The sequence below is a fragment of the Kocuria sp. ICS0012 genome, assembly GCF_001665945.1.
Taxonomy (GTDB): domain Bacteria; phylum Actinomycetota; class Actinomycetes; order Actinomycetales; family Micrococcaceae; genus Kocuria; species Kocuria marina.
This window is the reverse complement of the sequence record NZ_LZMM01000069.1, coordinates 1-56,309: the sequence shown is the minus strand read 5'-3', so window position 1 is coordinate 56,309 and position 56,309 is coordinate 1. Positions and strand designations below refer to the sequence as shown.

Sequence of the window (56,309 nt, the reverse complement as noted above, 5' to 3'; positions counted from 1 at the left end):
GAGAGAACAAGCATGAACAGCATCTCAACAGGGGCATCGAACCGGCGAGGATTTGACCTCAAAAATTTCGCGGCGAACAACGGTGCTCTCATCGGGTTGATCGTCCTGGCCGTCATCATGGCCATTGCCTCGCCTGCTTTCCTGAGCGGGCAGAACCTCATCAATATCGGTGAACAGGTGGCTACGATTGCCATCCTCGCCTTCGGAATGACCTTTGTCATCGTGGCGGCGGGTATTGACCTCTCCGTGGGATCGGTTGCGGCGCTTTCTGCGATGGCGTCTGCATCGATGGTCGCCAATTGGGGCTTACCGGACATGTTGACGATAGTTCTCGGGTTGGCGGTCGGAGCGGTGACGGGGGCGGTCACCGGTATCGCGGCGGCGTACGGGAAACTCCCCGCTTTCATCGCATCTCTGGCCATGATGTCGGTGGCCCGCGGTCTGACCATGGTGATTTCCGATGGTCGCCCGGTCGAGGCGCCCAGGCAGATGGCCGTACTGGGTGGTGAATTGGGGGGCATTCCCGTGCCAATCGTGGTGTTGATCATCGCGGGTCTGATCGCCACGTTCATCCTGCGCTTCACCGTGGCCGGGGCCTACATGTACGCGGTGGGCGGCAACATTGAAGCTGCTCGGCTGTCGGGAATTCCAGTCAAACGCATTGTCGTATTCGTGTTCGTGCTCTCAGGTGCTTTCGCCGGATTGGCGGGCATGGTCACTGCAGGGCGGCTTGACTCGGTGCAGCCGACCATCGGCACCGGCGCCGAACTTGATGCCATTGCCGCCGTGGTCATCGGTGGGGCATCTCTGTCCGGTGGCGTAGGGCGGATCTCCGGCACCCTCGTGGGTGCCTTGGTTCTGGCCGTGATCCGCAACGGCCTGAACCTCCTCAACGTCTCCCCGTTCTGGCAACAGGTGGTCATCGGTGTAGTGATTGCGATCGCGGTGCTCTTCGATGTGATTCGTCGCAAGAACGCGCGGTTGTGAGGGGGACGGAAAAACCATGAAGCAACCAACACGACGACAGTTGCTCAATCTGGGCCTGGCAGGCATTGCCGGTGCGGCTCTCGCCGGGTGTGCCTCCGGAGGGTCCTTACCGAAGGTCACCCTGACACTGTCCACGCTGTCCAATCCGTTCTTCGCGGACCTCCGGGATGGCGCCGCGGCCACCGCTCGCGAAGTGGGTATAGACCTAGCGGTCGTCAATGCCCAGGACAATGCCGAGAGCCAGTTGGATCAGATGCGGACGGCCGCGGTCAGCGGATCCCGCGCGGTGATCGTCAACCCCGTGGACTCCGACGCCGCCAAACCTGCTGCTACCGCAGTCATGGAGCAGGGCATTCCCCTGATCGCCGTGGATCGGGGCATCACGGACCGAACGCCGGACAGCTTCATCGCATCGGATAATGTGGCCGGTGGACGGCAGGCTGCCACGCTCCTGGCGGGCCTCCTGCATAGCAGAGGCAAGATCGCGGTCTTGGAAGGCCAACCGGGTGCCTCTGCCACGCGAGACCGGGGGGAGGGGTTCCTGAAGGAACTTCGGAAATACCCCGAAATGCAGGTCGTCACCTCTCAGACGGCCAACTTCGATCGGGAGGAGGCCCTGGACGTGATGACCAACATGATGCAGGCGGTCCCGGACATCGATGCCGTGTATGCACACAATGACGAGATGGCACTGGGCGCCGCGGTGGCACTGGGTTCTCGTGCAGGCACGGATGTCAAGATCATCGGATTTGACGGTGGCGGGGATGCACTCGAGGCCGTGAGGGTCGGTACGCTTTCAGGCACCATCGCACAGAGTCCGGCGGAGTTGGGCAGGCAGGCCGTTCTGCAAGCCGTTCGAGTCATCCACGGCGAGCCGCCGCAGGCCAGCGTTCCCGTGCCGGTCACCACGGTGACCAAGGACAATGTGGACGAATTCCAGAACAAGGCCGAGGAGTCCTGATGCCTGTTCCTACGACGGCTTCCCTTTCGTCCGTGCCGCAAGCGACGGGATCCGGTTCCGTCGACGTCACCGTGGTGGGATCGACCAATGCGGATGTCACCGCCACGGTTCCTCGATTACCCGGCAAGGGAGAAACCCTCCTAGGTACCTCGCTGGTGACTTCGCCTGGCGGCAAGGGCGCCAACCAGGCCCTGGCAGCCTCCCGGGCGGGCGCGACCGTTCGCTTCATCGGCGCGGTGGGTGATGACGACGCCGCATCCACAGCACTCTCCTACCTCCGTTCCGACGGAGTGGACCTCTCTGCTGTCCTCACGCGCCAGGAAGTGCCGACCGGCACGGCCCTGATCTGGGTGGAGGATTCCGCGGAGAACTCCATCGTGGTGATCCCCGGGGCAAATGGGAGCCTCACAGCGCAGGACGTCGACCGTGTAGCGGACGATGGCGGTCTGGAGGGTGTTGTGGTGCTGCAGGGGGAAGTCCCGGCGGAGACCGTGGCTCGTGCAGCCCAACGGGCCCCAGGGCGCCTCGTGGTTAACCTCGCCCCCGTGATCGATGTCCCGGTTCACGTTCTCCTCAAAGCCGATCCGCTCATTGTCAACGAGCACGAGGGCGTGGAAGCTCTACGGATCCTGGGCGGGGAACCATCTGGCTCGGGGGAGACCGCGGTGGTGGGCGCACTGTTGGCAGCAGGCGTCCCCAGCGTCGTCATGACGCTCGGTGCCCGGGGGGCGATCGTGGGCGATCCCTCCGGCCTCCGCGCGGTGGCGGCTGCCCATGTGAAAGCCGTGGACACCACGGGTGCAGGTGACGCGTTCGTCGGTGCGGCTGCGGCACGGTTGGCCCACGGTGCCGGCCTGGACGCGGCGGTTTCGTACGCGGCTCGGTTCGCGGCCGGGGCAGTCCTGTCCGCGGGGACCCAGTCGTCCTACCCGCAGCGGGGCGCGAGCCTACCGACGTTGGATGAGGAGGGGGCGACATGCTGAAGGACGGAATCCTGAACGCTGAGCTCAACCATCGCTTGTCGCTCTTGGGGCACACAGACCTGACATTCATCGTGGATGCTGGGATGCCGCTTCCGGTTTCCGCTGCTGTGGTGGACCTCGCCCTCGTCGCCGGGGTCCCGAGTTTTGCGAACGTGTATGCCGCAGTCATGCGCGTCCTGGAGGTCGAATCGGCGGTCATAGCCACAGAAGCGCGCGCCCTAGCGGCTTCTCGGCTGTGGGGGGATCTCAAGTGCCCGATCCGAGACGTTCCCCATGAGGACCTCAAAGCCATGCTGCCGCGGGCCAAGCTGATCATTCGCACAGGTGAGTGCACCCCGTTCGCGAACATCGCCCTGAGCAGCGGAGTGCCATTCTGAGCGTCATCACCGGGGAGCGCGAACCGTGCTACTGATCGGGGCTGATGTCGCGATCGCAACTGGATGTGACGACGCCGCGACGGTCGGGATGATCCCGGCCGTCGCGGCGTCGTTGTACGGGGCAGCGTTCAGCGGCCCGCGGCGTTGTGCTTGTCCAGTGCCACGACCTCGAGAGCCTCCGTGCGGCTGGTGTGCAGGTCGTCGATGTTGCGCAGCGAACGGGACTTGGTCTCCTTGGCCGTGAGTGCGGCGATCACCGAGATCAGACCGGCGGCGCAGACCACGAGTGCCACGTTGAGCCAGGCGTCGCCCTCGGCGCCGGCCACGGCGGTGGCCAGGAAGGGGGTCACGCCGCCGGAGATCGCGAAGCCGATCTGCGTGCCCAGCGCGAGCCCGGACACACGGACCCGGGTGGGGAACATCTCGGCGTAGAAGGACGGCCAGATGCCGTTGGCCATGGAGTAGAACACGCCGGAGAGCACCGCACCCAGGAGGAAGATCAGGACCCAGTTACCGGAGGACACCGCGCCCAGATAGGGGAACATGAGCAGCGAGGAACCGATCACACCCATTACGAAGATGGGCTTGCGGCCCACCCGGTCCGCGAGCAGCGCCCACACGGGGATGGTGAACAGGGCCACGAAGTTGGCGAGCACGGACACCCACAGCATGGTGGAGCGTTCCAGGCCCACGACCGAGGTCGCGAAGGACAGGGACCACACCAGGAACACTACGTTGACGGTGTTGATCAGCGCGGCGGCGGCGATCCGGATCACGGCGGCCTTGTGGTACTTGAGCATCAGGGCCAGCGGGGTCGCGGGCTTCTCGCCGGGGGTCTCGGCCTGGGCGTCCTCGAAGGCGGGCGGCTCCTCCAGGTGACGGCGGATCAGGTAGGCGATCAGGACCACCACGGCGGAGATCCAGAACGGGACGCGCCAGCCCCAGCTGAACAGCTGCTCCTCACTCAGCAACAGAGTGAACGGAATGAACACGGCGGTGGCCAGCAGGGTGCCGAACTGCGTCCCCTGCAGGGTCCACGAGGTGGTGAACGCACGGTGGCGGTCGTGGGCGTGCTCCAGGGACACCGAGATGGCACTGGCCTGCTCACCCGAGGCGGACAGGCCCTGGATCACGCGGCACAGCACGAGCAGGGCGGGTGCCAACAGGCCCACCTGGTCGTAGGTGGGCAGGCACCCGACCAGGAACGTGGCGCCGCCCATCATGAACAGGGTCAGCATCAGGACGAACTTGCGTCCCATCCGGTCACCGAGCGGGCCCATGATGAGCGCCCCCAGCGGCCGCACCACGTAGGCCACGCCCACGGTGCCCATGGCCAACAGGATGGCCACACCCGGGGACGCGTCCTTGGGGAAGAACAAGTGGTTGAGCACGAGCGCCGCCGCGGTGCCGTACACCGCGAAGTCGTAGTACTCGAGCGCGGAGCCGATCCAGCTGGCCAGCGCCGCCTTCTTGGGGGTCTTGACGTTCTCGGGGCGTGCGTCGGTCAGTTGTCCCGCCGACGCCGACGCCGCCGGGGTCGGCGGGTGGATCGGCTGATCCGGTCCTGGGGTCGTGCTCATGAGCGGGTCCTTCCGTGGGGCGTCATCGCGTTGGCAATTGCCAAATAGTGAAAATCACTTCCGAATACTTGAAACCAAGAATGGTGTGGGTCACACTGTTCGTCAAGTGGTCGAGAAGAATGTCCGTCAGCGAATCAGGAGTTGAGCGTGAGCCCCAGCGCATCGCAGCCGCGCGTCGCGGCGTCGGCGGCCCAGGAACCGGAGCAGGAATCCGGCCGGGAACCGGAGCGAGAAGGCGACCGAAAACCGGGTCGGGAGTCCGGGGCGGGCGGGGCCGGTAGCCGGTCCCGGGCCGCTGACCGTTCGGGAACCGTGCGCAAGGGGCTCGCGCTGCTCGAGATGCTGGCCGAGTACCCCCACGGGGCGACCGCCGGGCAACTCGTGGCGGACTCCGGCTACGCGTTCAGCACGTGTTACCGCTTGCTGAGCACCCTCGTGGACGCCGGGTACGCGGAGTACGAGCCCGCGACCAAGCAGTACCGGTTGGGTCTGCTGCTCTTCGCGATGGGACAGAAGGCGGCCACGGCCAGGGGTTACGCCGGCACCGCACTGCCCGTCATGCGGGAGGTCGTGGAGGCGACCGGTGAGAGCTGTCTGCTGGCCGTGCTGGACGGGGACCGTTTCCTCACCGTGCACACCGTGGACGGCCCGCACCACCGCATCACCACGGACCCGGGGGACCGGGGGGAGCTGCACACCTCCGCGCTCGGCCGGGTGCTGCTGGCTTTCACCGCACCGGGCGTCCGCGATGACCTCGTGGCGTCCCTCGACCTCAGCGCGCGCACGGAGCGCTCGCTCACCGACCGCGAGCGCTTGCGCGCGATCCTCACGCAGGTCCGGGAGCAGGGGTGGGCCCTGCAGGACCAGGAGCACGACGACGGTATGGCCGCCCTGGCCGTGCCCGTCATGTCCCCAGGTGCTCCCCTCCAGGCGGCGCTCGCGCTCGCCGCGCCCGTACACCGGTGCGATCCCAGTGAGCTCATCCAGAACGTCCCCCTGTTGCGGGAGGCCGCGGACCGACTCGCGGTGGTGCTTCCGCAGCGCAGCTGATGTTCGGGTCCGGGCTCCCCGGGCCCTGAATTCGCACCTCTTGACCACGGCACACACTCCCCGGAAGGAGTCCCATGTCCACTCGCAACGAGTCCTACCTGGTGGGTTTGATCGGCGACGGCATCACCCAGAGCCTCACCCCGCCCATGCACGAGGCCGAAGCGGACCGGCACGGTTTGCGCTACCTCTACCGCCCCGTGGACCTGGGGGTGATCGGACGCCCCGGCACGAGTGTGGGGGACCTCTTGCGGGCCGGGCGTGATCTGGGGTTCAACGCCTTCAACATCACGCACCCGTGCAAGCAGCTCGTACTCGAGCACCTGGACGAGATCGATCCGCGCGCCGAGGCCATCCAGGCCGTGAACACGGTGCTCATCCGGGAAGGAAAGTTCATCGGGTACAACACGGACTGCTCGGGGTTCACCACCGGATTCGGGCACGGTCTGCCCGGCGTGACCGTGGGGTCCGTGGTGCAGTTCGGTTCCGGCGGGGCGGGGTCCGCGGTGGCCGAGGCCCTGCTGTCCCTGGGTGCGCAGCGGCTGTGTCTCGTGGACGTGGACGTGGCCCGCGCCGCCGAGCGAGCGAACGAACTCGCCGCCCGCTATCCGGACGCGGTGGTGGAAGCCGTCACGGCCGAACAGGCCACGGAGCACATCGCGGCGGCCGACGGCGTGGTCAACGCGACCCCGGTGGGGATGCACCATCACCCCGGGACGCCTTTCGACGTGGGTCTGTTGCGACCGGAGCACTGGGTCGCGGACGTGATCTACCTTCCGCTCGAGACGCCCCTGGTACGGGCGGCGCGGGCTCTCGGGTGCTCGGTGCTGGACGGTGGACACATGGCCGTGGGGCAAGCGGTAGATGCATTTGCATTGATCACGGGGGTCGCCCCGGACAGTGCCCGCATGCGCCGGCACTTCCTGGAGCTCACCGGCCAGGGCGACGACGCCGTTACCGTCCCCGCGTCCGCTGCCGAGGGTGAGCGTAGCCACGAGAAACAGGAGGGTGCCCTGTGAGGACCAGTATCGCCACGGTGTGCCTGTCCGGAACCCTCGAGGAGAAGATGCGGGCGGCGGCCTCCGCCGGGTTCGACGGGATCGAGGTCTTCGAGCCGGACCTGGTGGTCTCGCCGTCGTCGCCCGAACAACTCCGAGAGCTCGCAGCGGAGCTGGGGCTCTCCCTGGACATGTACCAGCCGTTCCGCGACGGCGTGGAGGTGGCCCCGGAGGCGTTCCCGGATTCCCTGCGCCGACTGCGCGCCAAGTGCGAACTCATGAACCGGCTGGGCACCACGGTGCTGCTCGTGTGCTCGAACGTGGCTACCGGTGTTCTGGACGACGACCAGGCGATCGCCGAGCAGCTGCGGGCCGCGGGCGACGTCGCCGACGAATACGGGATCGACCTGGCCTACGAGGCTCTCGCGTGGGGCGCGCACGTCAACGACTGGCGCCACGCACACCGGATCGTGGGACTCGCGGACCACCCCCGGGTCGGGACGTGCCTGGACAGCTTCCACATCTTCTCCCGCGGGGACACCGTGGCCGGGGTGGAAAAGTGCGACCCGGACAAGATCTTCTTCGTGCAGCTCGCGGACGCGCCCCTGCTCCAACAGGACGTGCTCTCGTGGTCGCGCCACCACCGGGTCTTCCCGGGTGAGGGGGACTTCGACCTGGTGGACCTGCTGGGCCGCCTGCACGAGTGCGGGTACGCCGGGCCCGTGTCCCTGGAGATCTTCAACGACTCGTTCCGGCAGGCGGACGTCTACCGCACGGCCGTGGACGGGTTGCGGTCCCTGCGCTGGCTCGAGGACCAGACCGCGGACGCCGTGCGCGACGCCGGCGGGGAACCCGAGCGCGAGCCGCTCGTGCTCACCGATCTGCCCGCTCCGCAGACCCCCGACGACTGGGACTTCGTGGAGCTGCGCACCCGGGAGCTCGGGCGCGTGACCCGGTTGCTACATCAGCTGGGGTTCTCCCTGGCCGGGCACCACCGCTCCAAGGACTCGGTCCAGGCGTGGACGCAGGGGCCGGTGCGGATCGTGGTCTCGGAGGACCCGGGGGCCACCGTGCAGCCCACGCGGCTCGCGGCCCTCGGCTTCCAGGTCGCGGATCCCGACCTCGCCGCGTACCGCGCGGAACGCCTGCTCGCCCGGGCCGTGGATCGCGCCCAGCAGCCGGACGAGACCGTGCTGCACGGCGTGCTCGCGCCGGACGGGACGGAGTTATTCTTCGGCCCGCACGGCAACCATGGGGTGCCCCCGTGGCTCGGGGAGTTCGGCGCGGACCAGGACGACGCGGCGTCGGGCGCCCTGATCACGGGCGTGGACCACGTGAACCTGGCCCAGCCGTGGCAGCACTACGACGAGGCGGTGCTGTTCCTGACGTCCCTGCTGAACCTGCATCCCACGTCCTCGCAAGAGGTCGCGGGGCCGTCCGGACTCGTGCGCTCGCAGGTCATGCGCTCGGAGGGCAACACCGTGCGGATCCCCCTCAATGTGGCGCCCATGGCCGCGGAGCAGGGCGCCTTCACGGGCGCGGCCTACCCGGAGCACGTGGCGCTCGCGTGCTCGGACGTCGTCGCGGTGGCACGCCGGGCACGACGCCGCGGGCTCGCCTTCCTGCCCGTGCCGCGCAACTACTACGAGGACCTCGTGGCCCGCTTCGATCTGGATCCTGAGTTCGTGGCCGAGCTCGAATCCCACGGGCTGCTCTACGACCGGGACGAGCACGGGGAGTTCCTGCACTTCTACACGGCCACGCTGGGCGAGGTGTTCGTGGAGGTCGTGGAACGCCGCGGCGGCTACGTGGGCTTCGGCGCCCCCAATGCTCCCGTCCGGTTGGCCGCGCAGTACCGGGAGTTCGGGGGCTGAGCCCGGTCGGTGGCCTGTGAGAGCATGCCGCGCCATGATGGGGCCATGGATACGCCGGAGATCGAACCCACCACGGAGCCGCCGAGGCAGCACGGGTCAAGGGGTGCGTCGGATCCCGTGCTGTCCCGGCTGGCCCGGGAGGAACCCCTGACATGGTGGAATCCCGCGGTGGACAGCGCCCGGGGGCTGGCGGCTTCCGGGGTGGACCCGGCCTTGGTCGACGACGCCGCGGCGCGCCTCGAGCGGTTCCGGCCCTGGATTGCGGCGACCTTCCCCGAGACCGCGCCCGCGCGGGGGCTCATCGAGTCGCCATTGGACGAGGCCGGCGAGTGGCAGCGCGTGAGCGGTATCCGGACGGGGCGGGTCCTGCTCAAACGTGACGACATCCTCCCCGTGAGCGGTTCCATCAAGGCCCGTGGCGGGGTGCACGAGGTCCTGCAGTACGCCGAGACGCTCGCGGTGCGCCACGGCCTGCTGCCGGAACCACCGCGGCCCGGACCGGACTACACCGTGTTCGGGGCCGAGCCCTTCCGCCGGCTCATGCGGGAGCACCGTGTGGTCGTGGGTTCCACGGGAAACCTGGGGCTGTCCATCGGGATCATCGCCGCGGCGCTCGAGCTGCGGGCCACGGTGCACATGTCCGTACACGCGCAACAGTGGAAGAAGGATCTGCTGCGTTCGCGGGGAGTGGAGGTCGTGGAACACAGCACTGACTACACGGAAGCCGTCGCGGCGGGGCGTGTGGCCGCCGAGGCGGACGAGTCGGTGCACTTCGTGGACGACGAACACTCGCTGAGCCTGTTCGCGGGGTACGCCGTGGCGGGAGCGCGGGTGGCCCGGCAATTACATGACCTGGGTGTCGCTGCGGACGCTGAGCATCCCCTGTACGTGTACCTCCCATGTGGCATCGGGGGAGCCCCGGGCGGCGTGGCGTACGGATTGAAACGGGAATTCGGGGATGCAGTGCACTGTGTGTTCGTGGAACCCACCCGCGCACCCTGCATGCTCCTGGGTGTGTACACGGGTCGTCATGACGGGATCTCTGTGACGGAACTGGGGTTGGACACCCGCACGGTGGCGGACGGGCTCGCGGTGGGGCGGGCCTCGGGATTCGTGGGTCGAGCCGTGGAAGGGTTGCTCGCCGGTTACGTCACGTGCACGGATGACGCGATGTTGTCCCAGGTCAGGAGCCTGCATGGCGCGGAGGGCATGGTGGTGGAGCCCTCGGCCGCCGCGGCCCTGGACGCCCTGCGGCGCGTCGCCCACGAGGGAGCGGGGGAGAACCCGATGAAGATCCCCGACGGGGCCACCCATCTGGCCTGGCTCACCGGTGGTGGCATGCTCCCGGATCACGTGCGGGCGGGATACCTCGCAGGACGCTCCGACAACCGGCGTTCCAGGGACCGACGCCCCCACCATCGATCCCTCGAGGACTGACGTACGCAGACTTGGCGGGGAGGTGATGAGAGCCTCCTCACCAGAAGATGCACACAGTGCAATTACTGCCGTACGATGGATCACGTGTTGACCACGTTGCTGTCCGGATGCGCCGACGACCGTTCGGGTGAGCCCCGATCGGGGGAGCCCAAGGACAAGCGCGAAGCCATTCGGCTGCGCAATCGGCGGGCCATCATCGCGGCCGCGGGTGAACTGGCCACCGAGCTGGGCATCGACCGCGTGACCGTCAACGAGTTGGCCGCGCGGGCGGGGGTCTCCCGCCGGACCATCTTCAACCACTTCCCCTCGGCCCAGGACGCGGTGTTCGAGTACCTCTCGGAACTCGTGGCAGGGCTGATCGACGGGGTGCTGCGGGATCTCCCGGAGCCGACGACGCCGAAGGGTACGACAGCGGCGTCGTCGGACGTTTCCCTGGGGGACGTCTACCGGCAGTTGATCAGATCGCTGCGCACCCACACCCTGATCGAGGAACTCCAACCGGTGTTCTCCGTGGACCTGCAGGACACCCCCGCGGCCTCGCTGTGGGGATTCAGGGTGACCCGCACCGCCGTGGACCGCTTGAACGAGGTGCTGCGCGAACGGCTGCCGCAGCACTCGTCCTTCGAGACGCACTTGGTGGCCACCACGCTCATCAACTCGTTCGCCGAGTGTCTCGACGAATGGGTTGCGCGCACCGGGGGCGAGCTGGACGAGCGGGGTCGCCGGATCTGGGACGAACTGTTGGCCACCGCACTCGGCGTCCTGGGGCGGGGCTTCGATTCCTGATGCCGCGCACCGATCCGAAACCCTGACCAGCACCACCGGCGAGCCCCCGATGCCGGGGCCCGAGACCGCAGACCGGCGCCGCGGCGTCGTCGACAACCGCACAGCACCCATGGACCGATCAGCCGCCGCCCCGCGCGACGCACCCACCAGAGAACTTCCGATTCAGTAGGAGAATCCCGTGGCACGACTTCTGTACAGGCTGGGCAAGAGCGCAGCCTCCCACGCGTGGGCGGTGATCTTGGTATGGCTCGCGGTGCTTGCGTTGGCCGTGGGCGGGGTCGCCATGTCGGGTGTGAACCTGAGCAACGCCATCACGATCCCGGGCACCGAGACCCAGAACCTCGCGGATCGGCTCAAGGACGAACTCCCGGAGGCGAACCAGGGTACCGGGCGCGTCGTGTTCTTCACGGAGGACGGCTCCGAGTTCACGCAGGCTCAGAAGGACGGCATCGCCGAGGCTCTGAAGGCCACCGAGGACGTGGACCAGGTGGCCTCCACGAGCAACCCGTTCCAGACGCAGCAGCAGCTGGACGACGGTCGGCAGCAGTTGCGGGACGGCCGCCAGCAGCTCGAGCAGGGCGAGCAAACACTCGCACAGCTGCGCCAGAACCTGCCGCCGGGCGTGAGCGAACAGCGCATCCTGCAGCAACGCGGGATCGACCCGCAGCAGATCGCCCAGCAGAAGGCCCAGCTCGAAGAGGGTGAACGGGCCATGGAACGCATGGGTGACTACCGCGTGGTCTCCCGGGACGGCAACTCCGCGATCAGCGTGGTGAGCTTCTCGGTGGACCAGACCTCCGTGGAATCGGACACCAAGAGCGCAGTGATGGACGCCATCAAGGACCACCCCGTGGACGGCGTGGACGCCGAGTTCTCCCAGGAGCTCGCGCAGGACATCTCTTCCCTGGTGGGTCCGGCGGAGATCGTGGGCGTGATCATCGCGGCCCTGGTGCTGCTGATCATGTTGCGCGCCGTGGTCCCCGCGGCGCTGCCCGTGCTGACCGCGCTGCTGGGCGTGGCCATCGCCACGAGTGCCACCCTCGCGTTCTCCGGCGTGATCGACATGATGTCCGTGACGCCCATGCTCGGCGTCATGCTGGGCCTGGCCGTGGGCATCGACTACTCCCTGTTCGTGCTCAACCGGCACCGGCAGCAGTTGCGACGAGGTATGCCCGTGCGGGAATCCATCGGGATGGCCGTGGGCACCTCCGGAACCGCCGTGTTCTTCGCGGCGCTGACCGTGATCGTGGCCCTAGTGGCTCTGAACGTCACGGCGATCCCGTTCCTGGGACTCATGGGCACCGTGGCCGGTGTGGCCGTGGCGGTCGCCCTGCTGTTGACCCTCACACTCACCCCTGCTCTGCTCTCCCTCGCCGGGCGGCGTGTGCTGCCCAGGAAGGTGCGGGACGCCGCGCCCCGCGAGGAGAACATCGACGAGCACGACGTCCCCCTGCACCTGCGCCATCCCTGGATCACCACCCTGGCGTGCGCGGCCGTGCTCATCGTGCTCGCGCTGCCGGCCCAGACCATGCGCCTGGGCCTGCCGGACGCGTCCACCGAACCCCAGGACAGCACCCAGTACCAGGCCTACCAGCGCATCGCGGACGACTTCGGTGCGGGTGAGAACGGACCCCTCGCCGTGGTCGTGGACCTCCCCGGGGGTCTCAACGACGCCGAGGCCACCGACAAGATGAACACGGTGGCGGACCGCTTGACGCAGCAGGACGACGTGGCCAACGTGCTCCCCGGTGTGACCACGGACGACAACACCACCGGCGTGATCCAGGTGATCCCCTCCTCGGGACCCGCGGACGCCGCGACCGAGGAACTCGTCAACAACATCCGGGACCTCAACGGCGACCTCCAGGCCAATGAGGACGTCCACGTGGGCGTGGCCGGCACCACCGCGGCGAACATCGACGTCTCCCATTTGCTGGGCGAGAAACTGCCCCTCTACCTGGGCGTCGTGCTGATCATCTCGCTGTTGTTGCTGCTCATGGTCTTCCGCTCCATCCTGGTCCCGGTGATCGCCACGCTGGGCTTCCTGCTCTCCGTGCTCGCGGCCTTCGGTGCCGTGGTGGCCGTGTACCAGTGGGGTTGGGGTGGCGCCGTGTTCGGCGTGCACGATCCCGGGCCCATCCTCAGCTTCCTGCCCACGCTGATGATCGGCATCCTGTTCGGCCTGGCCATGGACTACCAGTTGTTCCTGGTCTCCGGGATGCGCGAGGCCTACGCCCACGGGCACCCCGCGCGCCAGGCCGTGGTCTACGGCTTCAAGGCGGGCCGCTCCGTGGTCACCGCCGCGGCGATCATCATGATCTCCGTGTTCGCGGGCTTCATCTTCGCGGACATGGCCATGATCCGGCCCATCGGCTTCGCACTCGCGATCGGCGTTCTCCTGGACGCGTTCGTGGTGCGCATGCTCCTGATCCCCGCGGTCATGCGTTTGCTGGGCGAGAAGGCCTGGTGGCTCCCGCGCTGGCTGGACAAGATCCTCCCGCACGTGGACGTCGAAGGTGAGTCCCTCGCCGTGCAGGGTGCCGGGCAGTCCGGCACGGTCTCCGAGGGCGACGCCGCCGGGTCCGCCCCCGTCACCGGTCGCCATCGCGCGGTGTCCGGGAAGCGCCGGGGAAAGTCCGGTCACGGGCAGCACGCCGCGACCGCCGCCGTGGCCACCGCGGGTGCGGCCGGTGCGGCCGGTGTTTCCGGTCGGACGACGTCGCACGGTCACCGTGCCGGGGCCGGCGAGCGGACCCACGGTCATGCCGGGAACCACCGCACCGCGGCCGATCACCGTGCCACCTACCACCGGGGATCCGAGCGTCGCTCGGCTGGGCAGCACCATGCCACCGGGGCCCCTCTCGGTGCCGTGGCCGATGACGCCCAGCGCCGCGGTGAGCCCGCGGGCGCTGCCGAGAATGGGGGCTCCCGCGAAGACACCGCAACGCCCGGGACCGCGGGGACCCAGCGGCGTCGCGGTCGGCATGCGGCGGCTTCCACGAGCACGTGCATCGCCGAGGACCGGGCCGCCAAGCCGGCCGCGGACGTGATCGTGCGCGCCGCGGACCCGGTGCTGCGCGCCACGAACCAGGCGTTGCGGGTGCTCCCGGATGTGCTGGATTCCGAGGAGAAGCTGCTCGAGTCCCTGGCCGTGCGCGGCGAGGAAGCGGCACCGCACAAGGCGATGCACAAGCGCGCGAGCTTCGAGAAGGTCATGGTGGCCGGGTACCCGGTCATCGTCGCGCGGCCCAAGGCGGCCATCACCCGGGCGGACGCCCCGGTGGTCGTGCACTGGCACGGCGGCGCGTACGTGAACCCCATGACCACGGTGCACTGGCGCTGGATCGACGCCCTGATGCAGCGCACCGGGGTCACCGTGGTGGTGCCGGGCTACGGGCTCGCCCCCGATCACACGGTGGACGAGGCGCTCGAACTCGCCGACGGCGTGTGGGACCTCGCGCGGTCGTTCGGCCCACGGGTCTTCCTATCGGGTGACTCCGCCGGCGGTGGTCTGGCGCTGGCCCAGGCCATGCGACTGCGGGACGCGGACGATCGCGGCGTGGCGGGTCTGATCCTCATGGCCCCGTGGGTGGACACCACGGTGACGAACCCCCAGATCGAGGCGTACCGGGACGCGGACCACATGCTCGGTACCGACGGCGCTCGGGCCGCCGCTCGGTGGTGGGCCGGCACACGGGACGTCACCGACCCCATGGTGAGCCCCGCGTTCGGCGACGTGCGCGGACTGCCCCGCACATTCGTGCTGCAGGGTGACCGGGACATGCTCTACCCGGACACCATGGAGTTCGTGGCCGAGCTGGTACGAGCAAACGTGGACACCACCGCGGTGGTCTGTGAGGGCGGACCGCACGTGTACGCGCTCATGGTCTGGACGTCGCGCGCGTCCGAGGACCTCGACCACGTGGTGCGGTGGATGAACCGCTGACCCCGTCGTGAACATGAGTGTGCCCCGCAGGGTGACCTGCGGGGCACAGTCATGTCATGGGGCGGTGAGCCCCCGATTGAGCAGGCCTGTTCCGACCGGGTGGATTCGCCGGTCAGTGCCGGTGAAGGGTCGGTCCTGATCGGCCCTGTTCGGTTCTGGTTAGTCCTGCGACCCCTCGGAGTCCGTCTGCACGTTCTGCGAGCGGTCCTCGTCCGAGCCCTTGTCGTGCTCCAGGACCACGTTGTCGTGGTGTTCCTGGCCGGTGGCCACCTGGATCTTGCGCGGCTGGGACTTGGGGGACACGGGGATGGTCACGGTCAGCACGCCGTTGTCGTACGCGGCGGTGATGTTCTCCGTGTCGATGCCCTGGCCCAGGTTGAGCTGGCGGACGAACGAGTGGCTGCGGCGCTCGCGCACGATCCACTTGGTGTCCTTCTCCGCGGAGGGCAGACGACGCTGCGCACGGATGGTCAGCAGCTGACCGTCCACGTCCACGTCCACGCTCGTGGGATCGATGCCCGGCAGGTCCGCGGCAAGGTAATAGTTGGCGCCCTGACGGTAGAGGTCCATGGGCATCTGCTCCAGGCTGTTGCGGCCGGAGAGGACCTGGTTGGCAAAGTTCTGGACCTCGGAGAACGGGTCGAATGTAGCCATGACGATTACTCCTTCACTCTGCGGCACCCACGTGCTGTGCCCCGCGAACCGGTCGATTACCCGCGTGGAGCCATCACGTTTCTTGAGTCTCTGTGACTCAACAACGTCTAATGTAGCAGGCTGTCGGCGGAAGTGCTAGTCATTGACGCACGAAAGCTGAGTGGCACTGACTCAAGCAGCGGGCGGGCCTGTCGCAGCGGCGTCGGCGGCGCGTAGGATCGAGCCACCAGTGACACCCGAACGCTCTGAGGAGGCCCCCGTGCCCAAGGCGAAGAAGAACGGCCACGCGCGTCAGGACGAGATCCCGTCCACGCTGCAACGCTCGGACGAGAAGGCACAGGACACGTTCGCGCAGACCTACGACTCGGCGCAGGAGGAATACCACGACGACGCCCGGGCGGCGCGCACCGCGTGGTCGGCCGTCAAGCACACCCACGAGAAGGTCGGGGACCACTGGGAGCCCAAGGAGCACAACGGGCCCTCGGACGACAGCGCCGAGAAGGGCGGCCTGAACTCGGAGGACACCGCCGGCGGGGTGGACGCTAACGCCAGCAAGGAGCACCTGTACGAACTCGCCCAGGAACTGGACATCACGGGACGCTCGGACATGACCAAGGACGAATTGGTCGAGGCGATCGACAAGGCCAACCGGAAGAAGACGCGCGAGGCCCGCGACTGAGGTTCACCGCTCGGCGGGCTCATACCCTGCGGGTTTATGACTGCTGGCCTGCGATCGGTGGGGCTACAACTGGCGGGCCAGGAAGACCGAGGCCGTGGTGGCGTCGTGGAAGGAATCCACGGGCTCGTAGCCGCGCTTGCGGAACATCGCGATCCCCTCGGTCATCTCCTCGTTGAGGGAGACCACGGCCGTGGTGGCGCCGAAAGCGCGCACCTTGTTCTCGAGTGCCCGCACCAGGGTGCGCGCGTGGCCCTGTCCGCGGTGTTCCGGGGTGACCCAGATCCGGCGCAGTTCCACGCGGTCGTCGTCGAGTTTGCGCACCGCGCCGCACGCGATGACCGAGCCCGTGACCAAATCCGTCATGAGGAAGAAATCCCCGTGCGGCGGAGTGACGTCCTCCGGGCCGGTGACCTCGGTGAGTTCGGGATCGAAACCGCCGTCGATCCGGTTGTTCAACTCGCTGAAGTACGCGCTCAGGGCGCGCAGCGTGTGCTCACTGGCGGCCTGACCTTCCACGATACGAACCGGTGCGGTGACGTTCATCCCACCATGGTGACACCTTGGTGTGCTGTTCACCAGCGCCCGTGTCATGTAGCTTTCGTTCGTGACCGAGACCCGCCCCGGCCCCAAGCCGCGTATCTCCATCCTGGTTCCCACTCCGCTGCTGATCACGGAAATCACGGAACCGGCTGCGCATCGCAACCGCAGTTCCCACGAATCGGACGTGCACATGCACCCCGGCGGGCAGGGGCTGTGGGTGGCCCGGATGGCCGGGTCGCTGGGGGCGGACGTGTCCGTGAGCGGGCCGTTCGGCGGGGAACTGGGCTCGCTGATCCGCACCATGCTGGACGGGTTGGGCATGCAGGTCAATGCTGTGCGCTACGGGTACGGCAACGGCGGATACGTCTACGACCTGCGCGGCGAGGACCGGGAGACCGTGGCCCATATGCCGCCCCCGGAGCTCTCCCGCCATGAACTGGACGATCTCTACGGCACGGCGTTCGTGGACGCGCTCGCCTCGGACGTCCTCACGGTCACCGGGGCCGAACCCGGGGACGTGGTGCCGGCGTCGTTCTTCGGCCGCCTTATCCGGGACACGCGGGATGCCGGGACCACCGTGGTCGCGGACCTCAGCGGCAAGCCCGCACTGGCGGCCGTGGCGGCGAACGTGGACGTGCTCAAGATCAGCCACGAAGAGGTGCTCGATCTCGAGCTCGTCGCGGAGGACACCGCGGAGGCCCTGGTGAGCGCCGGACACATGCTGCTCGAACGCGGTGCGGGCGCCGTGGTGATCTCACGCGCCAAGGACCCCGCGCTGCTCGTGGAGAAGGATTCCGTGCGGGAGGTCTCCGCGCCGTCCATCACACCGCTGGACCACCGAGGGGCGGGGGACTCGATGACCGCGGGGATCTCGGTGGGTCTGGCGCGCGGTTTCGATCTCGTGGAGGCCGTGGCCCTCGGTGCATCAGCGGGAGCGCTGAACGTGGCGCGCCGCGGCCTGGGGACCGGCAACCGCACGACCATCGAGAAGTTCGCCCGCGAGATCACGGTGCGCACGCTGTCCTGACGTTCCGGGTGCTTGACCTGTGGCTCTCCGATTCGGTGCCACGACCCGGCTCCGGCTCGACGCGCCGAGCAGTTCGGTCTGACGCCCAGTGCACCCTGACCGGACGTGGTCGCGGGCAGTTCGGCCCGTGTGAAGCGTGACCGGGTTGGTCCTCCTGGGTGGCCTGGCCCGAATACCGGGCTCTGGTCCGCGTGACGGGCGCGTGTCACCATGGTGCACATGCACATCCTGGTCACCAATGACGACGGCATCTCGTCCCCGGGGCTCGCGGTTCTGGTGCGCGCCGCACTGGATCGAGGGCACACGGTGAAGGTGGCCGCACCCGCCGAGGAGTACTCGGGTGCAAGTTCCTCCCTGTCCGGGGAGGAGATCGACGGCCGGATCGCGCTCGTCGCAGCCGCGCCGCCCGGGATGCCGCGCGACGTGGACTGCGTGGGCGTGAAGGCCGCACCCGCATTGATCGCGTTCCTGGCGTCCTATGGTGCGTTCGGCCAGCGGCCCGATCTCGTGCTCTCGGGGGTCAACCTGGGCGCGAACACGGGCAAGGCCACATTGCATTCCGGCACCGTGGGGGCGGTCCTGACGGCCGCGTCCCACGGGATCCCCGGCATCGCGGTGTCCATCACGTCCGGCGCGCCGCAGCACTGGGACACCGCGCACCTGGTCACCCGGTTCGCGCTCGAGCGATGGGAGACCCGTCCGTTCGACGAGTGGATCCTCAACATCAACGTCCCCGACGTCGCCCCCGAACGCCTCCGGGGACTCAAACCCGCGCGGTTGGCGGGCTTCGGCGCGGTGCAAGCTCAGATCGGCCGCGGGGACGAGAAGCACATCGCCGTCACCTACAGCGCCGAGACCGGCCCGGAGGAACCCGACAGCGACCACTACCTCCTCACCCACGGCTGGGCCACGGCCACCCTGCTGCGCGCCCCGGTGGACGACCCCCACCAGACCCTGCGCACCTTCGCCCCGGACGCTCTGGGCATCACCCCTCGCGATCCCTCCGCCGACGACGCCGCACCCGCCCCCCTCGACGACGTCACCGTGGACGCCGCCACGGTCATGCGCCGCACGTGACCCGGAGCCTCTGCTGTCGTGGCGTGGAACATAGTGAAACGGCGATACCCCAGTGACCCGCCCCGGGAATGCCCGCCCATGTGACCCTCACAAACCTTTGGGCACGCGGAAACCACTATCGAAACGCTGGGCACGCGGAAGCCAGTATTCGGGCGGTTAAGTGGCTTTGGAGTGCCTGAGAATCCGCGGTGGGCCTCTACATGCCTCACAATTTGCCGGTGGCCTCCGCGCGCTTCACGACTCGCAGCCGGAGACACCTGCCCCGCTGGACGCGGCACGCAGCGCCGGGAGAGCGTGCAACCGGGCCAGGGGAGCGAGGTCCGTGACGTCCTCCGCACCCGCGAGGGGCTGCCACCGCAGTTCCACGATCTCCGCTGCAGGCACGGGGGTGTCGGTGAGCGGCACGGTGCTCACGAACACGTGACTGTGCAGCCCGTGACCGGGTTCGTTCGCGGCATCCGAGTGCCATTCCCCCACGGGGCGCAACTGCTCCGGGGTCAGCGAGATCCCCAGTTCCTCCCGGACCTCGCGGATCCCGGTCTCCAGCGGTGTCTCGTCCCCCTCCGGCTTGCCCCCGGGGAACATGAACATCCCGGTCGAACGCTTGCGCACGGTCAGGACCGCCCCGTCCGAGGCGCGCCGCAGCACCACACCGGTCACCTTGATCACGGGACGTGAGGGGGTCCTGTCGGCGCTGGTGAGGGGACTGGCATCATGGGAATCCGGCACGCCCCCACTATAAGGAGCCACGATGACGAACCCTCTGCACGATCTGTCCGTACCCGTGGTGCAGGCGCCCATGGCGGGTGGCCCCTCGAGCTCCGCGCTCGCCGTGGCCGTAGCGGAAGCGGGCGGACTGGGGATGCTGGCCGCGGGTTACAAGTCCGCGAGTGCCATGGCGGAGGAGATCCGTGAGGTCGCCGCACGCACGGACCACTTCGGGGTCAACCTCTTCGTCCCCGAACGGGACCCCTCCGATCCGGAGCAGCTTGAGGCATACGCGCGAGCCCTCGCCCCCGTGGCCGCCGACCTGGACGTCCCTGCCCCGCAGCCGGGCCCGTTCACGGATGACGACTACCCAGCCAAGCTGGATCACCTCGTGGCCAACCCCGTGCCCCTCGTCTCGCTCACGTTCGGACTGCCGGGAGCGGCCGACGTCGCGCGGTTGCGTGAGGCGGGCAGCGTCGTCGTCCTCAATGCCACGGACGCGCGGGAAGTCGAGGCCGCGGTGGAACTCGCACCGGACGCGATCGTGGTGCAGGGACGCGAAGCGGGCGGACACCGGGCCACACACGGCCAGGCCACGACCCCGGAGGACATCAGCACCGCGGAACTGCTCGACCAGGCGCGTGAGTTGAGCGAGATCCCGTTGATCGCCGCGGGCGGGATCGCGAGTCGCGAGGACGCCGCGGGCCTGCTCGGCCGCGGAGCCGTAGCGGTGCAAGTGGGCACCCTGTTCCTCACCGCGCGGGAAGCGGGGACCAAACCCGCCCACCGGGAGGCCCTGCTGAACGGCGGGGGCAGGGACACCGTGGTCACCCGGGCGTTCTCGGGCCGCTGGGCCCGCGCCCTGCGTAATGGGTTCACCGACCGACTCGGATCTGCGCAGGTGAGTGGCTACCCGCAGGTGCATTACATGACGGCGCCGCTGCGGGCCGCGTCCGCGGGCGACGCCGGGGGGCTGAACCTGTGGGCGGGCACCGGTTTCGGCGCGTGCCGGGACACGAGCGCGGCGGAGATCGTGGAACTCTTCCGGGGGTTGTGACCCACTGCCGCGGGGCGGTACCTGAGGGTTAGCGTGGGAAGGACAGCACACCCGCCCACCCCGGATCGACCGTGCTCGGTACGCCCAGGACGCGTGAGCATCCGGGTGGCGCACCGCCCACCCACGGAGAGCCCATGCCCGCTCGGAAGATCGTGGCCGCCCCGGCCAAGTCCGCGATGTTCCTGGTCCTGACCATCGAGGAGGGATCGGAGGCGGAGGTCGCGGACATCCTCACGGGCGTCTCGGACCTCACCAAGGCGGTCTCGTTCCGCGTCCCCACGAGTGACCTGTTGTGCGTGGTCGGTATCGGCTCCGATGCGTGGGACCGGCTCTACGATGCGCCCCGCCCCAAGGACCTGCACCCGTTCCCGGAGATCGTGGGTCCTGTGCACGCGGCCGTGTCCACCCCGGGGGACCTGCTGATCCACTTGCGTGCGGTCTCCCAGGACATGTGCTTCGAGCTGGCCAAGCACCTCATGAAGCGCCTGGGCCCGCACGTGGACGTGGTGGACGAGGTGCAGGGCTTCACGTTCTTCGAGGAACGCGATCTGCCGGGTTTCGTGGACGGCACCGCGAACCCGGAGGACGAGGACGCGTTCACGGTGGGGTCGTGGGCGACCAAGACCCCACCTGCTGTGGCGGCAGCTACGTGCACGTGCAGAAGTACCTCCACGAGGTGGGCGCGTGGGAGGCACTGTCCGTCACGGAGCAGGAGCTGGTGATCGGGCGGACCAAACTGGAGGACATCGAGCTCTCGGACGAGGACTAGCCCGCCAACTCGCATGTGGCCCTCAACGACCTCGACGACGTGGACGGGCGGGCCCGCGAGATCATGCGCGACAACATGCCGTTCGGTCGCGTGGGCACCGAGGAGTTCGGCACGTACTTCATCAGCTACGCCGCGGATCCGGGCGTCACGGAGACCATGCTCGAGAACATGTTCCTGGGCGATCCCCCCGGGCACGTACGACCGCATCCTGGACTTCTCCACCGCGGCCACGGGTCCCTGTTCTTCGCGCCGCCGCGCTCGTTCCTGGAGGACCCGACCACGGTGCCCCCGCGCGACGGCGCCCCGGACGCGGACCCCGCGGGCGCCGAGTTCTCGGCACTGGGAACAGGACACGTGAGCGACCTGGCCGCGGACATCCAGGGCAACGCGCCCGCGAGCGACAACGACCCGGTGACCGCACCGCAGGACGTTCGCGAGTTCCCGGCCGCCGTGGCCCGCGCCAAGACCGAACTGCACCTGGGCCTGGACGCCGCGATCGGCTACTCGTCCCACACCGCGGAGACCGTGGACCTCTACTTCCGGGAGACCCTCACGTTCCGGGTCAACACGTCCGAGGCGAGCGTGGTCATCACTCGCTGAGCCCGGCCCGGACTTCGTCACGGCTCACCGGGAGTGCCCCCCCCCCGGGGCCGGGTCAGTTCCTGCGCAGGAACTTCCCGAAGAACTCGGTGAGTTCGTCGGTCGCGTCGAGCGGCAGGACTGCGGCCACGTAGTGATCCGGGCGGACCACCACGACGGCGCCGTCGCGGCTGATCGTGCGCACGTCGAAGACGTCCTCGCCGGGGATCGCGGCGTAGACGCGCTCCCAGTAGTTCAGCTCGAACGGGCCCACCTGCGGCTTGAACGCGCGCGGCACCTTGGTGATGTCGACGTCCGTGTAGGGCTGCTGGTAGGTGACGTCCACGTCGAAGAGGGTGGCATCGCCGTCGTCATCACGGCGCAGCGCCACGAGCGGGGATGAAGGATCGTTCTGCCACCACTCGGCGAACGCGGTGGTGGGGGAATCCGCCCCGGCCACGGAGCTGTCCGCGAAGACGTGGATGCGCCAGCGCCCGTCCGCGGTGGCCTCGTGACCCTGGTGCACGACCATGGAATCGCACACGCGCTGGACGCGGGCGGACTTGAAGCGCTTACCCACCGGGTAGCCCTCGGCGAAGTCCTGGTGGTCGGTACCCGCCGTGATCAGGGACGGCTGGTACTCGGTCATGAACCCGGCCGGGAACTCCGCGGTCTTCACGTAGAAGTCCTCGAGGTACTTGGGGTCCGGCAACTTGTCCTGCGGGGTGGCCATGAGGGTGGACCACTCACGGTCGAAGTCGATCAGGTTCTTGGCGATCACCTGACGTTCCTCGGAGTAAGTGTCCAGCAGCGACTCGTCCGCGCGCCCGGAGAGCACCGCCCCGAGCTTCCAGCCCAGGTTCCAGCCGTCCTGCATGGACACGTTCATGCCCTGGCCGGCCTTGGCGGAGTGGGTGTGGCATGCATCCCCGGCAATGAACACGCGGGGCACGCGGGTGCCGCGGTCCTCGGTGTCGACGTCGTCGAAGTGGTCCGTGAGGCGGTGGCCCACCTCGTACACGGAGGACCAGGCCACGGACTTCACGTCCACGCTGTAGGGGTTGAGGATCTTGTTCGCGCGGCGGATGATCTCCTCCACCGGGGTCTTGCGGATCTCGTGGTTGTCGTTTTCGGGGACCTCGCCCAGATCCACGTACATGCGGAACAGCAGCCCGCCCTCGCGCGGGATCAGCAGGATGGAGCCGTTCACGGAGTTGATCGCGCACTTGGTGCGGATATCCGGGAAATCGGTGTTGGCGAGCACGTCCATGACGCCCCACGCGTGGTGGGCGCCCTGGCCGCTGAGCGTGCGACCGATCGCCTTGCGCACGCGGGAGGACGCGCCGTCGCATCCGAAGACGTACTTGGCGCGCACCGTGCGCTCCTCGCCCTCGCGCTCACCGGCGGCGTAGCGCACGGTCACGGCCACGGGGTACTCCTGGTCCTGGTCGATCTCCAGGTTCACGAACTCGATGCCGTAGTTGGGCGTGATCCGGGCCGGGCCGCGTTCGGCCGAGCGCAGGAAGTAGTCCAGCACGCGGGCCTGGTTCACGATCAGGTGCGGGAACTCGGACACGCCGTGGGGGTCATCCGCGGGGCGGCCGGTGCGCACGATGTTCTGGGGGTTGGTGGGATCCGGGTTCCAGAAGCACATCTCGCGCAGGTGGTACGCCTCCTGCGTGATCTCCTCCGCGAAACCGAAGGCCTGGAATGTCTCCACGCTGCGGGCCTGAATACCGTCCGCCTGGCCGATCTCCAACCGGTCCGGACGGCGCTCGATCATGCGCGTGTTGACGTCCGGGTACTGGGACAGCTGTGCCGCCGCGATCACACCCGCCGGTCCCGTGCCCACGATCAGCACGTCCATGGTGTCGGTCAGGTCCTCGGGGCGGTCCACGCCGCAGCCGCGGGGCTCCTCGATCCGGGGATCCTCGGAGACGTATCCGTTCTGGTGAAATAACATGCCTTCTCCTGGCTTGTGCGGTGATCTCGCAGGGTGTTCCCGCAGGGTCCGGGGTCCGGGATCCGGGTCCGAGTCGCGGACGTGCCGCGGGGCGGCGTCCGTGCTGTGCGGTTCCACCGGTGAGATCCGTACGGCGGGTGCGGGCCACGCTGCCCGCCCCGGGGTGGTTCGGTGGCGTCGAAAGAGTGTGTCACGGATCATATACGATTTGTGTTCTGGGTAACAATTACAGCCCCATGGTCCTTCCGGGTGCACGGGGATACGGAAACGAGGGGCCGTGCGAGGGGCGCCCCGAGGGGGCGGAAGAGGAAGCTCAGGCCCACTGTGGCGAAGGCCATAAGAGTGGCCGCCTGGGGGTCTATGGGTTCGAAGAATAAGTGGTTGAACACGAGTCCCGCGGCGGAGGCTAAGAGGAAGAAGTCGTACCACTCGATACTGGTACCGATGATGGTTCCGGCCACGACCTTGCGCTGCTCACGACGCCGCGTGGCACTTCTGGCCGTTGTTTCGCGGGCGATGGGATCGCGGGTCGCCATGTGTGACTCCTTCGTCCGGCGAGTCTGGTTCTCTGGGGTGGGTGCGCCGCCCGGGTATCCCAGGGGGAGATGATGTGATCCACGCCACTTGCTCAGAATATATAGATAATATACGATTTCAAATAACATTCTCACGAGGAGGCGGTGGCCGTGATCGAGAACCCCCAGGAGGCTCAGCAGGCTTCATTCGGAGCCCCTGAACAGCCGGTTCCCGTGCATCCGGGAAAGATCATCGCGGTGCACGTGGCCTACGAGTCCCGTGCGGCGCAGCGCGGTCGCAAGCCCGCCGTCCCGTCCTACTTCCTCAAGCCCGCGAGCTCGCTGGGCGGTTCGGGCACCGCGGTGGAACGCCCCGCCGGCACCGAGCTGCTCGCGTTCGAGGGCGAGATCGCCCTGGTGATCGGGACGCCCGCGAAGAACGTCTCCCTCGAGGACGCGTGGTCCCACGTGGCCTCCGTGACCGCCGCCAACGACTGGGGTCTCTACGACCTGCGCGCCGCGGACAAGGGTTCGAACCTGCGCAACAAGGGACGTGACGGCTACACGTCGCTGGGCCCCTCCCTGATCGACGCCCGCGGGATCTCCCCGGAGCAGTTGCGCGTGCGCACGTGGCGCAACGGTGAGCTGGTCCAGGAGGACACCACTGCGGCGGAAAACATGATCTTCCCGCTCGCCCAGTTCGTGGCGGACCTCTCCCAGCACCTGACCCTCGAGGAGGGGGACGTGATCCTCACGGGCACCCCCGCCGGTTCATCGGTCGCGCAGCCCGGGGACGTCGTGGAGATCGAGGTGGACGCGCCGGAGGTGGCGGGAGCGCCGTCGTCGGGCCGCCTGATCAGCCACGTGACCGAGGGTGACGAGAGCTTCGACGAGGGGCTGGGCGCCATGCCCGCCGTGGACAACAAACAGCGCGAGGAGGCGTGGGGTTCCCGCGAGGCCGCGGGTCTGCCGGACTCCGACGCCGCGGCACTGCCCGAGGCGTTGCGCGCCAAGCTCGAGAAAGCGCCCACGGCCGGGCTGTCCGCGGAGCTGCGCAAGCGCGGACTCAACAACGTGGTGATCGAAGGCGTGTACCCGCAGACGCCCGGCACCACGATGGTCGGCACGGCCAGGACCCTGCGCTTCGTGCCCAACCGCGAGGATCTCTTCACGTCCCACGGCGGCGGGTACAACGTGCAGAAGCAGGTCTTCGACGCCGTCGGCCCGGGTGAGGTGATCGTGATCGAGGCCCGCGGGGCGGCAGGTTCCGGCACGCTCGGTGACATCCTCGCGCTGCGCGCCCAGTTCAACGGCGCGGCGGGAGTGGTCAGCGACGGCGGTGTGCGCGACTACGCGGCCGTCGCCGAGATCGGGTTGCCCGTCTTCGCGCAGACCGCGCACCCCGCTGTGCTGGGCCGCCGGCACGTCCCGTGGGACCAGGACGTCGCCGTGGCGTGCGGCAACGCGACCGTGCTGCCCGGTGACGTGATCGTGGGTGACGACGACGGTGTCATCGTGATCCCGCGCGAGCTCGCCGAGGACGTCGTGGACGCCGCCCTGGCCAAGGAGCGCGAGGACACATGGGTGGCCGAGCGCGTCGCCGAGGGCAACCCCGTCAAGGGACTCTTCCCGCCCACGGGGCAGTGGCAGGAAGAATTCCAGCAGTGGTTGGCGGAACACCCCGCCTCCGACGACTGAACGACACCCCTAGCGAAGCGAGGAATCCGTGACCACGACCACCGGGGCCCCCAGCAAGGCCCAGCGTGCCTACGACTGGATCAAGAGCCAGATCATGACCCAGGCGTTCTCGCCCGGCTACCGCCTGGTGCTCGCGAGCATCGCGGAGACCCTGGAGATGTCCGTGGTGCCCGTGCGCGAGGCCATCCGGCGGCTCGAGGCGGAGGGCCTCGTGACCTTCGAGCGCAACGTGGGTGCGCGTGTGTCCATGGTCAACGGTGAGCAGTACCGCTACAGCATGGAGACCCTCGGTCTGTTGGAGGGTGCGGCCACCGCGCTGTCCGCGGAACACATGACCGCGGCGGACCTCGCGCACGCCCGCCAGCTCAACGTCTCCCTGGAGGCGTCCCTGAAGAACTTCGACCCGCAGGCGTTCACCGAGACCAACCACGAGTTCCACCGGGTGCTCGCATGCCGGTGCCCCAACGAACGCCTCAACGACCTCGTGATGGTCGAGTGGGAACGGCTCAACCACCTGCGCACCTCCACGTTCTCGTTCATCCCCGAACGTGCGCGCGCCTCGGTCAACGAGCACTACCACATCCTGCACCTCATCGAGACCCGCGCCCCGGCCGACGCCGTGGAGCGCGCCGTGCGCCAGCACCGTTCCGCGACCCTTCGCAGCTACCTCAGCAGCCGCGCCGACACCCACGAGGAGCCGCAGCGCCGGAGCTCGTGAACCACCGACCCACCCGTACCGATCGGGCCGCCGGCCGGGCGCGCCCGGTCAGGACCGGTCCATCAAGAACACGCAATCAGAAGCAACCCGTCAGAAGTCACCGACTGGAGGAGTCATCCCATGGCAGCTCTGCAGGAGACCACGCCCGAGAACCTTCCCGATTCCATCCGCCACTACATCAACGGCGAATGGGTGGATTCCGTGGACGGGGACACGTTCGAGGTGCTCAACCCCGTGACCAACAAGCCCTATATCAAGGCCGCCTCCGGTAAGAAGGCGGACATCGAGGCCGCCGTGGCCGCAGCTAAGAAGGCGTTCGACGAGGGGCCCTGGCCCAAGATGCTGCCCCGTGAGCGCTCGCGGGTGCTACACAAGATCGCGGACATCGTAGAGTCCCGCGGTGGCCAGCTCGCCGCCATGGAGTCCTACGATTCCGGTCTGCCCATCACCCAGGCCCTGGGTCAGGCGCGCCGCGCCGCGGAGAACTTCCGCTTCTTCGCGGACCTGATCGTCGCCCAGATCGACGACGCCTACAAGGTCCCCGGCCGCCAGGTGAACTACGTCAACCGCAAGCCGATCGGTGTGGCCGGGTTGATCACCCCGTGGAACACCCCGTTCATGCTCGAGTCCTGGAAGCTGGGTCCGGCCCTGGCCACGGGCAACACCGTGGTGCTCAAGCCAGCCGAGTTCACGCCCCTGTCCGCGTCCCTGTGGCCCGGCATCTTCGAGGAGGCCGGTGTCCCGGCCGGTGTGTTCAACCTGGTCAACGGCTTCGGCGAGGAAGGCTACGCCGGCGACTCGCTGGTCAAGCACCCGGACGTCCCGCTGATCTCGTTCACGGGCGAGTCCCGCACCGGGCAGATCATCTTCGGCAACGCCGCGCCCTTCCTCAAGGGTCTGTCCATGGAGCTGGGCGGCAAGTCCCCGGCCGTGGTGTTCGACGACGCCGATCTGGAGGGCGCGATCAACGCCACGATCTTCGGTGTGTTCTCCCTCAACGGCGAACGCTGCACCGCGGGTTCGCGCATCCTGGTCCAGCGCGGGATCTACGACGAGTTCGTGGAACGCTACGCGGCCCAGGCCAAGCGCGTGAAGGTGGGTCTGCCCTCGGACCCGTCCACCGAGGTGGGCGCGCTCGTGCACCCCGAGCACTATGAGAAGGTCATTTCCTACGTGGAGATCGGCAAGCAGGAGGCCCGTCTGGTGGCCGGTGGCGGTCGCCCCGAGGGCTTCGAGACCGGTAACTACGTGGCCCCCACGGTGTTCGTGGACGTCAAGCCGGACGCCCGGATCTTTCAGGAGGAAATCTTCGGCCCGGTCGTGGCGATCACGCCGTTCGACACCGAGGAAGAAGCCCTGGAGCTGGCCAACAACACCAGGTACGGCCTGGCCGCCTACATCTGGACGAGCGATCTCAAGCGTGCCCACAACTTCGCGCAGAACGTGGAGGCGGGCATGGTGTGGCTCAACTCCAACAACGTGCGTGACCTGCGTACCCCGTTCGGCGGCGTGAAGGCGTCCGGGCTTGGCCACGAGGGCGGCTACCGCTCGATCGATTTCTACACGGACCAGCAGGCCGTGCACATCAACCTGGGCGAGGTGCACAACCCCGTGTTCGGCAAGCAGGAAGACGCCGTCGAAAAAATGGACGCCTGAGCGTCCCCCTCCTCTACCACCCGGTGCCACCCACGAGAAGGACACACCATGACGAATCCCGCTGATCGGACAATGACGTCCTCGGGCTTCTACGTTTCGCAGGAAGCTCCGATTACCACCGACAACCCCATCACGACCCCGTCCGTGCCCGCGCCGGACATCCTGCGCTGCGCGTACATGGAACTCGTGGTCACGGACCTCGTGAAGTCTCGCGAGTTCTACGTGGACGTGCTGGGGCTCACGGTCACGGAGGAGGACGAGAACACCATCTACCTGCGTTCGCTCGAGGAGTTCATCCACCACAACCTGGTGCTGCGCCAGGGCCCCGTGGCCGCCGTGGCCGCGTTCTCCTACCGTGTGCACACCCCGAGGACCTGGGCAAGGCCGTGGCCTTCTACGAGGAGCTCGGCTGCCGCGTGGAACGCCGCGCGGAGGGCTTCACCAAGGGCATCGGCGAGTCGGTGCGCGTGGAGGACCCCCTGGGCTTCCCGTACGAGTTCTTCCACGACGTGGAGCACGTGGAGCGCCTGGTCTGGCGCTATGACCTCTACACCCCGGGTGCCCTGGTGCGCCTGGACCACTTCAACCAGGTCACCCCGGACGTCCCCCGCGCTACCAAGTTCATGCAGGACCTGGGCTTCCGCGTGACCGAGGACATCCAGGATGAGCAGGGCACGGTGTACGCCGCGTGGATGCGCCGCAAGCCCACCGTGCACGACACCGCCATGACCGGCGGCGACGGTCCCCGGATGCACCACGTGGCCTTCTCCACCCACGAAAAGCACAACATCCTGGCGATCTGCGACAAGCTCGGTGCGCTGCGCCGCTCGGACATGATCGAGCGCGGCCCTGGCCGCCACGGCGTGTCCAACGCCTTCTACCTGTACTTGCGCGACCCGGACGGTCACCGCGTGGAGATCTACACGCAGGACTACTACACGGGTGACCCGGACAACCCCGTGGTCACGTGGGACGTCCACGACAACCAGCGTCGCGACTGGTGGGGCACCCCCGTGGTCCCGTCCTGGTACACGGACGCCTCCCTCGTGCTGGACCTGGACGGCAACCCGCAGGAGGTCGTGGCCCGCACCGAGGAGTCCGAGCTCGCGGCGACCATCGGCGCGGACGGCTTCTCCTACACCCGCCCCTCCGAGGGCGAGGAGTCCATGCCCGAGTGGAAGCAGGGCGAGTACAAGCTGGGTCACCAGCTCTGACCGTTCGGCTTCCACGACCAACGCGAGGGAGACACCATGCTGGAGAAGGAACGCATCACTAAGATCGCGGACGATCTGGCCGCGGCCGAGCGCGAGCGCACCATGATTCCGCGGCTCACGCAGCAGTACCCGGAGATGACCGTGGAGGACTCCTACGCGGTGCAGAACGAGTGGCGCCGCCGCAGTGAGGCCGCCGGACGTCGGCTGGTGGGGCGCAAGATCGGGCTGACGTCCAAGGTCATGCAGGAGGCCACGGGCATCACCGAACCGGACTACGGGGTGATCTTCGCGGACCAGGTGTACGAGAACGGCTCCGTGATCCGCCATGACCAGTACTCCAACGTGCGCATCGAGGTGGAACTCGCGTTCGTGCTCCGGGACGAGCTGACCGGGCCGAACGTGACCATCTTCGACGTCCTGCGCGCGACCGAGTACGTGGTCCCGGCGCTGGAGATCCTCAGCTCGCGCATCGAGATGGAGGGCCGCACGATCGTGGACACCATCTCGGACAACGCGGCCCTGGGTGGGATGGTCTACGGCGGTAACCCCGTGGCTCCGGACTCCGTGGACCTGCGCTGGGTCTCCGCGCTGCTGTACCGCAACGAGAGCCTCGAGGACACCGGCGTGGCCGCGGCCGTACTCAACCACCCCGCGAACGGTGTGGCGTGGCTGGCCAACAAGCTCGCCGCGCACGACGACACCCTGCCCGCCGGGAGCATCGTGCTGGCCGGTTCCTTCACCAAGCCCATGTGGGTCCACCCCGGGGACACCGTGCACGCCGATTACAGAGATCTGGGGGCCATCACATGTCGGTTCGAGTGAACGATCTGATCCACGCGTTCCGCGCGGAGGACGCTCCCAACCTGCCCGGTGTGCTGCCGAGCCTCAAGGACCTCTTCCCGCTCGCCTCTGACGATCAGCCGGTGATCGGGATGTTCCACTCCTCCGGGGATCCCGCCGCCGCGGAGATCCTGGCCGGGGCCGGTTTCGACTACCTGCTGATCGACGGCGAGCACTCGCCGCTGTCGCTCGAGACCATCCAGTCCGTGCTGCGCGCGATCGCCGCCTACCCCACGCTCGGGGTCGTGCGGGTCCCCGAGAACAGCGAGGTGCTCATCAAGCAGTACCTGGACCTCGGGGCCCAGTCGCTCGTGGTGCCCATGGTCGACTCGGTCGAAGAGGCGCAGGCCGCCGCTCGGGCGGTGGCCTATCCGCCCGGGGGTGTGCGCGGCGTCGGCTCCGCCCTGGCCCGCTCCGGCCGGTGGAACCGGATCCCCGGGTACCTGACCCGGGCACGCGAGACCATCACGCTGATCGTTCAGGCGGAGTCCGCCGCTGCCGTGGAGAACGCCGCCGCGATCGCCGCCGTGGACGGCGTGGACGGTGTGTTCATCGGCCCGTCGGACCTCGCCGCGTCCATGGGGCTGCTGGGTCAGCAGACCCACCCGGACGTCGTGGCCGCCGTGAAGCACGTGATCCCGGAGGTGAAGGCCGCCGGCAAGTTCGTGGGCGTCAACGCGTTCGCCCAGGACCAGGCGCGGGACTACCTCGCTTCGGGCGCGGACTTCGTGAACGTGGGCGCCGACGTCGCTCTGCTCGCCGCCGGCAGCAAGGCCCTGCTGGAGGCGTTCCGGAAGTAGCCGTCGAGGGCCAGCGTCGCGCGGCAGCTCTCGGGCCCGGCAGGCCATCCGCGCACTTCGAGGCACTCCGAAGCCACCGGCGATTTCTGGGGCAGCTAAAGCCGGGCACGATTTCCTAGGCACTCCAAAACCACTCGCTCGCCGAATACTGGCTCCAGGGTGCCCAGAATTTCGATACTGGCTTCCGCATACCCCAGAATGCACGCGGCACTGCCTGGAATCTTGTGGCTCAGTCCGTCGCGTGTCAGTCCATGGAAATGCTGTGCAGCATCGCCTGGATGGCGGGGACGTCCGGGTGAGTGGCGACCGTGGTGTTCAGGATGTCGACCAGTTCCTCATCGGTGACGAACCTCCCGGTCGTGTTGACCGGGCCGGTGGAGAACTCGACCCACAACTCGCGACCCGTCTCGCCTCCCGCCAGGCTCACCAGGCCGGAGGAGTTGACCTGTGAGAGGCCGAAGAGCACGGAGTCCTCGTCCGGACCCTTGGCGCTGCGGAGGTACGCGGAGTACGTGCTCACCTGCGCCCCGATGTCCTCGGACAACTGTGTGGTCTCACCGGGCACCGTGTAGCGGGGGGACGTGAACCAGTCCTCGCGCAGCGGTCGTACGTCCGTGGTGGCGATCCGACCCATCGCCTGACCCGTGGGGCTCGTGAGCTCCAAGTACCCCTGATCCGTCTTCGCGGTCCACGAGGCGGGGTACTTCATGCTGAAGGCCCCGTCCGGCGCGGTGTAGGTCTCGGACAGGGCGATCGTGTCACCTGTCTGGTCGCCCGGTGCGGGCTCGGTCGGTTCAGTGGTGGCGCCGGGCGCCCCGACCGGTTCGGAACTCGCATCCGACGCCGAGGGCGTGGATGGTGCGGTCGTTCCGGAGTCCCCGGGCTGTGTCGCCGACGGCGCGGCGGACGCGGCCGGCGACGTCGCCGTCCCGCCCGATTGCGGCGGTGCGGTGCTGTGCGTGGTGGTGTCGGAGCTCGTGGGGGTGGCCGCGCCGTTCGACGCGGTGCACCCCGTCAGAGCGAGGGCGGACGTGATACCGAGGGTGACGGCCCAGCTGCGGGCTGTGTTGTGTGTCATGGCACCAGCGTGGATCCGAGCCATGTTGTTTGCAATAGTGAACAACAGAGTGTGATGCACCTGTGATGTAGGACACCTAAGTGTTTGCCCATGTCGCAGGGGTGTTCTCGAGTGATCGGGTCGGCGCGCCCACTCAGATCACCCGCCGAAAAACACCAGTGCGGTCATCCCGGCAACCCACCGGAATGACCGCACCGGCCACTCTCCCCGCGCTCTTTGCCCCGCCCCGACGAACGGCCGGCGGGTCGTCTCTAGTCGACGGCCCGGATGGACTTGAGGATCGCGTCCACCGTGCCGGCCTCGTCCGTCTCGTTGATCTGATTGACCAGCTTGACCCCTTGGCTCTGGGACAGCGGTCGGTTCCCCTTGTTCACGGGGGCGTAGTAGAACTCCGCCCACAGTTCGTCCCGCTTGTCCCCGCCCGGGAGGGACACGATGCCCTGGCTGTCGGACTCCGTGAGCCCCCACAGGACCGAATCGCTGCGCTCGCTGTGCGGCGGGGCCGGGACGTAGGTGGAGTACGTGAACACCTGGGTGCCCACCTGCTTGCTCAACCCGGTTTCCTCCCCGATCAGGGGGTGGGTGGGGCGGGTGAACCAATCGCCCTTGGGGGGTCGGACCTTGGTGGATGCCACCTTGCCCTGGACCTTCCCGTCCGGGCTGGTCAACTTCAGGTACCCGTTGTCCTTCTGGACCTTCCAGGACTTGGGGTACTTCACCGTGAACAGTTTCGCCGGATCCGTGTAGGTCTCCGTGAGCTCGTAGACGTCCGCGCTGTGGTCGGCATCCGGAGTGGCACTCGTCCCGAACTGCGCCTCACCGGACGGCGAGTCACCGGTCTGGGGCTGTGTGCCGCTCGCGTCGGTGCTCGTCTGCTCCCCACCCTGCGGCGTGCTCCCCTGGGTGGCCCCGGCGGCGTCGTTGCCCGGGCCGGAATCGTTGCTGGACCCGCATCCGGTCACTGCGAACGCCCCGACCAGGGCAAGGGTGGTCATCCATGTTCGAGGTGATGTCGTCTTCGCCATAGCAAACAGGCTGACAACTTGTTCGGGTCGCTGCAATGCCACATCCGCGTTGTAATCAACCCGTGATTTTTCATTTTCATAGAACGCAGTTCCGTCCCCGCGTAATCCCACGATGACCTGGGAGAACGCGGTTCACGGCGATGTCGAACTCTTAAGGGGACAACACTGTCCCTTTTGGGGGACAACGAGCGAAGTGTCCGTGAACATTGCGGCGTCAGCGTGTGGGGGAGCCGGGTCCGAGCGGGATGCCCAGGCCCCACCAGGCCAGGAAGAACAGGAACCACACCACGATCATGGCCAGGGATAGGGGTAGCACCATGGACATGAGAGTGCCGATCCCGGCCTTGGGGTACCAGCGCTGGATGAAGCCCAGGGTCATGGCGAAGAACGGGTTCAGCGGCGAGAGCACGTTGGACGGGGAATCCCCGATGCGGAACAGCATCTGCGTGGTCTCCGGGGGAATGGACAAGTACATGAACATGGGCACCAGCACGGGCGCGGTGAGGGTCCACTGCGCGGAGCCGGACGTGATGAACAGGTTGATCACGGAGATCAGCACCACCATGCCCGCGAAGAGCACCACGGGCGGGACCCCGGCGGAGCCGAGCACCCCGGCGGTCTTGATGGCCAGTACGGTGCCCATGTTGGACCAGTCGAACCACGCGATGAACTGGGCGGCCGCGAAGAACAGCACGATTAGGGGTGCCACCTGGGTGATCGCGGAGGCCATCATGGGCGGCACGTCCGAGGCCTTGTCGATGGTCCCGGCCACGATCCCGTAAGCGATACCGCACACAAAGAACAGCAGCCCGATGGGCACCGCGACACTGCTGATCAGCACCGAGGTCAGGGGGGTGCCGTCCTCCCCGGGGAACGGTGTGCCGGGGATGAACAACAGGGTGAAGTAGATGCCCAGGCCCGCGACGAGCGTTCCCACGGCGGCCCACAGGGCGGTGGTCTCCCGCCGGGACGTGACCGTCAGGGTCTGGGCCGTGAAGGTCTCGGCGTGCTCGCCGTCGCCGGCCTCGGCCGCCCGTGCGGCCTCCGCCTCGGAGCGTTCCGCCGCGTGGTACTTCTTGGTCATCCGGGTCAGGACGGTCTCCGAGACCAGGGTGATCACGAGCGCCAGCACCACGGCGGAGGCCGCGGAGAAGAAGTAGTTGGCGATGGGGGAGACCGTGTACTCGGGATCCACGAGCTGCGCCGCGGACTGGGTGATCCCGCCCACCAGCGGATCGGTCAGGTTGACCACCAGCGAGGCGTTGAAGCCGGCCGAGGACGAGACGAACGCGATCACCGCGCCCAGCACGGCGGAGCGGCCGGCCGCCTTGAACGCCGCCGCGCCCAGGGGGATCAGCACCACCACGATCGCGTCCGAGGCCACGGAACCGGTGACACCCGTGAGCGCGAGCACGAACGTGAGCCATCCCGCCGAGACGCGGGAGACCACGAGTTTCACCGCGGTGTTGATGAGCCCGCTGCGTTCGGCGACGGCCACGCCCAGCAAAACCGTGATCACCACGCCCAGGGGCGGGAAGGAGGCGAAGTTCTCCACGGCGTCGCCCACCATGGCCTGCAGCCCCTCGGACGTCAGCAGGTTGTGAACGGTCTCCACGTCCCCGGTCGCGGGGTTCTGCGCGGTGACACCGGCCGTCGCGAGTACGGCGGACAGCACCGCCACGAGACCGGCGAGAATCACGAAGAGCCAGAACGGGTGCGGCAACTTGTTGCCCACCCACTCGACGCCGTTCAGGAACCGCAGCAGTGCGCCGTCGCGCCCGGACGTTCCCGAGGGCGGTCGGCCGCCGGGCGCGGGGTCCCGCCCCGGGCCGAGGGCGGGCGAGCTGCCGGCCGCGGCATGCACGGTGAACGAAGGGTCGGTCATGGCCCGGTTCTTTCGTGGTCGGGGACGCGGCACCTGCGGTGCCCGGAAAGCCCGAGACTATCAAGGCCACGCAAACACGAGCGCCCGGTCGAACGGGTGTCCGACCGGGCGCGCTTGGGGGACCGCCGTCAGTTGTTCGGCAGGTCCTTGGGTGTGAGGTAGCGCTCGCCGTCCTCGGTGGTCTCAAGGTCGTAGTCGCGTTCCTGCTCCTGGACACGGTCCTCGACCATGTGCGAGTGCCGCACGGGTTCGATGTCCGGCATCTCCTCGGAGCGCTGGTACTGGGCGTTGCCCTCGTCGTCGACCTCGCCGTCCACGTCCGGGCGGTCGGCGGGGTTCGCGGAGATGTTCGGGTTGGGATCCCCGGGCCTGGGCTGGAACTTCCGCGTTCCGGCCAGCGCCTCCGAATCGACATCGCGGGCGCTCTGCTCGTCCACGGTGCCCTCGCCCACGTTGGGGAAGCCGGTCTCCTTCAACGCCTTGGGCGGCTTGCCGTGGTCCGCGGCGTGGTCATCACGCACGACGTCGCGGTCGTCACGGACGGTGCGCTCCTCGACGACGCCGCGATCGGTCGCGTTCGCCGCGCCGTCGACGGTGCCCGGATCGGTGGCGCCCGCCGGGACGACGGTGGTGCGACGGGCCGCGCCGGGTTGGTCGGGGTCCCCTTCCGCGGAGCTCTCATCCGGTTGGGTGTCGCGGCCGGCGCGGGAGTCGTCGTGGCCCTGCACGGTGGTGGGCTGGTCGGGATCGTCGATCTGACCGGCGGACGCGATGGGATCCGGGTTCTCGGGTTGCTGAGTCATGACGTGCCTCCTGTACTGTCCGTGGCGCTAACCACTGTGGTGCTTCCCATCTTGGCACCGAGGTGGGGAAACCGTAAGTACCGTGATGGATGGTTCAGCCCTGAGGGGACGTCTCCACGGGGCGGTCCGTGTGGGAGTACTGGGACCAGCTCCCGGGGAACAGCCGTCCCGTGCCGAGTCCCGCGTGCTCGGCCACGAGGAGGTTGTGGCACGCCGTCACACCGGAGCCGCAATAGGAGATCATGTGGTGCGCGTCCGTGACCCCCGCGCGCTCGAATCGCTCCCGCAACTGCTCCACCGGTTGCAGGGTCTGTCGCTCGGTCAGGTGCTCACGGCACGGGACGTTCACGGCGCCCGGGATGTGGCCGGAGCGCGGATCCACGGGATCGGGGGTGTTCCCCGCGAACCGTGTGCGGTCGCGCGCGTCCACGACCAGCGGGCCGTGGACCGCCTCGTCGATGCTCGCGAGCGCGTCGGGCGGCCACGGCACCGGGGTGAAACGTGCCTCGGGGAGGACCGTGCGGCGTCGTTCCAGCTCGCCGGAGCCTGCGGCAGACAGGCCGCCGTCGAGCAGCGCGGCGCGGTGGCCCGTGGTGCGCAGCATCCAGATGAGGCGCGCGGCCATGACGTTGCCGACGTCGTCGTACGCGACCACCGTAGTGTCGTCGCCGATACCCGCCCGGGACATCGCCGCGGCGAAATCCTCGGGGGTGGGCAGCGGGTGCCGACCCCTCTCCGGGGAGGCCGGGGCCGCGAGCGCGGTGGCCACGTCCACGAATACCGCGCCGGGCAGGTGTCCCTGCAGGTAGGCGGCCCCCGCGCTGCGTCCGTCCAGGTACATGCGGGCGTCCGCGAGCACCACGTCCTCGCGGTGCTCGGCGAGCCAATCGGGTGATACGAACGGGTCCATGACCGTCTCCCCCACTTCCTGCGACGACGTCCTCCGACGACGACGCCGCGTGCTGTCTCCCAGCCTAGGCCCGGTACGTGCGTCCCTTCACGAGGAACGCGGGATGACCGATAAGCGCCGGTTATGGCAGGAGGTGGTCACCAGCTCTGTTCCTGCTCGAGCGCGGGATCCGGACCCACGGCGTCCCCGGGTCGCGCCCACGTGGCGGGGTCCAACAGGACGTCCTTGACGCGCAGGGCGGCGGGGGACAGCGGTTGCTGCGTGCGCCAGCCGACGACGGCGGTTTGTTGCGCCACGCTCTCCCGCACCTTCCGGATCACGCATTTGGCGCCCATGATCTCCCGCACCTGCTCGGGCACGAGCGCCACCCCGCGCCCGGCCGCCACGAGCGGGACACATGTTTGCAGCGTGGACACCTCCGTGACGGCCGCCGGGCGGGTCGTGGGGCGTTCGCGCCACACGTTGGCCAGTAACTCCGGCAGCCCGGACAGTCCCGGGTAGCGGGCGGGCACGAGCCACGTCTCGGACGCCAGGTCCGCCAAGGAGACATAAGGCGGCAGGGTGTCCATGCTGCGCGGCAACAGCACCACGAGCGGCATGGTCAGCAGGGGTTCCAGGGAGAGGTCCGCGCCGTGGATCCGCCGCAGGGCGGAGACGTCCGAGGTCAGGACGACCCCCAGATCGATCACGCCCTCGTGCAACGTGCGCAGTGTGATGTCCGGGGAGGGGTCCCGCAGGTCGATGTCGATGTCCGGGGCCGCGCTCTCCAGGATGTTCAGCGCGTGCGGCAGGTGCCACCACTCGAACGCGGGTGCCACGGACAGCGTGACCTGACCCCGCCGACCCTGGGCGATCGACCGCATGCGCGCTGTGGTGGACGCGAGGTCGTGCAGGATGCGCCGGGCGTCCGTGGCGAGTTGTTTGCCGGCCTCGGTGGGCCGGGTGCCGCGTGCGCCGCGGTGCAGCAGCGGCACGCCGCATTCCTTCTCGAGTTGCTTCACGGTGTTGCTCAGAGCCGGTTGCGTGATCCGCAGGGCCGCGGACGCGGCAGTGAAGCCCTGGTGATCCACGACCGCGAGGAAGTACGTGAGCTGGCGCGTATCCATAATGTGTCCTTATGTCTGCCTAGAAAAAATTGTATTGGATCTATGGATATGGCGTGCACCACACTGCAAGGACATCAGGATCGTCCAGTCAAGGCAGGTTTCCCATGTCCATCCAGCGTTCCGACTCAGCGCCCCGGCCGATGGTCTTCGAGCACACGACCCTGGGACAACGTGTCCTGTTCGGCGCGGGCAAGGCCGCCGAACACCTCGTGACCGAACTCGACCGCCTCGGCGCCACGCGCCCCATGATCATCGCGGGGGAGCACGAAGCCGAGCTGGTCCGGCAGGTCGCCGAGCGTGCGCAGCCCGCCCTGACGTGGAACGACGTCGTCCAGCACGTCCCCGTGGAACTTGCCGAGCGCGCGCGGGACGCCGCACGCGAGGCGGACGTGGACGCGCTCGTCACCGTGGGCGGCGGCTCCACCACGGGGCTGGGCAAGGCCATCGCACTGACCTCCGGGCTGCCCCTCCTGGCCGTGCCCACGACCTACGCGGGCTCCGAGGCCACGAGCATGTGGGGTATGACGGAGGACCGCACCAAGTCCACCGGCCTGGACCCCAAGGTGCTGCCCGAGGCTGTGATCTACGACGCCGAACTCTCGCGTTCCCTGCCCGTGGGCCTGTCGGTCGCGTCCGGGCTCAACGGACTCGCGCACTGCGTGGACTCGCTGTGGGCGCCCAAGGCCGATCCCATCAACCAAGCGCATGTGCTCGAGGGTGCGCGGGCACTCGCGATCGCCCTGCGGGGGATCGTCAAGGACCCCGAGGACATGCACGCCCGTGAGCAGGCGCTCTACGGCTGCTACCTCTCCGCGCTGTCGTTCGCGTCCGCGGGCTCGGGGATCCACCACAAGATCGCGCACGTGCTCGGGGGGACGTTCAACCTGCCCCACGCCGAGACCCACGCGACCGTGCTGCCGTACGTCCTGGCGTTCAACGCCCCGGCCGTCCCGGAACTCGCCGGCCGCCTCGCCGCCGCGCTCGGGTACGAGGGCACCGTGGCCGGTGGGGAGGCCCGGGCCGCCAACGACGCACTGGCCGCACTGCGGAAGGACCTGGACGCACCCCGGGCGCTGTCCGACGTCGGCTTCACCGAGGAGGACGTTACCGAGGCCGTGGAGCGCTCGCTCCAGGCCATCCCGGAGTCCAACCCGGTCACGCCCACGACCGAGAACCTCACCGTGCTGTTGCGCGCGGCCCTGCAGGGGGAGGACCCCTCGGTGGTCACGGCCGCGACCGGTGACGCGTCCGACAGCACCGAGAGTGAGGAGCAGTGCCAGCGCGAAGCGCAACTCACCGAACAGGTCCTGGCGTCTTTCGACGAGTCCCCCGACCCGCGCCTCGCGGAGGTGCTGCGCAGCGTCGTGACCCACGCCCACGCCGTCGTGCGCGAGACCCGGCTGACCGAGGACGAGTGGAACGCCGCGATCAAGTTCCTCACGGACGCGGGGAACATCACCACGGACATCCGTCAGGAATTCGTGCTGCTCTCGGACGTGCTGGGCATCTCCATGCAGACCATCGCCGTGAACAACCAGGCCTACGAGGATGCCACGGAAGCCACCGTGTTCGGCCCGTTCTTCGCCCAGGACGCCCCGCGTATCGACCAGGGCGAAGACATCGCCGGGGGTGCCCCGGGCCAGCCGTGCTGGGTCGAGGGAACCGTCAAGGACACGGACGGCAACCCCGTGGCGGGTGCGCGCATCGAGGTGTGGGAGGCGGACGACGAGGGTCTATACGACGTCCAGCACACCGACGGCCGGGTCTACGGCCGCGCATGGCTCGAATCCGACAACGATGGGACGTTCCGCTTCTGGGGCCTCACACCCACCCCGTACCCCATCCCGCACGACGGGCCCGTGGGCAAGATGCTGCAGAGCACCGGGCGCTCGCCGTACCGCGCCGCGCACCTGCACTTCATGGTCTCGGCCCCGGGGCGGCGCACGCTCGTGACCCACATCTTCGTGGAGGGGGATCCGCAACTCGAGGCCGGCGACTCGGTGTTCGGCGTCAAGGACTCCCTGATCAAGACGTTCGAGACCCATGACGCGAACGAGCCCACCCCGGACGGTCGCCGCCTGGACGAGAGCTGGGCCAGCACCCGCTTCGACGTGGTGCTCGCCCCCGAGGACGTCTGAGCCCACCCCTTTCCCCTCCACCGCGAGCGCCGTGCCGTCACGGCGCCGCCGGATCGTCCTCCGCCGTGGTCGCGGACGGCACCGAGCTGCCCGTGGACGAGCGGGACGCCGAGCTGTACTACCGTCCGACGACGCGCCCCGGCTCGCGGCTGCCCCACGCGTGGCTCGGGCTCGCCGGCCCGCGGGAACCCACCGTGTCCACGCACGACATCTGCGGGCACGGCCGGTTCACGGTGCTCACCGGGATCAACGGCGCCAAGTGGGCGGACGCCGCCAAACGGGTGGCCGAGGAGCTCGGCATCCCGCTCACGGCCCACGTGATCGGGCCGGAGCAGGAGTACGAGGACCTTTACGGTGACTGGGCCGGACTGCGCGAGGTCGCGGACGACGGCATGGTGCTCGTGCGCCCCCACAACCACGTGGCCTACCGTTCGCACGGGATGGCCGAGGATCCCGCGGCCACGCTGACCGAGACGCTGCGCGCGGTGTTGGGCAGCGGGGAGGGTGCGCTTCAGGGCGGCCGGAGCTCCGTGAGTGCTCGCGACGCTTCCGAGCAGGACTCCAGGGGCGCTTCCGAGCAGGGAACGCGGGACGCTTCTCAGCAGGGGGCCCGGGCATGAACGTCGCACCGCGGCCACTGAGTCGGGAGGACGCCTCCCGTTACGCCACGCGCGTGACCCTGCTGGGGACCTCCGGTGGGCCGCCGTGGTGGGACGGCTCCGACCGGGTGGGCATCTCCACGCTGCTCACCGTGAACGGTTCGCAGTACCTCATCGACTGCGGTGAGGAGTGGGGCCCGTCCTACCGCCGCTGCGGGGAGTCCACTCCCGGGTACCGTGGAGCATGACCAAAAAACTGATGACCGCCCGCCGCAGGGCCCACCGCGCCGCGCTGTTCACCGGATTGGCACTCACGGGGATGGGGGCCCTGCACCTCGTGAAACCGGAACCGTTCGACCACCTGATCCCCGAACAGCTGCCCGGCACCGCCCGGCAGTGGTCCATCGGCTCAGGATTCGCGGAACTCGGGACCGCCGCGCTGCTGCTCATCCCCGCCACACGCAAGGCCGGCGGGGTGGCCGCGGCCGCCCTGTTCGTGGGCGTGTGGCCCGGCAACTTCAAGATGGCGTGGGACTGGCGCCACGCGTCCGCCGCGAAGCAGGCGATCTCCCTCGGCCGCCTCCCGCTGCAGATCCCCATGATCATGAGCGCGGTCAAGATCGCCAAGAACGCATAGCTCCCGGGGCCGCCCCGCACCCGCGGGTGGCCGGGTGGTTCCGCGTGAGACGCGCCGTCGACATCCGCGCGGAGACGGCCCCTGCGCCCCGGCAGCGCTTCCGGACCCCTGCGCCGCCCGGCTACCGTGACTGATATGCGTATCGCACTCGGCCAGTTGCTTAGCACCCACGACTCGCAACACAACCTCGAGCGCGTCCGCGAGCTCGCGCGCCGCGCGGGGGAGGACCGCGCGGATCTCCTCGTGCTGCCCGAGGCCACGATGTTTGCGTTCGGTCGCAGCCTCAGGGACGTGGCCGAACCTCTCGATGGCCCATGGGCCACGGCGGTCTCCGAGCTCGCGCGTGAGCACTCGGTCGCGATCGTCGCCGGCATGTTCACCCCCGGCGACGGTGATCGCGTGCGCAACACCGCGGTGATCGCCCTCCCGGACGGCACCGTGCGCGGCTACGCCAAGATCCACTTGTACGACGCCTTCGGCTTCCTGGAGTCGGACACCGTGGACCCCGGCGACGAACCGGTCACCTTCTCCGCGGGCGGCCTCACGGTGGGGGTCGCCACGTGCTACGACATCCGCTTCCCGCGTCTGTTCACGCGTTTGGCGCACGACGGCGCCGTGGTCACCGTTCTCGGCGCGTCCTGGGGGGACGGGCCGGGCAAGGTCGCGCAGTGGGAACTGCTGGCACGCGCGCGAGCCCTGGACACGACGTCGTACGTGGTGGCCGTGGGACAGGCGAACCCCGAGTCGGTGGGGGAGGAGAACCCGGACAAGGCGCCGCGCGGTGTGGGGCACAGCCTGGTGGCCGCGCCGGACGGTTCCGTGGTGGCGCGGCTGGGAGACGCCCCGGACTACACGGTCGTGGACCTGGACCCGGAGCTCGTGGAGCGGACGCGCAAGGCCATCCCGGTGCTGCGCAACGCGCGCGAACTCTGAGACCCGGGAAGCTGTGCGCGGTGGGTGAACGAGCGCTGACAAGGCTCGCGGTCCGTGCCTACAGTGAGCAGTAGCACGTCATAAGCCCCTGCCTTGTGGGCGTGGACCGTCATACTCGAGCAGTCCGGAGGTCAGAATCATGGCTGATGCCACTCAGAACAACCACCCCGTCCGCTTCGCCGTGGTGGGCGTGGGACAGATCTCCCAGCAGGCGTTCATCCCCGGGCTCTCCCGGATCGAGGACGCGGAGCTCGCGGCACTGGTGACCTCGAGCCCGGAGAAGGCGGAGGTGCTGGGTCAGGAATTCGGTGTGGCCACCTACTCCTACGAGGAGTACCCGGCGCTGCTGGAGTCCGGTGACATCGACGCCGTGTACGTGGCCACTCCCGTCTTCCGCCACCGCGAGTTCGCGGAACCCGCGCTGAAGGCCGGGATCCACACCCTGCTCGAGAAGCCCATGGCCACCTCCGTGGAGGACTGCCAGGCCATCACCGATGCCGCGAAGCAGAGCGGGGCCACCCTCATGGTCGCCTACCGCCTGCACCAGGAACCCGCGACCGTGGAGATGATCGAGAAGGTCCGTGACCAGCAGGTCATCGGTGACCCGCGGTTCTTCACCGCGACCTTCTCCCAGGACATCACGGAGGAGAACCACCGCGGTCACTCGGGCTTCTGGGGTGGGCCCATCCCCGACATGGGCACCTACCCGCAGAACATGGTCCGCAACCTCTTCCACGACGAACCCGTGGAGGTCTACGCCAAGGGAGTCCGCACCTCGGGCCGCGAGTTCAACTTCGACGACACCGTGGCCGTGACCCTCACCTTCCCGGGTGAACGGGTGGCGCAGTTCACCATCAGCTACGCCTCCGAGTCCGCCGAGCAGTTCACCGTGGCCGGGACCAAGGGCGAGATCAGCGCGCAGCCGTGCTTCGGTTTCGGTCCGGGCGTGGGCATCGAATACACGCTCACCCAGGAGGGCTCCTCCGAGAGCTTCGCCCACGACCCCGTGGAACAGTTCGGTGGCCAGACCCAGTACTTCGTGGACTGCCTGCGCCGGGGCGAGGCCCCGGAACCGGACGGCGAGGAGGGCATGCTGGACGTGCGCGTGAACGAGGCCGTCCTCAAATCGCTCGAGACCGGCGGCCCCGTCACGCTCGAGCCCTATCAGCGGGAACGGACGGTGACCTCCGGGCAGGTCCGTCGCGTCACCCCCGCGGACGAACCGGAGGACGACGAGCTCGTGGACCAGGTTCCCCAGAACGGCTGATCTCCCGCATCCCGGGCCCCTCGACGAACGGACAGCGCTGCCATGACACACCAGTACATCCATGAGACACGGTTGTCCCAACCCCGGGAGCGGGTCTTCGCGTGGCACGAGCGCCCCGGCGCCCTGCCCCGCCTGACCCCGCCGTTCGGTGGGGGCCCCGACCAGGTGCGCCAAGCACCGTCGGACGGGATCGAACCGGGCTCGGAAGCCAAGCTGGGGATCTCCGTGCCCGGGACGTTCGGCATGGTGCACCTGCCCTGGACAGCCGAACACGGTGAGTGGGATCCGCCGCGGTACTTCACGGATCGCATGGTCAGCGGGCCGTTGGGGGAGTGGGAGCACCGGCACGTCTTCGAGGAGACGGAGAACGGCGGGACCCTGGTCCGGGACCAGGTCACGGTGCGCCCACTGCCGGAGTGGGCGGGCAAGCTCAACGACCTGGGTGAGCGCGTGATGACGCCGCAGCTCGAGCGGATCTTCGCCTACCGGGAACGCCAACTGCGTGCCGACCTGGACTTCCACGACCAGCACGACGGGCCCCGGCTCACCATCGCGGTGGCCGGTTCCTCCGGGCTCGTGGGCACCCAGGTGTGCGCGCTACTCGAAACGGGCGGGCACACGGTGCTCCGCCTCAAGCGCGGCGGCGCCACCGGTGAGGGTGTCATCGGCTGGGACCCGGACGAAGGGGTGCTGAACCCGCACGATCTGGAGGGGGTCGACGTCGTCGTTCACCTGGGCGGCGAAAGTATCGCGACGCGTTTCACGCCCGCGAAGAAGCACGAGATCATGCGCTCGCGCGTGGACAGCACCAACCTGCTCGTGCGCGCGCTGGGCCAGGTGTCGGCCGAGAAGCGCCCGCGCGCGCTGGTGGTCGCCTCCGCGATCGGTTACTACGGCACCGGGCGGGGGGACGAGATCCTCACGGAGGACTCCGCGTCCGGGGACGGTTTCCTCGCGGAGGTGTGCCGGGAGTGGGAACGTGCCGCGCACGGGGCCGCCGTGTACGGCATGCGCGTGGTCAACGTCCGCACCGGTCTGGTGCTCTCACCCACGGGTGGCCTGCTGAAACCGCAACTGCCCCTCATGGAGGCCGGTCTGTCCGGGCCCATGGGCGGCGGGAAGCAGTGGCAGAGCTGGATCGGCCTGGACGACATGGCCGGCGCCGTGGCCCACCTTGCGCTGAGCGACGACGCCGAGGGCCCGTTCAACGTGGCCGCCCCCGAACCCGTGCGGCAGAAAGAGTTCGCCAAGACCGTGGCCGGTGTGTTGCACCGCCCCGCGGTGGTCCCCACACCCCTGGCCGGTCCCAAGGCCGTTCTGGGGGCGCAGGCCACCGAGGAACTCGTGGCGGCGAGCCACCGGGTGGACGTCGGCAAGCTCCTGGCCAGCGGGTACCGGTTCCGCAACGAGGACCTGCGCAGCTGCGCCGAGCACATCCTGGGGCGCACCCGCTGAGGCTGAGCCCGCCGCTCAGGTGTGAACGCGGAACACCGCGGGGGCAGAGCTCCACCGGTCGGGCGGTGTCCCTCTCCTCCCCGGGAGCGGATTCGGTATCCTTTTCCCGTGACATCTCAACACAACCGGCCCGCAGCGTACTTCGGTGCGCTCCCCTCGGCCGATGACAAGGAGTCGGACAGTCCCGGGCAGCGCCGCTGCTCCCCTGACATCCGCTCGTTCGGTTCCCCGTTCCCTTCCCGCGCCGATGCGGTGTGCATTGAGGTGAGCTGGTGCTGACTGCCTGGCTGCTCCTCCTCGTCTTTCTCCTGCTGGTCCTCGCCAACGCCCTGTTCGTGGCGGTCGAGTTCTCGTTCCTCACCGTGGACCGCCAAGCGGTCCAGCGCGCGGACGCCGAAGGCGACAAGCGCGCCAAGACCATCGAGCAGAGCCTCAAGAAGACCTCCACCAACCTTTCCGGTGCCCAATTGGGCATCACCGTCACGAGCCTCCTGGCGGGCTTCCTCACCGGTCCCAGTCTGGGCACCCTGTTCACCGAGGGCCTCGGGTGGACCGGCGTGCCCGACGCCGCTGCGGTGGGTATCGCGACCACCGCCGCGTTCATCGTCGCGACCTTCACGCAGATGGTGTTCGGTGAACTCGTCCCCAAGAACTGGGCCATCGCGGACCCCCTGCGGGTCACCCACGTGGTTGTGCTGCCGCAGAAGATCTTCATGGTGGTCTTCGGCTGGCTCGTGACCATGCTCAACAGCTCCGCGAACGCGGTGCTGCGCATGCTCGGTTTCACGCCCACGGAGGAAGTGGCCAACGCGCGCACCGCGGAGGAACTCGCGTCCGTGGTGAGCCGCTCCGGGCGTGAGGGCACGTTGGATGCGGGCACCGCGGAACTCGTGGCCCGGTCCATCGAGTTCGGTGACCGCACGGCCGCGGACGTGATGCGTCCCCGCCCCCGGGTCACCTTCCTGGACGCGGACGACACCGTGGAGCACATGCTGCTCACCGCGTCCGAGTCCGGTCACTCCCGGTTCCCCGTCACAGGGGAATCGGTGGACGACATCGTGGGCGTGGTGCACTACACCCACGCGCTCGCGGTTCCGTTCGAGGAACGCGCGGTGGTGCGCGTCGCGGACGTGTGCGTCCCCGCGGACGTGGTCTCCGAATCCATGACCCTGGACCCGCTCATGCGTCAACTGCGCAACAAGGGTCTGCAACTGGCCGTGGTCGTGGACGAGTACGGCGGCACCGCGGGCATCGTGACCCTGGAGGATCTCATCGAGGAGATCGTGGGGGAGATCGACGACGAGCAGGACACCCGGGTGCAGCGCTTCCGCCGCACCCGCGACGGTGGCCTGGTGGTCTCCGGACTGCTGCGCCCGGACGAACTGGGCGACGTGCTGCGCGTGGACATGCCCGAGGGCGAGGAGTCCGACACCCTGGGCGGTCTCATCGCCGAGGAACTGGACCGGCTGCCCAGCGTGGGCGACAAGCTCACCCTGGAAGCGATCGACCACATCCACCGCGACGACGACGACCTGCCCACCAAAGCGCAGATCCACCTGGCCGTGGTGCGCATGGACCAGCACCGCGTGGACCGCATCATGGTGCACCGCGAAGGCGGCAATCCGGACGAACGGGGCGGTTCGACGTCGTCCACGTCCTGGCGCCCACCCGGGCGACCGGACCCGCTGGGCGGTGAGAACCGCGACCCCGAGACCGCGGAGGAATTCCGGGTCTCGCACGGCGACCGTGTGGGCGCCGCCGGTTTCCACCGGGACGAGGACGTGTCCGTGGAGGACCCGCGTGAGGAGCAGCAGCGATGACCACGAGTACCGCCATCATCGTCCTGGTCCTGCTTCTGGCGGGCAACGCCTTCTTCGTGGCCAGCGAGTTCGCGATGGTATCGGCCCGCCGCGACCAGCTCGAACCCCGCGCCTCGGACGGATCCAAGTCCGCGAAGTACGCCCTCAAGGGCATTGAGAACGTGTCCGTGTCCCTGGCCGCCACCCAGCTGGGGATCACCGCGTGCTCCCTGCTGATCGGTGCCGTGGGCGAACCCGCGATCGCACACCTTATTGAGGTGCCCCTCGAGGCCGCGGGCGTGCCGTCCGCTCTGCTGCACCCGATCGCCCTGGCGATCGCGCTGCTGATCGTGACCTTCCTGCACATGGTCCTGGGCGAGATGGTGCCCAAGAACATCGCCATCGCGATCCCCAGCCGCGTGGCCCAGGTGCTCGGCCCCGTGCTGCACGGCTTCGTGGTGGTCTTCCGCCCCACCATCTGGGTCATGAACGAGACGGCCAACCACCTGGTGCGCTGGCTGTTCAAGGTGGAGCCCAAGGACGAGGTCGCCTCGGCCTTTACGTCCGATGACGTCCGCGGTTTCGTGGCCGAGTCCGGCCGTGAGGGCCTGCTCGACACCGACGAGATCCGATTGCTCACGGGCGCGCTGAACTTCGAGAACAAGACGGCCGGCGACGTCGCCCTGCCCCTCGCGGGCATGCGCACCGTCCCGTCCGACATCACCGTGGCCGGGGTCGAGCAGTTGTGTGCGGAGACGGGCTTCTCGCGCTTCCCCGTGCGGGACGTGAACGAGCGGCTCATGGGCTACGTCCACACGAAGGACGTGCTGGGGTTGCCGGAGACCGCTCGGGAGCAACCGATCCCCGCGGCCATCATCCGCCGCTTCGCGCGCGTGGCCCCGGAGGACAAGCTGCGCAAGGTCACCCGCACCATGCAGGCCAACGGCGCGCACTTCGCGCTGCTGGGCCAGGTGGCCCGGGACTCGCGCACCACGGACGAGTCCGTGTACATCGTGGCGCTCGAGGACGTGCTGGAGGAGCTTGTGGGCGAGGTCCGCGACGCCACCTCCAAAGCCGATCAGGACCCCGCCGCATGAGCCCGCGGAAGCTGTACCGGATCGCCGCGACCGCCGAGGCCGTCACGTGGGCGCTGCTGATCCTGGGCATGATCGCCAAGTACGGATTTGGTGCCGGTGACCTCCCCGTGCGCCTGGCCGGGGGGATCCACGGGTTCGTGTTCCTGAGCTACTGCGTCTCCACCGTGGTGGTCTGGACGGACCGGCGCTGGCCGGCCGCCACGGGCGTGCTGGGCCTCGTGCTCTCCGTGGTCCCGTTCGCCACGGTGCCGTTCGAGCGGCACGTGGAGCGCAAGGGCCTGCTCGCGGACGAGTGGCGCGTGGCCCCCGCGGGTCACGCGCGCACCGGGGCCGGCACCACGTCGGACGGACGGGTTGCGGGGGACGACGACGCCCGCGCCACCTCCGCCACCCCTGGCGGGGTCCCGAGCGGGCTGCGTGAGCCCGCCCGCACTCCCGCGGAGCGGCTGCTCGCGGTCATCCTGCGGTGGCCCGTGCTCTCCGCCCTGGCCCTGCTGGTGTTCGTGGTGGCGCTGTTCTCGGTGCTGCTCACCGCGGGCCCGCCCACCGAGTGGTTCTCCTGAGGGGAGCCCCACGGTGGCCCGCTCATCCCCTCGCATGATGCACACCGCAGGTCCTGTGGGACGTGATCGCGGGACTGGTCACCGGCGTGCTCCTGACCCTCGTGGCCTCCCTGGGCCCGGCGCGGCGGCACTCGACGGTCTGCGCGGCTCCCGCTCCGCCGACGGCATTCCGACGCCGCGCAGCGCCTCGACGTGCAGGAAGCCACCAAGCTGGAGGAGTCCGTCGCGAAGATCCTGCACGTGGGCACGGATGAGCTGGGTGGAGCCTTACTCGAGAAGGCCGGCTACGTGAACCTCCTGGACATCCTGCTCGCGGTCGTGCTGGCACTGCTCGCGGTGACCGCGGTGGGCCTGGTGGTGGGCTAGCTCTTCGGGATGCTGGGGGTGATGTCCCTGGTCGTGAAGGGGATGACCGTCCGGCCCGTGGTGCCGTGGGGTGGTTTTCTGCTCATCCTGGCCGGTGCGGTGGTGGTGGCGGTCATCGCCTCCGCGCTGCCGGTGCGACGGGCCACGAAGCTCAACCCGGTGGAGGGGCTGGCGCGGGTCGACTGACCCGATCGGTCCGGCACGGCGGCGCCCTGAACGGCCCCGCCACAAAGCCCCGGCTGAGTACCGCGAGGTGCTCGGCCGGGGCTTCGTCACGAGTCCCGCGCCAACCGATCCGCGGTGTCCAGCAGGCGCTGCAGGATCTGCTGCTTCTCCTCCGGGTCCTCCGGCAGCAGACCCATGGACGCCCGTTGGTAGAGCCCGTCCCCCATGCACTGCACGGCTGTGGCGATCATCGGGTCCCCCACGTCCTCGAGGACCACGCGGTACCACTCCCGGGTCACGCGCTCGCAGGTCTCTCGGGCGCCGGGCTCGCCGGACTGCACCATGCGGAAGGCCACCATGAGGCTGCGGTCCAGGGGGCTGTCCTCGTAGAGGGACGTGGCCAGGAACTCCCGTGCGGCACCCCGGGGGGATTGCGTGAGGCGGGTCAGGTCCTCGCGGGCCATCTCCTCGCACCGGGCCAGGGCGGCGTCCACGAGCGCTTGCCGGTGGGGGAAGTGGTAGAGCAACCCGCCCTTGGACACCCCCGCCCGGGCGGCGACGGCGTCCAGGGTCGCGGCACGTTCGCCCTCCGACAGCACGAGGTGTTCGAACGCGGTGAGTAGTTTCTCGCGGGCCACGGGTTTGCGGGGCATGGGTGTAGTGAACCTCACGGGGTGGGAATCATTGCCAGCCTAACCATGTTAACTGTACCGTCTAGACGGTAAAGACTTGGCGAGAGGCTCCTGTGAAGGAGCTCGGTACAACCGTGTACGGCTCGCACACCCGAATCCGCAGCTCTTCTCCCAGGAGGTTCCACGTGTCCGTGATGGTCGATCAACACCGCAAGGCCGATGCCCGTGGCTGGGCCGCCCTGGGCGCCCTCATGTTCCCGGTGCTCCTGGTCTCCGTGAACAACACCGCCCTGAGCTTCGCCCTGCCCGCGATCTCCGCGGGGCTGCGTCCCACCGCAGCGCAGCTGCTGTGGATCGTGGACATCTACCCCCTGGTCCTGGCCGCCCTGCTGATCCCCATGGGGAGCCTGGGGGACCGGATCGGGCGGCGGAAGATGCTCATCATCGGTTCCTCGGGCTTCGGCCTGGTCTCCTTGGGCGCGGCCTTCGCCCCGAGCGCCGAATGGCTGTTGGCCGCCCGCGTGGGGATCGCCGTGTTCGGTTCCATGCTCTTGCCCACCACGCTGTCCCTGTTGCGCACCGTGTTCCAGGACGATCGCCAGCGCAGCCTTGCCATCGCGATCTGGACGGCCGGGTTCAGCGCCGGCGCCGCCCTGGGTCCCATCGCCGGGGGCTTCCTGCTCAACCACTTCTGGTGGGGCTCGGTATTCTTGCTGGCTGTCCCGGTGCTGATCGCGTTCCTGATCGCGGCCCCGTTGCTGCTGCCCGAGTCCCGTAACCCCCACCCGGGACCGGTGGACCCCGCGTCCATCGTGCTCGCGATCCTGACCATGGCCCCGATCGTGTACGGCATCAAGACGATGGCCACGGGTGGCTCCGCTCTGCACGGTGTGCTGTTCATCGCCGTGGGTGCGCTGTCCGGGTTGTTGTTCGCGCGCCGCCAGGTGGTTAAGGACTACCCCATGCTGGACCTGCGCTTCTTCCGCAGCCCCCGGTTCTCGGGCGGGTTGTCCGTGAACGTGGTGTCCAACGTGGCGATGTTCGGGTTCCTGTTCTTCCTCACCCAGCACCTGCAGCTGGTCAGTGGCATGGACCCCATGACCTCCGGTCTGTTCATGGTCCCCGGGCTGCTGCTGGCGATCGTCGCCGGGCTCACCGCCGCGAAGCTGGCCTACACGATCGGATTGCGCAACGCCGTGGTGCTGGGTCTGTTGCTCGTTGCCCTGGGCTTCCTCCTGGTGTTCTTCACCGATCAACAGGCCTCGGCGCTGCCGGTCCTGGGTGGGTTCACCGTGATGAGCGCGGGTGTGGGTATCGCAACCACACTGTCCACCGACCTCGTGGTCTCGTCCGTGCCGGAACGCAAGGCCGGAGCGGCGTCGGCCGTGTCCGAAACCGGGTACGAGGTGGGCGCCGTGCTCGGCACCGCCGTGCTGGGTGGTGTGACCACCGCGTTCTACCAGGCCCACTTGGACCTGCCCGCGGCCCTGGATCCCGCGAGCGCGCAGGCCGCGCACGAGACGCTGGGTGGCGCCCTGGACGTGGCTGCTCAGTCGCCGTTGCAGGCTTCGATCGTCGACGCCGCCACGGCCGCCTTCTCCTCCGGCATGCAGTGGAGCTCGCTCGTGGGCGGTTTCATGGTGCTGGTCGTAGCCATGGTCCTGGTGCGCGTGCTCCGCGCGGACCGTCGCATGCCCCGCACCCACTGACCGGACCGCGGTGCTGTAGCGGTCCTCCTCGCACGAGTCCTTCGAGTCGATGGATGCCCGTGACCAGGTCCGCTGTCGTGGGCGCTGCTGCGTAGCTGAGGCGAACGCGCGGGACGTCGGGCTGGTCGGCGTGGAAGTAGGTGCCGGGGGCCAGCGCGGTGCCGCGCGCGAGGGCTGCCGAGAGGAACTCGCCCTCGTCGGTGCCCCGGGGAAGGCGCAGCCACAGGTGATAACCCCCGCGGGGGTGATCGGGGAGGACGTCTGCCCCTAGGGTCTCGACGACCGTGCGGACCGCCAGCCGCCTGCGCTGCGTGAGCGCCGTCTGCAACCGGGCCACGGACCGGATGTGGATCACCGTGCCGTCCGTCTCGAGTAGGACCAAGGGCTTCACGGGCGGGATGCCGTCGTCGAGGTAGTCCGGGCGCATCCCGTGCGCGTCCACGGGGAGCGACACCGTGCGCAACCCGCGGCGCGAGCAGCGGCGAGGGTCCCCGGATGCGTGGGCGCTTCCAGGGGCACGGGGTCACCCGGTGGGGCCACCGCCCGCATCGCGGTGGACAGGGCGGCCTGTCCGCCGATCCCGACCAACACGTCCTCGCGTCCCCGCCCCGCCCCGGGTCGGGACACCACCAGGCCACGCTGGGCGAGTAGCGCGCGTGCCCGGGACACGGGGGAGGCGCTCGCGCCGAAGCGGGTCACGAGAGCCCGGTGGGACGGTAGCCGCGTTCCCGTGGCACGTGATGTGATGTCCCGCGTCAGTTCCCGGGCGATGTCCTCGGAACTGCTACTTCGATCATGAAAGCTTGTCATAGCGCTACTGTTCCCACCGCAGTATCGGTTCGGGGCCCGGGACGGGCCGACGGCGTATGGGGCAATGGCCCCCTCCTCGCGTCCCTGGGTGTCGTCGCCTTCTCCCTGAGCTTCCCGGGCACGGTCTTCGCCCTGGGCGGGTTCGGACCCTGGACGGCCACCAGACTACGAGGCGCCATCGCAGCGGCACTGGCCGGGACCGCCCTCCTGCGGGCCCGCCCGCCCGTGCCCGCCCGTCACGAATGGGTGGGGATCACCGTGGTGGCACTCGGCTGCGCCCTGCGCTTCCCCTTGCTGACCACTCTGGCGCTGCAGACCACGTCCGCTTCGCACTCCGCGGTGGTCATCGGTGCCCTACCCATGGCTACCGCCGTCATCTCCACGCTGCGCACCGGGAACCGGCCCTCGTGGGCGCTCTGGTGTGTGGCCGCCACGTGAGGGGCGGGGGTCGTGGGATTCGCCCTGTTGCAGAGCAATGGGGCACCCGGCATCGGGGATCTCTATCTCGTGGCCGCCCTCGTGGTGTGCGCCGCGGGCTACGCGGAGGGCGGGAGATTGTCCTCCCGCATCCCCGGCTGGCACCTGATCGCATGGGGTGTGCTTCTGGCCGCTCCCGCGAACCTGGTCGTGACGATCGTTGCTGTGCCCATGGAACCCGTCCACCTCTCCGCGCGCGGTGTCGCGGGGCTGCTGTACATCGCGGCGGCCTCCCAGTTCCTGGGATTCGTGGTCTGGTATCGCGGCATGGCGCTGATGGGCATCGCCAGGGCGAGTCAACTGCAGCTGATGCAACCGCTTCTGACCCTTGTCTGGACCGTCCTGTTGCTCGGCGAACCCCTCCCGGATCCGACGGGGCACCCGTAGAGTGACAGGGAGCGGCGTCGTCGGATCGGAAGTCACCGGACCGGGCGGGCGACGTGGATCGTCGGCACGAGGAAGTGAGGCGCGGGCATGAGCGCACTGGAACTGATCACGGACGCCGCGCAGCGGCCCCTGGAGGCGGCGCGGGCCGCCGTGGAGGGGGCCTCCGCGGACATCCTCAACGAGATGCCGCGCGGTGAACTGAACTCCATGTCCTGGCTCGTGTGGCATGCGGCGCGGCAGCAGGACGCCCAGGTCGCGGAGCTGCGCGGAGCGGAGCAGGTGTGGCGTTCCGGCGGGTGGTGCGAGAGGTTCGGGCTGGACCGCCCATGTGAGGACTTCGGCTTCGGGGACGATCCGCAGGCCGTGGCGAGCGTGCGCGTGGACGACCCCGAGTTGCTGCTGGGCTACCTCGAAGCCGTCACGGACACCACGGCCGAGTACGTCCGTTCACTCTCGGAGGCCGAGTTGGACGAGGTCATCGACGATTCTTGGGATCCGCCCGTCACACGGGGTGTGCGGATCGTGTCCGCGATCGACGACGCCGCCCAGCACGTGGGGCAGGCCGCCTACGTCCGCGGGCTGGTCGAGCACGGCTGGTCCGGGAAGTACTGAACACGCGGGGATCTTAGTCTTCATGCAACTACATGGACACCACCGGTTCACCTACACTGGCTGTACTGACTATCGGGCCGCGGGCTAACGGTGCCGAAGTCCATCCCGGGAGACACGATCGCCTCATGACTCGTTCACGCTCACGCGCCGCGGCGGCCAGGAAGCCGTCCATGGCGCTGACCGCCTTCACGTCCTTCTCCATGCTCGTGGCCGTGAGCGTCGCGCTCAGCAACGGCACAGAAACCGCCCCTTGGCAGCCCGCCATGGCCCACGACGCGCAAGGCCCCCAGCGCCCGGGCGTTCCCGCTCCCGCCGATGACGCCGCGCAGCCGGCTCAGGCGTCCCTGTTCGCCGTGGTGCCGGACCAGGCGGCGATCGCCGCGTCCCACGACGTTCCGGTGACCGCCCCGGGCACGTTCGTCCGCAATGCGGTGGAGATCGCTCCCGGGGGTTCCGGTCCCCGAGCCTCCGGAGCCGGAGGCGCGGGCGCTGCCGGATCCGGAAGCGGTTCAGGCTCGAGCGGCTCCGGGAGCGGCGCGGGGGACACGTCCCCCGTGGCACCGAGCACGCGCGCTCCGGCGACCTTCGAGGGTGAGCTGCCCGTCAACACCATCATCGCCCCGGCCCAGCCGGTGGTCGTGCTGGACGGTGGCCGCTTCGGATGGCGGATCGCCCCGGACACCAAGCAGAAGGACTTCCACAACGGCACGGACATCTCCGTGCCGGAGGGCACACCCGTGGTAGCCGCCCTGGACGGCACCGTCACAGCGGTCTTCTGGGACGTGTGGGGTGGCAACCGGGTGGAGGTCACGCACACGGACGGCATCAAGACCACGTACAACCACCTCAAGGACGTCATGGTGCGCGTGGGGGACACCCTACGCGCCTCCGAACAACTGGGCACCGTGGGGCAGACGGGTCTGCGTGTCACCGGCCCCCACCTGCACTTCGAGATCTGGGTTCACGGCAAGGTCGCGGATCCGGAGTCCTTCGACTGGGAGACCGGCAAGGGTGTCATCCCCGCGTCGCGCGCGCCGTATTCCGCGGAGGACCAGGCCGCGATGCAGCCTCCCGTGGATCCGCACGCGGAACCCGGTACCGATTCCGGTCCCGCACCGGCCGACGTTCCCGACGCAGATCACGAACGCGTGATGGCACTCGGCCGGAAGACCCCGCAGCCGGCAGCGGCGTCGTCGAACTCCGGAAAACCGGCCGCCGCGAAGCAGACGTCCGGCGAGAAGGCCGGGAACGACGCCAAGAAGTCCGCGCCTCAGGCTGCGCCGGCCACGAAGGCACCTGCCAAGAAGGGGCCCGCTCACGAGTCAGGGTCGACGACGACGCCGCGCCCGAACACGACCCCGTCCGGAGCATCCACGCCAGGCAGGTCCGAGCAGACCCCGGGAAGACACGACTCCGGCGCCGAGAAGCCGGGGGACAAGACTTCCACGCCGACCCCGTCGCAGTCCGGTGGTTCCACGGGTGAGCCGAGCGATCCGGGCAAGCAGAAGCTCGACCCGAGCGGCTCCCCGACTCGGAGTGCTACGCCGACCCCGTCGAAGTCCGGTGGTTCCGCGGGTAAGCCGAGCGATCCGGGCCAGCAGAAGCTCGACCCGAGCGGCTCCCCGACTCCGAGTCCTACGCCGACCCCGTCGAAGTCCGGTGGCCCCACGGGCACCCCGAGTGATCCGGGGAATACCCTGCCCACCCCGAATCCGTCGACGTCCGGGCGCCCCAAGTCACCGGGGCACACCGAGCCGGGCAGGGATCCCAACCCTCAGCCGAACGTGCCCGGTGTGGATCCCTACACCGCGCGCGTGGATCAGCTGACCACGCTGGAGCAGGTGCAGCAGCGCACGCAGCACCTGCTGGCCACGCAGTTGGTGCTGACCCCGGCTCAGCAGTTCGGACCCGCCACGCAACTGAACACCCAGTTGACCTTGCTGTCCCAGCGGCTCACGGGTTCCAAGCTGGCCGCCGCGGATCCGTCGTTCGCCGCGCAGCTGAACAAGACCCAGCACGCGGTGGCGGCGGCCTCGGCGAAACCGGCGGACAAGAAACTCACCGCGGCGGCCACAGCCGAGCTGGCCACGCTGCAGAAGCTGGTGGCCGATGCCCCGCCGTATCAGCCCCCGGCTCCCTCTGCCAAGGACGGGTGAGGATCGGGGTTCCACCTCCCGCCCGTAACGGCGGTGGGTACCCGTGGACCGGCGATCCCGCCCACAGCGGCGGGTGACACCCCGGTGTTCCGGACATAGAGGTGCTTACCCGAAGGGGCCCCCCCCCCGCCCCCGGGGGGGGCCGGGGGGGGGGGGGGGGGGGGGGGTGGGGGGGGCCCCCCCCCCCGCCCCGAGGGGGGGGGGGGGGCAAGGGGGGGGCCCCGCGCCGG

Annotated in this window: 54 protein-coding genes and 2 pseudogenes (1 of these 56 running past the window's edge); 41 read left to right on the top strand and 15 right to left on the bottom strand. The window is 68.9% G+C overall.

The features are described from left to right. The 5 genes in view from A5728_RS11155 to rbsD are tightly spaced (at most 16 nt apart) and all read left to right on the top strand, a layout consistent with a single transcriptional unit that may run on beyond the window. Nucleotides 1-16 carry the 3' portion of a sugar ABC transporter ATP-binding protein gene (locus A5728_RS11155; RefSeq protein ID WP_064847139.1) on the top strand. Its footprint begins 1,538 nt before the window's first position, so the window shows 16 of its 1,554 coding nt (coding positions 1,539-1,554); its start codon lies beyond the left edge, outside the window; its stop codon occupies nucleotides 14-16. Continuing rightward, complete coding sequence (locus tag A5728_RS11150; protein WP_064847138.1) at nucleotides 13-987, top strand: ABC transporter permease; 975 nt, start codon at nucleotides 13-15, stop codon at nucleotides 985-987. Before A5728_RS11155 ends, A5728_RS11150 begins: the two co-directional genes overlap by 4 nt. Nucleotides 988-1,003: 16 nt before the next feature. Continuing rightward, nucleotides 1,004-1,948, top strand: a complete 945-nt coding sequence (locus A5728_RS11145) for a substrate-binding domain-containing protein (protein ID WP_064847137.1) — start codon at nucleotides 1,004-1,006, stop codon at nucleotides 1,946-1,948. Further along, nucleotides 1,948-2,931, top strand: coding sequence for a ribokinase (locus A5728_RS11140; protein WP_082943429.1), 984 nt, complete (start codon nucleotides 1,948-1,950; stop codon nucleotides 2,929-2,931). Before A5728_RS11145 ends, A5728_RS11140 begins: the two co-directional genes overlap by 1 nt. Next, nucleotides 2,925-3,308: a D-ribose pyranase gene (gene rbsD / locus A5728_RS11135; protein ID WP_064847135.1), complete on the top strand. Its 384-nt coding sequence runs from the start codon at nucleotides 2,925-2,927 to the stop codon at nucleotides 3,306-3,308. The genes A5728_RS11140 and rbsD overlap by 7 nt, the downstream gene beginning before the upstream one ends. Nucleotides 3,309-3,436: 128 nt before the next feature. Here the strand turns inward: rbsD and A5728_RS11130 are convergent, their stop codons facing one another. Further along, nucleotides 3,437-4,888: an MFS transporter gene (locus A5728_RS11130; protein ID WP_082943428.1), complete on the bottom strand. Its 1,452-nt coding sequence runs from the start codon at nucleotides 4,886-4,888 to the stop codon at nucleotides 3,437-3,439. Between the two features lie 147 nt (nucleotides 4,889-5,035). Here A5728_RS11130 and A5728_RS11125 point away from each other — a divergent pair, with 147 nt between their 5' ends. The 6 genes from A5728_RS11125 to A5728_RS11100 all read left to right on the top strand — a co-directional run bounded on the left by A5728_RS11125 (nucleotide 5,036) and on the right by A5728_RS11100 (nucleotide 14,976). Then, entirely contained in the window at nucleotides 5,036-5,938 is a 903-nt protein-coding gene (locus tag A5728_RS11125; RefSeq protein WP_231885627.1) for an IclR family transcriptional regulator, read from the top strand. Between the two features lie 74 nt (nucleotides 5,939-6,012). Continuing rightward, nucleotides 6,013-6,954: a shikimate dehydrogenase gene (locus A5728_RS11120; protein WP_082943427.1), complete on the top strand. Its 942-nt coding sequence runs from the start codon at nucleotides 6,013-6,015 to the stop codon at nucleotides 6,952-6,954. Next, nucleotides 6,951-8,807 carry a bifunctional sugar phosphate isomerase/epimerase/4-hydroxyphenylpyruvate dioxygenase family protein gene (locus A5728_RS11115; protein WP_064847134.1) on the top strand — a complete coding sequence of 619 codons (1,857 nt, stop codon included), beginning with the start codon at nucleotides 6,951-6,953 and terminating at the stop codon, nucleotides 8,805-8,807. The genes A5728_RS11120 and A5728_RS11115 overlap by 4 nt, the downstream gene beginning before the upstream one ends. 45 nt (nucleotides 8,808-8,852) lie before the next feature. Next, nucleotides 8,853-10,244 carry a D-serine ammonia-lyase gene (locus A5728_RS11110; RefSeq protein ID WP_082943426.1) on the top strand — a complete coding sequence of 464 codons (1,392 nt, stop codon included), beginning with the start codon at nucleotides 8,853-8,855 and terminating at the stop codon, nucleotides 10,242-10,244. A gap of 84 nt (nucleotides 10,245-10,328) precedes the next feature. Beyond that, nucleotides 10,329-11,030 carry a TetR/AcrR family transcriptional regulator gene (locus tag A5728_RS11105; protein ID WP_231885626.1) on the top strand — a complete coding sequence of 234 codons (702 nt, stop codon included), beginning with the start codon at nucleotides 10,329-10,331 and terminating at the stop codon, nucleotides 11,028-11,030. A gap of 178 nt (nucleotides 11,031-11,208) precedes the next feature. Beyond that, the gene (locus tag A5728_RS11100; protein ID WP_064847133.1) at nucleotides 11,209-14,976 is read left to right on the top strand and encodes an MMPL family transporter; all 3,768 of its coding nucleotides are present in this window, start codon (nucleotides 11,209-11,211) and stop codon (nucleotides 14,974-14,976) included. 159 nt (nucleotides 14,977-15,135) lie between these two features. Here A5728_RS11100 and A5728_RS11095 read toward each other — a convergent pair whose 3' ends face one another. Next, the gene (locus A5728_RS11095) at nucleotides 15,136-15,630 is read right to left on the bottom strand and encodes an Hsp20/alpha crystallin family protein (protein ID WP_064847132.1); all 495 of its coding nucleotides are present in this window, start codon (nucleotides 15,628-15,630) and stop codon (nucleotides 15,136-15,138) included. Between the two features lie 259 nt (nucleotides 15,631-15,889). Between A5728_RS11095 and A5728_RS11090 the strand changes: the two genes are divergently transcribed. After that, on the top strand, nucleotides 15,890-16,309 hold the full coding sequence (locus A5728_RS11090) for a ChaB family protein (protein ID WP_064847131.1): 420 nt from the start codon (nucleotides 15,890-15,892) through the stop codon (nucleotides 16,307-16,309). 63 nt (nucleotides 16,310-16,372) lie between these two features. Here A5728_RS11090 and A5728_RS11085 read toward each other — a convergent pair whose 3' ends face one another. Then, nucleotides 16,373-16,852 (bottom strand): GNAT family N-acetyltransferase, encoded by a 480-nt coding sequence (locus A5728_RS11085; RefSeq protein WP_064847130.1) that lies wholly within the window; start codon nucleotides 16,850-16,852, stop codon nucleotides 16,373-16,375. Between the two features lie 61 nt (nucleotides 16,853-16,913). Between A5728_RS11085 and A5728_RS11080 the strand changes: the two genes are divergently transcribed. Both A5728_RS11080 and surE read left to right on the top strand, forming a co-directional pair. Next, nucleotides 16,914-17,876, top strand: coding sequence for a 1-phosphofructokinase family hexose kinase (locus tag A5728_RS11080; protein ID WP_064847129.1), 963 nt, complete (start codon nucleotides 16,914-16,916; stop codon nucleotides 17,874-17,876). Between the two features lie 219 nt (nucleotides 17,877-18,095). Further along, nucleotides 18,096-18,953 carry a 5'/3'-nucleotidase SurE gene (gene surE / locus A5728_RS11075; RefSeq protein ID WP_064847149.1) on the top strand — a complete coding sequence of 286 codons (858 nt, stop codon included), beginning with the start codon at nucleotides 18,096-18,098 and terminating at the stop codon, nucleotides 18,951-18,953. A gap of 234 nt (nucleotides 18,954-19,187) precedes the next feature. Here the strand turns inward: surE and A5728_RS11070 are convergent, their stop codons facing one another. Then, complete coding sequence (locus tag A5728_RS11070; RefSeq protein WP_231885625.1) at nucleotides 19,188-19,622, bottom strand: NUDIX domain-containing protein; 435 nt, start codon at nucleotides 19,620-19,622, stop codon at nucleotides 19,188-19,190. An 82-nt stretch (nucleotides 19,623-19,704) separates the two neighbouring features. On the opposite strand from A5728_RS11070, the gene A5728_RS11065 reads away from it, so the two are divergent. The 3 genes and pseudogenes from A5728_RS11065 to A5728_RS14870 all read left to right on the top strand — a co-directional run bounded on the left by A5728_RS11065 (nucleotide 19,705) and on the right by A5728_RS14870 (nucleotide 22,087). Next, nucleotides 19,705-20,718, top strand: a complete 1,014-nt coding sequence (locus A5728_RS11065; RefSeq protein ID WP_064847127.1) for a nitronate monooxygenase family protein — start codon at nucleotides 19,705-19,707, stop codon at nucleotides 20,716-20,718. Between the two features lie 134 nt (nucleotides 20,719-20,852). Then, complete coding sequence (locus A5728_RS14880; protein WP_367403049.1) at nucleotides 20,853-21,440, top strand: Dyp-type peroxidase; 588 nt, start codon at nucleotides 20,853-20,855, stop codon at nucleotides 21,438-21,440. After that, nucleotides 21,329-22,087: pseudogene (locus A5728_RS14870) on the top strand (Dyp-type peroxidase). The gene A5728_RS14880 and the pseudogene A5728_RS14870 overlap by 112 nt, the downstream one beginning before the upstream one ends. A gap of 55 nt (nucleotides 22,088-22,142) precedes the next feature. On the opposite strand, the gene A5728_RS11055 reads toward A5728_RS14870, so the two are convergent. Then, the gene (locus A5728_RS11055) at nucleotides 22,143-24,029 is read right to left on the bottom strand and encodes an FAD-binding monooxygenase (RefSeq protein WP_064847126.1); all 1,887 of its coding nucleotides are present in this window, start codon (nucleotides 24,027-24,029) and stop codon (nucleotides 22,143-22,145) included. Nucleotides 24,030-24,226: 197 nt separating this feature from the next. Then, a complete protein-coding gene (locus A5728_RS11050) occupies nucleotides 24,227-24,565 on the bottom strand; it encodes a hypothetical protein (RefSeq protein ID WP_064847125.1) in 339 nt (112 codons plus the stop codon). A 150-nt stretch (nucleotides 24,566-24,715) separates the two neighbouring features. On the opposite strand from A5728_RS11050, the gene A5728_RS11045 reads away from it, so the two are divergent. The 6 genes and pseudogenes from A5728_RS11045 (at nucleotide 24,716) to A5728_RS11020 (ending at nucleotide 31,470) form a co-directional block, all read left to right on the top strand. Then, on the top strand, nucleotides 24,716-26,242 hold the full coding sequence (locus A5728_RS11045; protein WP_064847148.1) for a fumarylacetoacetate hydrolase family protein: 1,527 nt from the start codon (nucleotides 24,716-24,718) through the stop codon (nucleotides 26,240-26,242). 28 nt (nucleotides 26,243-26,270) lie between these two features. Continuing rightward, nucleotides 26,271-26,960, top strand: coding sequence for a GntR family transcriptional regulator (locus tag A5728_RS11040; protein ID WP_064847124.1), 690 nt, complete (start codon nucleotides 26,271-26,273; stop codon nucleotides 26,958-26,960). Between the two features lie 120 nt (nucleotides 26,961-27,080). Beyond that, nucleotides 27,081-28,616: a 5-carboxymethyl-2-hydroxymuconate semialdehyde dehydrogenase gene (hpaE, locus tag A5728_RS11035; RefSeq protein ID WP_064847123.1), complete on the top strand. Its 1,536-nt coding sequence runs from the start codon at nucleotides 27,081-27,083 to the stop codon at nucleotides 28,614-28,616. Nucleotides 28,617-28,664: 48 nt separating this feature from the next. Next, nucleotides 28,665-29,830 (top strand): annotated as a pseudogene (hpaD, locus tag A5728_RS11030) (3,4-dihydroxyphenylacetate 2,3-dioxygenase). Between the two features lie 36 nt (nucleotides 29,831-29,866). After that, nucleotides 29,867-30,652, top strand: coding sequence for a 2-oxo-hept-4-ene-1,7-dioate hydratase (gene hpaH, locus A5728_RS11025; RefSeq protein ID WP_064847122.1), 786 nt, complete (start codon nucleotides 29,867-29,869; stop codon nucleotides 30,650-30,652). A 110-nt stretch (nucleotides 30,653-30,762) separates the two neighbouring features. Further along, a complete protein-coding gene (locus tag A5728_RS11020; RefSeq protein ID WP_231885629.1) occupies nucleotides 30,763-31,470 on the top strand; it encodes an aldolase/citrate lyase family protein in 708 nt (235 codons plus the stop codon). Between the two features lie 244 nt (nucleotides 31,471-31,714). Here the strand turns inward: A5728_RS11020 and A5728_RS11015 are convergent, their stop codons facing one another. The 6 genes from A5728_RS11015 to A5728_RS10990 all read right to left on the bottom strand — a co-directional run bounded on the left by A5728_RS11015 (nucleotide 31,715) and on the right by A5728_RS10990 (nucleotide 38,277). Then, nucleotides 31,715-32,548: a hypothetical protein gene (locus A5728_RS11015; protein WP_064847121.1), complete on the bottom strand. Its 834-nt coding sequence runs from the start codon at nucleotides 32,546-32,548 to the stop codon at nucleotides 31,715-31,717. A gap of 251 nt (nucleotides 32,549-32,799) precedes the next feature. Then, entirely contained in the window at nucleotides 32,800-33,573 is a 774-nt protein-coding gene (locus A5728_RS11010) for a hypothetical protein (RefSeq protein ID WP_193519264.1), read from the bottom strand. 214 nt (nucleotides 33,574-33,787) lie between these two features. Next, nucleotides 33,788-35,458 (bottom strand): AbgT family transporter, encoded by a 1,671-nt coding sequence (locus tag A5728_RS11005; RefSeq protein WP_082943423.1) that lies wholly within the window; start codon nucleotides 35,456-35,458, stop codon nucleotides 33,788-33,790. A 128-nt stretch (nucleotides 35,459-35,586) separates the two neighbouring features. Beyond that, nucleotides 35,587-36,261, bottom strand: a complete 675-nt coding sequence (locus tag A5728_RS11000; RefSeq protein ID WP_064847120.1) for a hypothetical protein — start codon at nucleotides 36,259-36,261, stop codon at nucleotides 35,587-35,589. A 94-nt stretch (nucleotides 36,262-36,355) separates the two neighbouring features. Beyond that, entirely contained in the window at nucleotides 36,356-37,171 is an 816-nt protein-coding gene (locus A5728_RS10995) for a sulfurtransferase (protein ID WP_082943422.1), read from the bottom strand. Between the two features lie 137 nt (nucleotides 37,172-37,308). Then, nucleotides 37,309-38,277, bottom strand: coding sequence for a LysR family transcriptional regulator (locus A5728_RS10990; protein WP_064847118.1), 969 nt, complete (start codon nucleotides 38,275-38,277; stop codon nucleotides 37,309-37,311). Nucleotides 38,278-38,381: 104 nt separating this feature from the next. On the opposite strand from A5728_RS10990, the gene A5728_RS15140 reads away from it, so the two are divergent. The 13 genes from A5728_RS15140 (at nucleotide 38,382) to A5728_RS14560 (ending at nucleotide 49,317) form a co-directional block, all read left to right on the top strand. Further along, a complete protein-coding gene (locus tag A5728_RS15140) occupies nucleotides 38,382-40,415 on the top strand; it encodes a maleylacetate reductase and hydroxyquinol 1,2-dioxygenase domain-containing protein (RefSeq protein ID WP_369795635.1) in 2,034 nt (677 codons plus the stop codon). 65 nt (nucleotides 40,416-40,480) lie between these two features. Beyond that, nucleotides 40,481-41,035, top strand: coding sequence for a hypothetical protein (locus A5728_RS10980; RefSeq protein ID WP_064847117.1), 555 nt, complete (start codon nucleotides 40,481-40,483; stop codon nucleotides 41,033-41,035). Next, complete coding sequence (locus A5728_RS10975) at nucleotides 41,032-41,262, top strand: hypothetical protein (RefSeq protein WP_035965611.1); 231 nt, start codon at nucleotides 41,032-41,034, stop codon at nucleotides 41,260-41,262. The genes A5728_RS10980 and A5728_RS10975 overlap by 4 nt, the downstream gene beginning before the upstream one ends. Beyond that, nucleotides 41,259-41,651 carry a hypothetical protein gene (locus tag A5728_RS10970; protein WP_082943421.1) on the top strand — a complete coding sequence of 131 codons (393 nt, stop codon included), beginning with the start codon at nucleotides 41,259-41,261 and terminating at the stop codon, nucleotides 41,649-41,651. The genes A5728_RS10975 and A5728_RS10970 overlap by 4 nt, the downstream gene beginning before the upstream one ends. Before the next feature lie 135 nt (nucleotides 41,652-41,786). After that, nucleotides 41,787-42,584: a carbon-nitrogen hydrolase family protein gene (locus tag A5728_RS10965; RefSeq protein WP_064847116.1), complete on the top strand. Its 798-nt coding sequence runs from the start codon at nucleotides 41,787-41,789 to the stop codon at nucleotides 42,582-42,584. Nucleotides 42,585-42,723: 139 nt separating this feature from the next. Next, complete coding sequence (locus A5728_RS10960; RefSeq protein ID WP_064847115.1) at nucleotides 42,724-43,851, top strand: Gfo/Idh/MocA family protein; 1,128 nt, start codon at nucleotides 42,724-42,726, stop codon at nucleotides 43,849-43,851. 42 nt (nucleotides 43,852-43,893) lie between these two features. Next, nucleotides 43,894-45,306, top strand: coding sequence for a TIGR01777 family oxidoreductase (locus A5728_RS10955; protein ID WP_064847114.1), 1,413 nt, complete (start codon nucleotides 43,894-43,896; stop codon nucleotides 45,304-45,306). Between the two features lie 108 nt (nucleotides 45,307-45,414). After that, entirely contained in the window at nucleotides 45,415-45,585 is a 171-nt protein-coding gene (locus tag A5728_RS14270) for a hypothetical protein (protein WP_156523453.1), read from the top strand. After that, nucleotides 45,579-47,126 carry a hemolysin family protein gene (locus tag A5728_RS10950; protein WP_064847113.1) on the top strand — a complete coding sequence of 516 codons (1,548 nt, stop codon included), beginning with the start codon at nucleotides 45,579-45,581 and terminating at the stop codon, nucleotides 47,124-47,126. Before A5728_RS14270 ends, A5728_RS10950 begins: the two co-directional genes overlap by 7 nt. Further along, a complete protein-coding gene (locus A5728_RS10945) occupies nucleotides 47,123-48,202 on the top strand; it encodes a hemolysin family protein (RefSeq protein WP_064847111.1) in 1,080 nt (359 codons plus the stop codon). The genes A5728_RS10950 and A5728_RS10945 overlap by 4 nt, the downstream gene beginning before the upstream one ends. After that, nucleotides 48,199-48,765, top strand: coding sequence for a DUF3817 domain-containing protein (locus tag A5728_RS10940; protein ID WP_064847109.1), 567 nt, complete (start codon nucleotides 48,199-48,201; stop codon nucleotides 48,763-48,765). The genes A5728_RS10945 and A5728_RS10940 overlap by 4 nt, the downstream gene beginning before the upstream one ends. Nucleotides 48,766-48,957: 192 nt before the next feature. Then, complete coding sequence (locus tag A5728_RS14565) at nucleotides 48,958-49,131, top strand: hypothetical protein (RefSeq protein ID WP_197493185.1); 174 nt, start codon at nucleotides 48,958-48,960, stop codon at nucleotides 49,129-49,131. Nucleotides 49,132-49,152: 21 nt separating this feature from the next. Beyond that, entirely contained in the window at nucleotides 49,153-49,317 is a 165-nt protein-coding gene (locus A5728_RS14560) for a hypothetical protein (protein ID WP_197493184.1), read from the top strand. Nucleotides 49,318-49,403: 86 nt separating this feature from the next. On the opposite strand, the gene A5728_RS10935 is transcribed toward A5728_RS14560, so the two are convergent. Beyond that, the gene (locus A5728_RS10935) at nucleotides 49,404-49,949 is read right to left on the bottom strand and encodes a TetR/AcrR family transcriptional regulator (RefSeq protein WP_064847107.1); all 546 of its coding nucleotides are present in this window, start codon (nucleotides 49,947-49,949) and stop codon (nucleotides 49,404-49,406) included. Nucleotides 49,950-50,122: 173 nt separating this feature from the next. On the opposite strand from A5728_RS10935, the gene A5728_RS10930 reads away from it, so the two are divergent. Then, nucleotides 50,123-51,637: an MFS transporter gene (locus A5728_RS10930; RefSeq protein WP_064847143.1), complete on the top strand. Its 1,515-nt coding sequence runs from the start codon at nucleotides 50,123-50,125 to the stop codon at nucleotides 51,635-51,637. Here the strand turns inward: A5728_RS10930 and A5728_RS14555 are convergent. Continuing rightward, nucleotides 51,564-52,079 (bottom strand): hypothetical protein, encoded by a 516-nt coding sequence (locus A5728_RS14555; RefSeq protein WP_197493183.1) that lies wholly within the window; start codon nucleotides 52,077-52,079, stop codon nucleotides 51,564-51,566. The genes A5728_RS10930 and A5728_RS14555 overlap by 74 nt on opposite strands. Continuing rightward, entirely contained in the window at nucleotides 52,025-52,447 is a 423-nt protein-coding gene (locus tag A5728_RS15135; RefSeq protein ID WP_197493181.1) for an aminotransferase class I/II-fold pyridoxal phosphate-dependent enzyme, read from the bottom strand. Before A5728_RS15135 ends, A5728_RS14555 begins: the two co-directional genes overlap by 55 nt. Here A5728_RS15135 and A5728_RS14545 point away from each other — a divergent pair. From A5728_RS14545 to A5728_RS10905, 4 genes are all read left to right on the top strand, one after another. Next, nucleotides 52,433-52,885 (top strand): EamA family transporter, encoded by a 453-nt coding sequence (locus A5728_RS14545; RefSeq protein WP_197493179.1) that lies wholly within the window; start codon nucleotides 52,433-52,435, stop codon nucleotides 52,883-52,885. The genes A5728_RS15135 and A5728_RS14545 overlap by 15 nt on opposite strands. Nucleotides 52,886-52,897: 12 nt before the next feature. Further along, the gene (locus A5728_RS14540; protein WP_064847103.1) at nucleotides 52,898-53,311 is read left to right on the top strand and encodes an EamA family transporter; all 414 of its coding nucleotides are present in this window, start codon (nucleotides 52,898-52,900) and stop codon (nucleotides 53,309-53,311) included. An 87-nt stretch (nucleotides 53,312-53,398) separates the two neighbouring features. Next, nucleotides 53,399-53,923 carry a DinB family protein gene (locus A5728_RS10910; RefSeq protein WP_064847102.1) on the top strand — a complete coding sequence of 175 codons (525 nt, stop codon included), beginning with the start codon at nucleotides 53,399-53,401 and terminating at the stop codon, nucleotides 53,921-53,923. A 125-nt stretch (nucleotides 53,924-54,048) separates the two neighbouring features. Continuing rightward, entirely contained in the window at nucleotides 54,049-56,079 is a 2,031-nt protein-coding gene (locus A5728_RS10905; RefSeq protein ID WP_231885622.1) for a M23 family metallopeptidase, read from the top strand. The last annotated feature ends 230 nt before the right edge of the window (nucleotides 56,080-56,309 follow it).

What these genes read in the sequence shown, in the direction of transcription:
- A5728_RS11150 (WP_064847138.1), top strand. Translation starts at nt 13, where the DNA reads ATGAACAGCATCTCAACAGGGGCATCGAACCGGCGAGGATTTGACCTC.
- A5728_RS11145 (WP_064847137.1), top strand. Translation starts at nt 1,004, where the DNA reads ATGAAGCAACCAACACGACGACAGTTGCTCAATCTGGGCCTGGCAGGC.
- A5728_RS11140 (WP_082943429.1), top strand. Translation starts at nt 1,948, where the DNA reads ATGCCTGTTCCTACGACGGCTTCCCTTTCGTCCGTGCCGCAAGCGACG.
- rbsD (WP_064847135.1), top strand. Translation starts at nt 2,925, where the DNA reads ATGCTGAAGGACGGAATCCTGAACGCTGAGCTCAACCATCGCTTGTCG.
- A5728_RS11130 (WP_082943428.1), bottom strand. Translation starts at nt 4,888, where the DNA reads ATGAGCACGACCCCAGGACCGGATCAGCCGATCCACCCGCCGACCCCG.
- A5728_RS11120 (WP_082943427.1), top strand. Translation starts at nt 6,013, where the DNA reads ATGTCCACTCGCAACGAGTCCTACCTGGTGGGTTTGATCGGCGACGGC.
- A5728_RS11110 (WP_082943426.1), top strand. Translation starts at nt 8,853, where the DNA reads ATGGATACGCCGGAGATCGAACCCACCACGGAGCCGCCGAGGCAGCAC.
- A5728_RS11095 (WP_064847132.1), bottom strand. Translation starts at nt 15,630, where the DNA reads ATGGCTACATTCGACCCGTTCTCCGAGGTCCAGAACTTTGCCAACCAG.
- A5728_RS11085 (WP_064847130.1), bottom strand. Translation starts at nt 16,852, where the DNA reads ATGAACGTCACCGCACCGGTTCGTATCGTGGAAGGTCAGGCCGCCAGT.
- surE (WP_064847149.1), top strand. Translation starts at nt 18,096, where the DNA reads ATGCACATCCTGGTCACCAATGACGACGGCATCTCGTCCCCGGGGCTC.
- A5728_RS11065 (WP_064847127.1), top strand. Translation starts at nt 19,705, where the DNA reads ATGACGAACCCTCTGCACGATCTGTCCGTACCCGTGGTGCAGGCGCCC.
- A5728_RS14880 (WP_367403049.1), top strand. Translation starts at nt 20,853, where the DNA reads ATGCCCGCTCGGAAGATCGTGGCCGCCCCGGCCAAGTCCGCGATGTTC.
- A5728_RS11055 (WP_064847126.1), bottom strand. Translation starts at nt 24,029, where the DNA reads ATGTTATTTCACCAGAACGGATACGTCTCCGAGGATCCCCGGATCGAG.
- A5728_RS11050 (WP_064847125.1), bottom strand. Translation starts at nt 24,565, where the DNA reads ATGGCGACCCGCGATCCCATCGCCCGCGAAACAACGGCCAGAAGTGCC.
- hpaE (WP_064847123.1), top strand. Translation starts at nt 27,081, where the DNA reads ATGGCAGCTCTGCAGGAGACCACGCCCGAGAACCTTCCCGATTCCATC.
- hpaH (WP_064847122.1), top strand. Translation starts at nt 29,867, where the DNA reads ATGCTGGAGAAGGAACGCATCACTAAGATCGCGGACGATCTGGCCGCG.
- A5728_RS11020 (WP_231885629.1), top strand. Translation starts at nt 30,763, where the DNA reads ATGTTCCACTCCTCCGGGGATCCCGCCGCCGCGGAGATCCTGGCCGGG.
- A5728_RS11015 (WP_064847121.1), bottom strand. Translation starts at nt 32,548, where the DNA reads ATGACACACAACACAGCCCGCAGCTGGGCCGTCACCCTCGGTATCACG.
- A5728_RS11010 (WP_193519264.1), bottom strand. Translation starts at nt 33,573, where the DNA reads ATGGCGAAGACGACATCACCTCGAACATGGATGACCACCCTTGCCCTG.
- A5728_RS11005 (WP_082943423.1), bottom strand. Translation starts at nt 35,458, where the DNA reads ATGACCGACCCTTCGTTCACCGTGCATGCCGCGGCCGGCAGCTCGCCC.
- A5728_RS11000 (WP_064847120.1), bottom strand. Translation starts at nt 36,261, where the DNA reads ATGACTCAGCAACCCGAGAACCCGGATCCCATCGCGTCCGCCGGTCAG.
- A5728_RS10995 (WP_082943422.1), bottom strand. Translation starts at nt 37,171, where the DNA reads ATGGACCCGTTCGTATCACCCGATTGGCTCGCCGAGCACCGCGAGGAC.
- A5728_RS10990 (WP_064847118.1), bottom strand. Translation starts at nt 38,277, where the DNA reads ATGGATACGCGCCAGCTCACGTACTTCCTCGCGGTCGTGGATCACCAG.
- A5728_RS15140 (WP_369795635.1), top strand. Translation starts at nt 38,382, where the DNA reads ATGTCCATCCAGCGTTCCGACTCAGCGCCCCGGCCGATGGTCTTCGAG.
- A5728_RS10975 (WP_035965611.1), top strand. Translation starts at nt 41,032, where the DNA reads ATGAACGTCGCACCGCGGCCACTGAGTCGGGAGGACGCCTCCCGTTAC.
- A5728_RS10970 (WP_082943421.1), top strand. Translation starts at nt 41,259, where the DNA reads ATGACCAAAAAACTGATGACCGCCCGCCGCAGGGCCCACCGCGCCGCG.
- A5728_RS10965 (WP_064847116.1), top strand. Translation starts at nt 41,787, where the DNA reads ATGCGTATCGCACTCGGCCAGTTGCTTAGCACCCACGACTCGCAACAC.
- A5728_RS10960 (WP_064847115.1), top strand. Translation starts at nt 42,724, where the DNA reads ATGGCTGATGCCACTCAGAACAACCACCCCGTCCGCTTCGCCGTGGTG.
- A5728_RS10955 (WP_064847114.1), top strand. Translation starts at nt 43,894, where the DNA reads ATGACACACCAGTACATCCATGAGACACGGTTGTCCCAACCCCGGGAG.
- A5728_RS10945 (WP_064847111.1), top strand. Translation starts at nt 47,123, where the DNA reads ATGACCACGAGTACCGCCATCATCGTCCTGGTCCTGCTTCTGGCGGGC.
- A5728_RS10940 (WP_064847109.1), top strand. Translation starts at nt 48,199, where the DNA reads ATGAGCCCGCGGAAGCTGTACCGGATCGCCGCGACCGCCGAGGCCGTC.
- A5728_RS14560 (WP_197493184.1), top strand. Translation starts at nt 49,153, where the DNA reads ATGTCCCTGGTCGTGAAGGGGATGACCGTCCGGCCCGTGGTGCCGTGG.
- A5728_RS10935 (WP_064847107.1), bottom strand. Translation starts at nt 49,949, where the DNA reads ATGCCCCGCAAACCCGTGGCCCGCGAGAAACTACTCACCGCGTTCGAA.
- A5728_RS10930 (WP_064847143.1), top strand. Translation starts at nt 50,123, where the DNA reads ATGGTCGATCAACACCGCAAGGCCGATGCCCGTGGCTGGGCCGCCCTG.
- A5728_RS14545 (WP_197493179.1), top strand. Translation starts at nt 52,433, where the DNA reads ATGAAAGCTTGTCATAGCGCTACTGTTCCCACCGCAGTATCGGTTCGG.
- A5728_RS15135 (WP_197493181.1), bottom strand. Translation starts at nt 52,447, where the DNA reads ATGACAAGCTTTCATGATCGAAGTAGCAGTTCCGAGGACATCGCCCGG.
- A5728_RS10910 (WP_064847102.1), top strand. Translation starts at nt 53,399, where the DNA reads ATGAGCGCACTGGAACTGATCACGGACGCCGCGCAGCGGCCCCTGGAG.
- A5728_RS10905 (WP_231885622.1), top strand. Translation starts at nt 54,049, where the DNA reads ATGACTCGTTCACGCTCACGCGCCGCGGCGGCCAGGAAGCCGTCCATG.